Origin of the sequence: Paraburkholderia pallida (assembly GCF_004524855.1) — a bacterium.
Classification (GTDB): domain Bacteria; phylum Pseudomonadota; class Gammaproteobacteria; order Burkholderiales; family Burkholderiaceae; genus Paraburkholderia; species Paraburkholderia oxyphila.
Map to the genome: position 1 here is coordinate 1,740,346 of NZ_CP038150.1, position 57,671 is coordinate 1,798,016.

48 protein-coding genes, 2 pseudogenes and 1 riboswitch (2 of these 51 only partly in view) are annotated in these 57,671 nt (G+C 61.5%); of the genes and pseudogenes, 34 read left to right on the forward strand and 16 right to left on the reverse strand.

Annotated elements, in window-relative coordinates:
- The 5 genes and pseudogenes from E1956_RS34195 to E1956_RS34215 all read left to right on the forward strand — a co-directional run.
- Positions 1 to 352: the 3' portion of a LysR family transcriptional regulator gene (locus E1956_RS34195; protein ID WP_028222740.1), read on the forward strand. It extends 509 nt beyond the left edge of the window; the window shows 352 of its 861 coding nt (coding positions 510-861); its start codon lies off the left edge, out of view; its stop codon occupies positions 350 to 352.
- 511 nt (positions 353 to 863) lie between these two features.
- Entirely contained in the window at positions 864 to 1,178 is a 315-nt protein-coding gene (gene tnpA / locus E1956_RS34200) for an IS66-like element accessory protein TnpA (protein ID WP_232072174.1), read from the forward strand.
- Positions 1,175 to 1,519, forward strand: coding sequence for an IS66 family insertion sequence element accessory protein TnpB (gene tnpB / locus E1956_RS34205; protein WP_134757525.1), 345 nt, complete (start codon positions 1,175 to 1,177; stop codon positions 1,517 to 1,519). The genes tnpA and tnpB overlap by 4 nt, the downstream gene beginning before the upstream one ends.
- 30 nt (positions 1,520 to 1,549) lie before the next feature.
- A pseudogene (tnpC, locus tag E1956_RS34210) lies at positions 1,550 to 3,140 on the forward strand (IS66 family transposase).
- Between the two features lie 653 nt (positions 3,141 to 3,793).
- Positions 3,794 to 4,738, forward strand: coding sequence for an IS110 family RNA-guided transposase (locus tag E1956_RS34215; RefSeq protein WP_197732942.1), 945 nt, complete (start codon positions 3,794 to 3,796; stop codon positions 4,736 to 4,738).
- 290 nt (positions 4,739 to 5,028) lie between these two features.
- Here E1956_RS34215 and E1956_RS34220 read toward each other — a convergent pair whose 3' ends face one another.
- Positions 5,029 to 6,330 (reverse strand): L-fuconate dehydratase, encoded by a 1,302-nt coding sequence (locus E1956_RS34220; protein ID WP_134757527.1) that lies wholly within the window; start codon positions 6,328 to 6,330, stop codon positions 5,029 to 5,031.
- Between the two features lie 63 nt (positions 6,331 to 6,393).
- On the opposite strand from E1956_RS34220, the gene E1956_RS34225 reads away from it, so the two are divergent.
- The 4 genes from E1956_RS34225 to E1956_RS34240 are packed head-to-tail and all read left to right on the forward strand — an operon-like array spanning position 6,394 to position 10,762.
- On the forward strand, positions 6,394 to 7,155 hold the full coding sequence (locus E1956_RS34225) for a GntR family transcriptional regulator (RefSeq protein ID WP_134757529.1): 762 nt from the start codon (positions 6,394 to 6,396) through the stop codon (positions 7,153 to 7,155).
- A gap of 60 nt (positions 7,156 to 7,215) precedes the next feature.
- Complete coding sequence (locus E1956_RS34230; RefSeq protein WP_134757531.1) at positions 7,216 to 8,727, forward strand: sugar ABC transporter ATP-binding protein; 1,512 nt, start codon at positions 7,216 to 7,218, stop codon at positions 8,725 to 8,727.
- A gap of 41 nt (positions 8,728 to 8,768) precedes the next feature.
- Positions 8,769 to 9,794, forward strand: coding sequence for an ABC transporter permease (locus E1956_RS34235; protein WP_028221419.1), 1,026 nt, complete (start codon positions 8,769 to 8,771; stop codon positions 9,792 to 9,794).
- Positions 9,795 to 9,820: 26 nt separating this feature from the next.
- On the forward strand, positions 9,821 to 10,762 hold the full coding sequence (locus E1956_RS34240; protein WP_028221420.1) for an ABC transporter substrate-binding protein: 942 nt from the start codon (positions 9,821 to 9,823) through the stop codon (positions 10,760 to 10,762).
- Positions 10,763 to 10,962: 200 nt separating this feature from the next.
- Here the strand turns inward: E1956_RS34240 and E1956_RS34245 are convergent, their stop codons facing one another.
- Positions 10,963 to 12,018: a HoxN/HupN/NixA family nickel/cobalt transporter gene (locus E1956_RS34245; protein WP_134757533.1), complete on the reverse strand. Its 1,056-nt coding sequence runs from the start codon at positions 12,016 to 12,018 to the stop codon at positions 10,963 to 10,965.
- A gap of 89 nt (positions 12,019 to 12,107) precedes the next feature.
- A riboswitch (cobalamin riboswitch) is annotated at positions 12,108 to 12,301 on the reverse strand.
- A 236-nt stretch (positions 12,302 to 12,537) separates the two neighbouring features.
- Here E1956_RS34245 and E1956_RS34250 point away from each other — a divergent pair.
- From E1956_RS34250 to E1956_RS34265, 4 genes are all read left to right on the forward strand, one after another.
- A complete protein-coding gene (locus E1956_RS34250) occupies positions 12,538 to 12,918 on the forward strand; it encodes a DUF2946 domain-containing protein (protein WP_134757535.1) in 381 nt (126 codons plus the stop codon).
- 100 nt (positions 12,919 to 13,018) lie between these two features.
- Complete coding sequence (locus tag E1956_RS34255; RefSeq protein ID WP_197732943.1) at positions 13,019 to 13,939, forward strand: transporter family protein; 921 nt, start codon at positions 13,019 to 13,021, stop codon at positions 13,937 to 13,939.
- 18 nt (positions 13,940 to 13,957) lie between these two features.
- On the forward strand, positions 13,958 to 14,323 hold the full coding sequence (locus E1956_RS34260) for a copper resistance CopC family protein (protein ID WP_134757537.1): 366 nt from the start codon (positions 13,958 to 13,960) through the stop codon (positions 14,321 to 14,323).
- A gap of 2 nt (positions 14,324 to 14,325) precedes the next feature.
- Positions 14,326 to 15,231 (forward strand): CopD family protein, encoded by a 906-nt coding sequence (locus tag E1956_RS34265; RefSeq protein WP_134757539.1) that lies wholly within the window; start codon positions 14,326 to 14,328, stop codon positions 15,229 to 15,231.
- Positions 15,232 to 15,323: 92 nt separating this feature from the next.
- Here the strand turns inward: E1956_RS34265 and E1956_RS34270 are convergent, their stop codons facing one another.
- Both E1956_RS34270 and E1956_RS34275 read right to left on the reverse strand, forming a co-directional pair.
- On the reverse strand, positions 15,324 to 17,429 hold the full coding sequence (locus E1956_RS34270; RefSeq protein ID WP_134757541.1) for a TonB-dependent receptor family protein: 2,106 nt from the start codon (positions 17,427 to 17,429) through the stop codon (positions 15,324 to 15,326).
- Positions 17,430 to 17,743: 314 nt separating this feature from the next.
- Positions 17,744 to 18,109, reverse strand: coding sequence for a DUF2946 domain-containing protein (locus tag E1956_RS34275; protein ID WP_134757543.1), 366 nt, complete (start codon positions 18,107 to 18,109; stop codon positions 17,744 to 17,746).
- Positions 18,110 to 18,514: 405 nt separating this feature from the next.
- Between E1956_RS34275 and E1956_RS34280 the strand changes: the two genes are divergently transcribed.
- The 3 genes from E1956_RS34280 (at position 18,515) to E1956_RS34290 (ending at position 22,807) form a co-directional block, all read left to right on the forward strand.
- Positions 18,515 to 19,642: an aminotransferase class V-fold PLP-dependent enzyme gene (locus tag E1956_RS34280; protein WP_134757545.1), complete on the forward strand. Its 1,128-nt coding sequence runs from the start codon at positions 18,515 to 18,517 to the stop codon at positions 19,640 to 19,642.
- A gap of 250 nt (positions 19,643 to 19,892) precedes the next feature.
- The gene (locus E1956_RS34285; RefSeq protein ID WP_134757547.1) at positions 19,893 to 20,465 is read left to right on the forward strand and encodes a hypothetical protein; all 573 of its coding nucleotides are present in this window, start codon (positions 19,893 to 19,895) and stop codon (positions 20,463 to 20,465) included.
- 521 nt (positions 20,466 to 20,986) lie between these two features.
- Positions 20,987 to 22,807 (forward strand): hypothetical protein, encoded by a 1,821-nt coding sequence (locus tag E1956_RS34290; protein ID WP_134757549.1) that lies wholly within the window; start codon positions 20,987 to 20,989, stop codon positions 22,805 to 22,807.
- 179 nt (positions 22,808 to 22,986) lie between these two features.
- On the opposite strand, the gene E1956_RS34295 is transcribed toward E1956_RS34290, so the two are convergent.
- The 4 genes and pseudogenes from E1956_RS34295 to E1956_RS34310 all read right to left on the reverse strand — a co-directional run bounded on the left by E1956_RS34295 (position 22,987) and on the right by E1956_RS34310 (position 24,491).
- Positions 22,987 to 23,346, reverse strand: a complete 360-nt coding sequence (locus E1956_RS34295; protein ID WP_134757551.1) for a hypothetical protein — start codon at positions 23,344 to 23,346, stop codon at positions 22,987 to 22,989.
- 188 nt (positions 23,347 to 23,534) lie between these two features.
- A pseudogene (locus E1956_RS34300) lies at positions 23,535 to 23,669 on the reverse strand (acyl-CoA dehydrogenase family protein); the annotation flags it as partial.
- A gap of 12 nt (positions 23,670 to 23,681) precedes the next feature.
- The gene (locus E1956_RS34305) at positions 23,682 to 24,233 is read right to left on the reverse strand and encodes a hypothetical protein (protein WP_134757553.1); all 552 of its coding nucleotides are present in this window, start codon (positions 24,231 to 24,233) and stop codon (positions 23,682 to 23,684) included.
- 21 nt (positions 24,234 to 24,254) lie between these two features.
- A complete protein-coding gene (locus E1956_RS34310; protein WP_134757555.1) occupies positions 24,255 to 24,491 on the reverse strand; it encodes a hypothetical protein in 237 nt (78 codons plus the stop codon).
- A 188-nt stretch (positions 24,492 to 24,679) separates the two neighbouring features.
- Here E1956_RS34310 and E1956_RS34315 point away from each other — a divergent pair, with 188 nt between their 5' ends.
- On the forward strand, positions 24,680 to 24,979 hold the full coding sequence (locus tag E1956_RS34315) for a hypothetical protein (RefSeq protein ID WP_134757557.1): 300 nt from the start codon (positions 24,680 to 24,682) through the stop codon (positions 24,977 to 24,979).
- 96 nt (positions 24,980 to 25,075) lie between these two features.
- Here the strand turns inward: E1956_RS34315 and E1956_RS34320 are convergent, their stop codons facing one another.
- Positions 25,076 to 25,984, reverse strand: coding sequence for a LysR family transcriptional regulator (locus E1956_RS34320; RefSeq protein WP_134757559.1), 909 nt, complete (start codon positions 25,982 to 25,984; stop codon positions 25,076 to 25,078).
- 139 nt (positions 25,985 to 26,123) lie between these two features.
- Between E1956_RS34320 and E1956_RS34325 the strand changes: the two genes are divergently transcribed.
- From E1956_RS34325 to E1956_RS34350, 6 genes are all read left to right on the forward strand, one after another.
- Complete coding sequence (locus E1956_RS34325; protein WP_134757561.1) at positions 26,124 to 26,888, forward strand: SDR family oxidoreductase; 765 nt, start codon at positions 26,124 to 26,126, stop codon at positions 26,886 to 26,888.
- A 402-nt stretch (positions 26,889 to 27,290) separates the two neighbouring features.
- Positions 27,291 to 28,097 (forward strand): hypothetical protein, encoded by an 807-nt coding sequence (locus E1956_RS34330; protein ID WP_134757563.1) that lies wholly within the window; start codon positions 27,291 to 27,293, stop codon positions 28,095 to 28,097.
- Positions 28,098 to 28,683: 586 nt separating this feature from the next.
- Entirely contained in the window at positions 28,684 to 29,511 is an 828-nt protein-coding gene (locus E1956_RS34335; protein ID WP_134757565.1) for a helix-turn-helix transcriptional regulator, read from the forward strand.
- A gap of 318 nt (positions 29,512 to 29,829) precedes the next feature.
- Positions 29,830 to 30,873 carry an extracellular solute-binding protein gene (locus E1956_RS34340; RefSeq protein WP_134757970.1) on the forward strand — a complete coding sequence of 348 codons (1,044 nt, stop codon included), beginning with the start codon at positions 29,830 to 29,832 and terminating at the stop codon, positions 30,871 to 30,873.
- Positions 30,874 to 30,909: 36 nt separating this feature from the next.
- A complete protein-coding gene (locus E1956_RS34345) occupies positions 30,910 to 32,547 on the forward strand; it encodes an amidohydrolase (RefSeq protein WP_134757567.1) in 1,638 nt (545 codons plus the stop codon).
- Positions 32,548 to 32,618: 71 nt separating this feature from the next.
- A complete protein-coding gene (locus E1956_RS34350; RefSeq protein ID WP_134757569.1) occupies positions 32,619 to 33,755 on the forward strand; it encodes a porin in 1,137 nt (378 codons plus the stop codon).
- A gap of 857 nt (positions 33,756 to 34,612) precedes the next feature.
- On the opposite strand, the gene E1956_RS34355 is transcribed toward E1956_RS34350, so the two are convergent.
- Positions 34,613 to 35,362 carry a class II aldolase and adducin N-terminal domain-containing protein gene (locus tag E1956_RS34355; protein WP_134757571.1) on the reverse strand — a complete coding sequence of 250 codons (750 nt, stop codon included), beginning with the start codon at positions 35,360 to 35,362 and terminating at the stop codon, positions 34,613 to 34,615.
- A gap of 24 nt (positions 35,363 to 35,386) precedes the next feature.
- On the reverse strand, positions 35,387 to 36,850 hold the full coding sequence (locus E1956_RS34360) for an aldehyde dehydrogenase family protein (protein ID WP_134757573.1): 1,464 nt from the start codon (positions 36,848 to 36,850) through the stop codon (positions 35,387 to 35,389).
- 344 nt (positions 36,851 to 37,194) lie between these two features.
- Here E1956_RS34360 and E1956_RS34365 point away from each other — a divergent pair, with 344 nt between their 5' ends.
- The 8 genes from E1956_RS34365 (at position 37,195) to E1956_RS34400 (ending at position 48,155) form a co-directional block, all read left to right on the forward strand.
- Positions 37,195 to 38,343, forward strand: coding sequence for an aromatic ring-hydroxylating oxygenase subunit alpha (locus E1956_RS34365; RefSeq protein WP_232071990.1), 1,149 nt, complete (start codon positions 37,195 to 37,197; stop codon positions 38,341 to 38,343).
- A 32-nt stretch (positions 38,344 to 38,375) separates the two neighbouring features.
- Complete coding sequence (locus E1956_RS34370) at positions 38,376 to 40,088, forward strand: choline dehydrogenase (RefSeq protein WP_134757577.1); 1,713 nt, start codon at positions 38,376 to 38,378, stop codon at positions 40,086 to 40,088.
- Complete coding sequence (locus E1956_RS34375; protein ID WP_134757579.1) at positions 40,081 to 41,049, forward strand: PDR/VanB family oxidoreductase; 969 nt, start codon at positions 40,081 to 40,083, stop codon at positions 41,047 to 41,049. Before E1956_RS34370 ends, E1956_RS34375 begins: the two co-directional genes overlap by 8 nt.
- On the forward strand, positions 41,004 to 42,062 hold the full coding sequence (locus tag E1956_RS34380; RefSeq protein WP_232071992.1) for a GlxA family transcriptional regulator: 1,059 nt from the start codon (positions 41,004 to 41,006) through the stop codon (positions 42,060 to 42,062). Before E1956_RS34375 ends, E1956_RS34380 begins: the two co-directional genes overlap by 46 nt.
- Before the next feature lie 140 nt (positions 42,063 to 42,202).
- Positions 42,203 to 43,147 (forward strand): choline ABC transporter substrate-binding protein, encoded by a 945-nt coding sequence (locus E1956_RS34385; RefSeq protein WP_134757581.1) that lies wholly within the window; start codon positions 42,203 to 42,205, stop codon positions 43,145 to 43,147.
- Positions 43,148 to 44,112: 965 nt separating this feature from the next.
- The gene (locus E1956_RS34390; RefSeq protein WP_134757583.1) at positions 44,113 to 45,591 is read left to right on the forward strand and encodes an NAD-dependent succinate-semialdehyde dehydrogenase; all 1,479 of its coding nucleotides are present in this window, start codon (positions 44,113 to 44,115) and stop codon (positions 45,589 to 45,591) included.
- A 21-nt stretch (positions 45,592 to 45,612) separates the two neighbouring features.
- Positions 45,613 to 47,007: an aspartate aminotransferase family protein gene (locus E1956_RS34395; protein WP_134757585.1), complete on the forward strand. Its 1,395-nt coding sequence runs from the start codon at positions 45,613 to 45,615 to the stop codon at positions 47,005 to 47,007.
- Between the two features lie 245 nt (positions 47,008 to 47,252).
- Positions 47,253 to 48,155, forward strand: coding sequence for a GNAT family N-acetyltransferase (locus E1956_RS34400; protein ID WP_418789334.1), 903 nt, complete (start codon positions 47,253 to 47,255; stop codon positions 48,153 to 48,155).
- A 52-nt stretch (positions 48,156 to 48,207) separates the two neighbouring features.
- Here E1956_RS34400 and E1956_RS34405 read toward each other — a convergent pair whose 3' ends face one another.
- The 5 genes from E1956_RS34405 to E1956_RS34425 all read right to left on the reverse strand — a co-directional run bounded on the left by E1956_RS34405 (position 48,208) and on the right by E1956_RS34425 (position 53,153).
- The gene (locus E1956_RS34405; protein WP_134757589.1) at positions 48,208 to 49,458 is read right to left on the reverse strand and encodes an NAD(P)/FAD-dependent oxidoreductase; all 1,251 of its coding nucleotides are present in this window, start codon (positions 49,456 to 49,458) and stop codon (positions 48,208 to 48,210) included.
- A gap of 226 nt (positions 49,459 to 49,684) precedes the next feature.
- Positions 49,685 to 50,605 carry a LysR substrate-binding domain-containing protein gene (locus E1956_RS34410; RefSeq protein ID WP_134757591.1) on the reverse strand — a complete coding sequence of 307 codons (921 nt, stop codon included), beginning with the start codon at positions 50,603 to 50,605 and terminating at the stop codon, positions 49,685 to 49,687.
- 165 nt (positions 50,606 to 50,770) lie between these two features.
- A complete protein-coding gene (locus tag E1956_RS34415) occupies positions 50,771 to 51,586 on the reverse strand; it encodes an ABC transporter substrate-binding protein (protein ID WP_197732944.1) in 816 nt (271 codons plus the stop codon).
- A gap of 134 nt (positions 51,587 to 51,720) precedes the next feature.
- Entirely contained in the window at positions 51,721 to 52,491 is a 771-nt protein-coding gene (locus tag E1956_RS34420) for an amino acid ABC transporter ATP-binding protein (protein WP_134757593.1), read from the reverse strand.
- Complete coding sequence (locus tag E1956_RS34425) at positions 52,491 to 53,153, reverse strand: amino acid ABC transporter permease (RefSeq protein ID WP_134757595.1); 663 nt, start codon at positions 53,151 to 53,153, stop codon at positions 52,491 to 52,493. Before E1956_RS34425 ends, E1956_RS34420 begins: the two co-directional genes overlap by 1 nt.
- Positions 53,154 to 53,955: 802 nt before the next feature.
- Here E1956_RS34425 and ehuR point away from each other — a divergent pair.
- From ehuR to doeB, 3 genes are all read left to right on the forward strand, one after another.
- A complete protein-coding gene (gene ehuR, locus E1956_RS34430; protein ID WP_232071994.1) occupies positions 53,956 to 55,359 on the forward strand; it encodes a MocR-like ectoine utilization transcription factor EhuR in 1,404 nt (467 codons plus the stop codon).
- Between the two features lie 148 nt (positions 55,360 to 55,507).
- The gene (doeA, locus tag E1956_RS34435) at positions 55,508 to 56,725 is read left to right on the forward strand and encodes an ectoine hydrolase DoeA (protein ID WP_232071996.1); all 1,218 of its coding nucleotides are present in this window, start codon (positions 55,508 to 55,510) and stop codon (positions 56,723 to 56,725) included.
- Positions 56,726 to 56,730: 5 nt separating this feature from the next.
- On the forward strand, positions 56,731 to 57,671 hold the 5' portion of the coding sequence (doeB, locus tag E1956_RS34440) for a N(2)-acetyl-L-2,4-diaminobutanoate deacetylase DoeB (protein WP_134757599.1). The gene runs 88 nt beyond the window's last position; the window shows 941 of its 1,029 coding nt (coding positions 1-941); its start codon is at positions 56,731 to 56,733; the stop codon falls past the right edge of the window.

Here is a 57,671-nt window from a genome sequence, read left to right on the forward strand (position 1 = left end):
CATGGTCGATCTTGAGCAGCCGCTGCCGTTGATACTCGTGGCCGAGCCGAGTGTTACGCGCTCGGTTGTGGTTGATGCGCTTGCGCAGACGGACTTTCGATGGCAGATCGTTTGCACGAGTAGCAGCCATGCCGGCTGTGTGGCGGCGGCGCGTGGCGGGTTGGGGATTACGGTGCGGCCGCAGTATCTTGCCGCGCGTGGGCTGGCGACGCCGGTTAATGTTGCGAGTCTGCCTTTGTTGCCTGATGTCGAGTTTATTGTGCTGGCGGCGAAAAGGCTTAGCAGGCCTGCGCAGACGCTGCTGCAATTGCTCCATGAGAGTGATCTGCGTGGGGCGTGGATTGGGGAGTAGATTTTTTTTCCATTCACATGGAGTGGTGGGGTTTTGTTGGCCTTAACTTGTATTCGCGGCGGGCCGCAGGCGTTGCCCCTGTGCGGGGCGGCACCTACTTTTCTTTGCCGCGGCAAAGAAAAGTAGGCAAAAGAAAGCCGCTCAAACCGCCAGTGTGACGCAGTTCACCACTGCCCTGTATATCGGAGCGGCTCCGGGGCGTCTGTCACCACGCGGCGTATATCGGAGTGACTAAGGGCTCATCCATCCGGCGGCGCGGCGCGCGCCGTGGGGCATATCCAAAACCAGTGGGATGTACACGCATTTGTTGCGCTCAAATATATTCGCTCGGCAACTCGCCCACATAGTAAGCGGCTCGCGATGGCCGTCGTAGACGCCCGCAAGGATCGGCATCAAAGTGATGTCCATCATTTTCGAAGTGGTGGACATCATTTTGTCAGAGCCAACACAGAGGCCCGGCAGCCGTAAAGGTCGCCCAAACCATAATCCGGAATTCCGACGTCGCCTGGCGATGGCAGCTTGCGAACCAGGGGTGTCAATCGCCAGATTGGCCCGTGAGAACGGCTTGAACGCGAACCTCGTGTTCACGTGGCGGCGCCGGTATCTGGCGGAACAGCAAGCCGAGGCGGTGCAACTCGTTCCGGTGGCAATCGTGAACGAGGCGTCATCGGTCAATGAACCTCCTGCGCTGCCAGAGCCTGAGACCGTGAGGCCGGCTGTGCCCACTGGTTCAATCGAGGTTCGGATCGGTCGGGCGGTGGTTAAGGTCGACGGTATTGTCGACGCTGAGACGCTTCGAACGGTGTTGAGGAGTCTGCGCTCGTGATTTCTCTGCCAACGGGTACGCGTATCTGGCTTGTCGCGGGCGTCACTGACATGCGCTGCGGCTTCCAGGGCCTGGCTGCCAAGGTGCAAACGGCGCTTGAGGAGAACCCCCTTGGCGGTAACGTCTTCATCTTCCGAGGGCGCCGCGGCGATCTTGTGAAGGTGCTTTGGGCTACTGAGGACGGGCTCTGGCTTCTCGCGAAACGGTTGGAGCGAGGGCGTTTCATCTGGCCGCAGGCCGACGGCGGCAAGATCCATCTGACGAGCGCGCAGTTGTCGATGTTGCTCGAGGGCATCGACTGGCGACAACCACGACGCACCGCCGCACTCTCGATGTTGTAAACCTCGAGGAAGGCTCGTAAACTGCGACGCATGTCCGATCAAGCGCCGCTTCCCGATACTGTCGCCGAGCTCCGTGCCATGGTGCTCGCGCAACAGGCATCGCTGCTTGAGCACCAGGCATCGATTGCGAAGATGGCGGAGGAACTCGCCGCGCGAGATGACGAGATCGAGCGCCTGAAGGCGCAGATCGACAAGCTCAGGCGGATGCACTTCGGGCGCAAGTCCGAACAACTCGCCAAGCAGATCGACAAGCTCGAGGCGCAGCTGGAGGACCTGACGGGCGGCCGTGGTGCTGCCGAGGCGCGTAACCAGCGAGACAGGACACCGAATGCGCCGGCCAGCAAATCGCCTTCGCGAGAACCGCTCCCGCCGCACCTGCCGCGCGAGGAGATCGTACTCGAGCCTGATCCGCTCTGCCCGGTGCGCGACGACCATGCAGCCGCTGGGCGAGGACGTATCCGAACAGCTCGCGCGCGTAGCCGCCGCATTCAAGGTGATCCGCACGATCCGGCGCAAATTGCTTTGCCCCGGCTGCGGCCATATCGAACAACTGCCGATGCCGGGCCTGCCGATCGAGCGCAGCATCGCGCATCCGAGCCTGCTGGCCGATATCGCGGTATCGAAGTTCGCGGATCACCAACCTCTGTATCGCCAGTCGGAGATCGCGGCCCGCGACGGGGTGACGCTCGATCGCGCCAGCATGGGCCGTTGGATCGGCCAGATCGTCGAGCTCTGCATGGTGCTGGTCGAGGCGATCCAGCGCTACGTGCTGGCTGCCGGCAAGCTTCATGGCGACGACACGACGGTTCCCGTCCTCACACCGGGCAACCAGAAGACGACAACCGGCCGATTCTGGGTCTATGTGCGCGACGATCGACGCTCGGGCTCGACGGAGCCTGCGGCAGTCTGGTTCACGTACTCGTCGGACCGCAAGGGTGTTCATCCGCAAACGCACCTCGCCAACTTCAAGGGAATCCTGCAGGCGGATGCCTACGCCGGCTTCGATCAGCTGTACGCAAGCGGCGACGTCTTCGAAGCGGCATGCTGGGATCACGCGAGGAGGTACATATACGACGTTCACGAGCGTACGCCGACTCCGGATACCCAGAAACTGCTCGAGATGATCGGCGAGCTCTACAGCATCGAAGCCGACATTCGCGGCAAACCTCCCGATGAGCGGTTGCGTGTGCGGCAGGAGAAGAGCAAGCCTCTGCTCAACGCGTTCGAATCGACGCTCAGGGCCAAGCTTGCGACGCTGTCGAAGAAGTCTACGCTCACGGGCGCGATCAACTACTCGCTGAACCACTGGGCGGCGCTCACGTTCTACTGCGAGGACGGACGCGCCGAGATCAGCAATGTGCTTGCAGAAAATGCCCTGCGTTGTGTAGCGTTGGGCAGAAAAAACTATTTGTTCGTTGGCTCCGACAGCGGCGGTGAGCGTGCGGCGGCGATGTACAGTCTCATCGGTACGTGCAAACTCAACGAAATCAACCCACGTGCTTACCTCGAATACGTGCTCACTCATATTGCGGACCACAAGGTCAACCGCATCGACGAACTGCTTCCCTGGAACGTGGCCGACAAACTGAAGCCGGCCGCTCCGCCCACGCCCGCCGTTTGACCGGGTAGATCCAGATAGATCGTGTCCACGATCATGGAAACGATCTATCTGGATCTACCCGGACCTCTCCACGCTCTCACATCATGCCCCACGCGCGCGCGAATCGGGGACCGGCCCTGCCGAGCCGCTTACCCCACATATTCGCCACCTAGCACACCTGTGCATTCACCAGTTAGCATCCCAGCGCATTCACCGGTTAGCACCCGAGTGCATTTATGCGTTAGCACCCCAGTGCATTTACCGGTCAGAGCCGCCGCGCATTTATCGGGCGGCACCCCTAACGCATTCGCTGGCCCGCGCGCCCGGTTTCCCTTGCATACCCTTCCGCCCGCGCGTAGCGCGTGGCGGGAAGGATGAGCCCTTTGTCACTAACGTGAAGTGTGCGAGGTGACGGATGCCCCGGAGCCGCTCCGTTAAGAAGGGCAGTGGTGGACGGCGTCACACTAGCGGTGTGAGCCGCTTTCTTTTGCCTACTTGTATATTCCCTTCTGTGACGTCGACCTGATCAGTTGCCGTCACAGGGACAGTCAGCTCGTCTGCCTACCGTGCCTCGAGCACGCAGAAAAGCTTGAGCGACTGTCCTTTTCATCCTCCTAGCCCGAACAGTTGACTGAGCCCCGAGCTCGTATTTTTCTGCAAGTATGGGTACCGTGATGAACCACTCTCATTCCGTTTATATCGGCATCGACGTCAGCGGCACCGCGCTCGATGTTGCCATTCATGACACCACCGAACATTTTCGTGTCGACAATGAGCCCCGCGCCATTGAACAGCTGGTGCAACGCCTGATCGCGTTGAACCCCACGCTGATCGTCCTGGAAGCCACCGGCAAGCTTGAACTCGCCCTGCTCAGGGCCCTGTGCGAAGCCGGCCTGCCCGCTGTCGCGGTCAATCCCCGGCAGGTTCGCGACTTCGCCCGCGCAACCGGCACGCGCGCTAAAACCGATCGCATCGATGCCTTCGCCATCGCTCATTTCGCCGCGGTCCTCAAGCCCGACGTGCGCCCGCTCAACGATCTGCAGACGGAGCAGTTACAGGCCCTGCTGCTGCGCCGCGCCCAGCTCATCGAGATGCTTGTGGCCGAGAAAGCTCGTCTTGAACGCGCCCATGCTGCTGCGCGGGACAGTCTGAACGAGCACATCAAATGGCTCAAGCTGCAGATCAAGATCGCCGACAATGACATCGATTCATTCCTGCGCTCCTCGCCCGCGTGGCGCCAGAAGGAAGACCTGCTACGCTCTGTGCCCGGCATCGGTCCCGGCGCCGCCGCGACGCTGATCGCCTTCATGCCCCAGCTCGGGTCCCTGAACCGCCGCGAGATCGCTGCGCTCACCGGCGTCGCCCCCTTCAATAGCGACAGCGGCAAGCACATCGGCAAGCGCCGTATCCAGGGCGGGCGCGCTGTCGTGCGGCGCGCCCTCTATATGGCCTGCGTGCCCGCGCTGCGTTTTAACCCTACCATCCGGGCGTTCTATGACCGGCTACGCAAGGCTGGCAAACCGTTCAAGGTAGCTATCACGGCCTGCATCCGCAAGCTCGTCGTCACGCTTAATGCAATGGTTCGTAACGCCACGCACTGGAGTCCGCCGCTCAACTGAGTTTCATCACGCATTGCCCCGTTGGCGGGCAGTCCGGGCGCGATCATCAATCGTGCGGTATGCGCTCGCCTATGCATTGCTGATAGACGTGTCGGCAATCCAGCCTCTGCCAGCCAGCAACCGCTTGACTCCCAATACGGTTGCTTTTCTTTGCGGCTGCAAAGAAAAGTAGGTGCCGCCCCGCACAGGGGCAACGCCTGCGGCCCGCCGCGAAACCAAGTTAAGGCCAACGCCTGCGGCCCGCCGCGAAACCAAGTTAAGGCCAACGCCCGCAGGGCCACCAAAAAAAATCAAATCGACAGCCAGGCCTGTCCTTCAGGAAAAACATACTTCTGAAGCGACTCAGCCTTCATCTCAATACTATACCCGGGCTGCAAGGGCGGCATATACCGCCCATTCTGAATCACGACAGGCTCCACAAAATGCTCATGCAAGTGATCGACATACTCAAGCACCCGGTTCTCGAGCGACGCCGAAACACAAAGGTAATCAAACAGCGAAATATGCTGCACATACTCACACAACCCAACGCCACCCGCATGCGGACAAACCGGCACCCCAAACTTCGCCGCCATCAGCAGCACGACAATTACTTCATTAAGTCCACCTAATCGACAGGCGTCCACCTGACAAAAGTCAATCGCCTGCGCCTGCAACAACTGCTTGAACATCACGCGATTATGACAATGCTCGCCGGTCGCAACGCCAATCGTTCCCAAACGCTGCCGAATCGCCGCATGCCCGAGAATATCGTCGGGGCTTGTGGGCTCCTCGATCCACCACGGATCAAACTCCGCAAGCCGCCGCATGTTTGCAATCGCCTCATCAACATCCCAAACCTGGTTGGCGTCCATCATCAGCTTCAGGTTCTCGCCAATTTCTTCGCGCAGAATGCGCGCCCGCCGCACGTCTTCTTCGATATTGGCGCCGACTTTCTGCTTGAAATGCGTCCAGCCCAGCGCGACGCCTTCGCGCGCAAGGCGCCGAATTTTGTCGTCGTCGTAGCCCAGCCAGCCCGCCGAGGTCGTATAGGCGGGATAGCCATGCGCAAGCATTTCCTTTTCGCGCTCGCCCTTGGTCTTCGCGTGGCGGTGCAGCATGGCCAACGCTTCATAAGGCGTAAGTGCATCCGTCACATAACGGAAGTCCAGACAGCGCACGAGCTCTTCGGGAGTCATATCCGCGAGCAGCTTCCACACCGGCTTGCCAACCGACTTCGCCCACAGGTCCCACACCGCGTTCACGACCGCAGCAGTCGCCAGATGAATCGCGCCCTTGTCCGGGCCGATCCAGCGCAACTGGCTGTCCGATGTAAATGCGCGCCAGAACGCACCCATATTCGCGGTGATGTCTTCGAGACGTTTGCCAACGATGAGCGGCGACAGCGCGTTCACGGCCGTGACGCAAATCTCATTGCCGCGCCCGATTGTGAACGTGAGGCCGTGGCCCGTGTGTTTGTCTGGAGAATCGGTTTCGAGCGTGACGTAAGCGGCGGAGTAGTCCGGCGCAGCGTTCATTGCGTCGGAGCCATCGAGTGAGCGCGATGTGGGAAAGCGGATATCGCGAACGGTGAGGCTTGTGATGGTGGTCATCTGAACTCCCTGCGGGGAACCAGGCGTTAGCACGCGTTGACAACACTAGATTCGCTACCTAGCATGCTAGCATGTCTTCTGGAAATCAAGCGCGCCGTGAGCTCTTCATACGATGCAGCGAATGCCGTCGGCAATCCTTATGTCGCACTGCAAAAGATCAAGGACGGCGAACGCGGCAGCCTGACCGACGCGGTTGAGCAGGCGTTGAGAGAAGCCATCGTGACGCTCGCGCTGGAACCGGGAATGATGATCGACAAGATGGCGGTTTGCGACCGGATGGGCGTATCGCGCTTCCCGGTTTCCGCCGCGCTGGCGAGGCTCGCGCATGCGGGTCTCGTCGAAGTGTTGCCGCAGCGCGGCACGCGCGTCAAACCGATCGCGCTCGACGATATTCGCCAGCATTTGTTTATCCGCAGCGCACTCGAAGTCGAAACGGTGCGCAGTGTCGCGCGGATGCAGGACACGGCCACGATCGATGCACTGGCCAGCAATCTCGAAGCGCAGCGCAAGGTGGCCGGGAATGGGCAGCGTCTCGAGTTTCATGTGCTCGATCTGGCCTTTCACGAAATCATGCTCGACGCGGTGAACCTGCCGCGCGTGAAAGAGATCGTCGCGGTATCGCGTAACGCGCTCGATCGCGCCAGGCAATTGCTGGCGAGTCCCGAGCGGCTCGTGCACACGCTCGACGAGCACGAACGGATCTTCGACGCCGTTCGCGCCGGCAACGCCGATGCGGCGGCACAGGCAATGCACGACCATCTCGACCAGGTGGTCGCGGAGTTGCAGCGGTCCGCGAAAGAACGGCCTGATCTTTTCGCGCCTTAGGCTCACGTCAGGCAATGCCAGTGGTTCAACCACGTTCGTGCTGCTTTACAAGAAATGCCCATGACTCCGCTCATTTCCGTCAACAAGCTCAGCAAAAGCTTTCCCGGTGTGAGAGCGCTCCACGAAGTGCAATTCGAACTCGCGGCGGGCGAGGTGCATGCGCTGATGGGAGAAAACGGCGCGGGCAAGTCGACGCTGATGAAGATTCTCGCCGGCGTGTACAGCCGCGATTCCGGCGATATTCTCTATGACGGCCAGCCCGTTGCGTTCGCGAGCCCGCGCGAGGCCCAGGCCGCGGGCATCGGCATCATTCATCAGGAACTCCAGCTGATGAATCATTTGACGGTCGCGCAGAACATGTTCATCGGCCGCGAGCCGCGCGGGCGTCTGCGCCTGTTTCTCGACGAAGACAAGCTCAATGGACAGGCGCGCGAGATTCTCGAGCGCATGCACGTTCATCTCGACCCGCGCACCGTGGTCGGCACGCTCACGGTCGCGAGCCAGCAGATGGTGGAGATCGCCAAGGCCTTGTCGTTCGATTCGCGCGTGCTGATCATGGACGAGCCAACCTCCGCGCTCAACGACGCAGAAATTGCCGAGCTCTTTCGCATCATTCGCCAGTTGAAGGCGCGCGGTGTCGGGATCATCTACATCTCGCACAAGATGGATGAGCTCAAGCAGATCTCCGATCGCGTGACCGTGTTGCGCGACGGCGAATATGTGGCCACGGTCCCCACCGCCGATACGAGCGTGCAAGCCATCATCGGCATGATGGTCGGCAGAACGCTTGCCGACATCGCGCCCTGGCAGGGGCCGGCCCACAAGGGCGAAGTCGCGCTCGAAGTGAAGCATTTGAACGCCGGTCCGCTCGTCAGGGACGTGAGCTTCACGCTGCACAAAGGCGAGATACTGGGCTTTGCCGGACTAATGGGCGCCGGCCGCACCGAGGTCGCGCGCGCCGTGTTCGGTGCGGACCCGATCGAATCGGGCGAGATCTTCGTGAAAGGCATGAAGGCGCCCATAAGAAAGCCGAGCGACGCCGTCGCGCGCAGCATCGGCTATCTCTCCGAGGACCGCAAGCGCTTTGGACTGGCGACTGGCATGGACGTCGAGTCGAATATCGTGATGTCCAACCTCGGCAAATTCCTTTCGCTGCGACTTTTTTTGCGTCGCATGCAGATACGCAAGACGGCGTCGCATTTCATCAATCTGCTCGCCATTCGCACGCCTTCCGCCACGCAACCGGTCCGGCTGCTATCCGGCGGCAACCAGCAGAAGATCGTCATTGCGAAGTGGCTCGAGCGCGATTGCGACGTGCTCTTTTTCGACGAGCCCACGCGCGGCATCGATGTTGGCGCCAAGAGCGAGATCTACAAGCTATTGCGCGCGCTCGCCGAGCAGGGCAAGGCGATCGTGATGATTTCATCGGAGCTGCCGGAGATTCTGCGCATGAGCGACCGGATCGTCGTGATGTGCGAAGGCCGCATCACCGGCGAACTCTCCGCTAGCGAGGCGACGCAGGAGCGCATCATGCATCTCGCGACGCAGCGTGAAGCCCTGCAAGCAGCATGAAAACGGCAAGAAAGTGGCATGAGCCTCGAGAGGTTGAATCCATGACATTGCAATCGGATACTGCGGCGCTGTCCAACCAGAAACGGCCGTCCGGCTTCAGGGCGCGCATTTTCTCGCCGACTGCGCTGCAAAAGCTGCTCGCGTTCGCCAGCCTGATCCTGATGCTGATCTTTTTCAGCTTCGCGTCGCCGGCGTTCATGCAGATCGACAACATCCTCGGCATCCTGCAGGCGACAGCCGTCAACGGCGTGCTGGCGATTGCCAGCACCTTCGTCATCATCACGGGCGGCATTGATCTCTCCGTCGGCACGTTGATGACCTTCACGGCCGTGATTTGCGGCGTGTTTCTCAGCTATTGGCATTTGCCGATGTGGACCGGCGTGCTCGCCGCGATCGGAACGGGCGCGCTGTGCGGATCCATTTCGGGCACGCTGACGGCCAAAATGAAGATCCCGCCGTTCATCGCCACGCTGGGCATGATGCTGCTGCTCAAGGGGCTGTCGCTCGTGGTCTCGGCTGACAAGCCCATCTATTTCACCGACACCGAAAACTTCTACATGATCTCGCAGGATTCGCTGATCGGCTATTTCCTGCCGAGCGTGCCCGTGCCGAACGCGGTGCTGATCCTGTTCCTGCTCGCCATCGTCAGCTCGATCACGCTCAACCGCACGGCGCTCGGCCGCTATACGTTCGCGCTGGGCAGCAATGAAGAGGCCGTGCGCCTTTCCGGCGTGAATGTCGACCGCTGGAAGATCGCGATTTACGCGCTCGGCGGCTCGATTTGCGGCATTGCAGGACTGCTTATCGCATCGCGTCTGAACTCGGCGCAGCCGGCGCTTGGCCAGGGATACGAACTGGAAGCCATCGCGGCCGTCGTGATCGGCGGTACGTCGCTGAGCGGGGGCTCGGGCACGATACTCGGCACCATCATCGGTGCTTTCATCATGAGCGTGCTGACCAATGGCTTGCGCATCATGTCGGTTGCGCAGGAGTGGCAGATCGTGGTGACGGGCCTCATCATCATCCTCGCTGTCTATGCGGATATCTTGCGGCGCAAGAGAAGCTGATGGTCCACCTCTGGAGGAGAAACCCCATGTTGAAAAGAAAACTCATTGGTGTCGTGATCGGAGTCGGCGCGCTAGTCGGGGTGACCGGTTCGACGTATGCCGAAGAGCCGTACATTCCGCTCATCTCGAAGGGCTTCCAGCATCAATTCTGGCAAGCGGTGAAAGCGGGCGCGGAGCAGTCGGCGAAGGAGCACAACGTCAGGATCACTTTCGAAGGCCCGGAAACGGAGGCGATGGTCGACAAGCAGATCGACATGCTCTCGGCCGCGCTCGCCAAGAAACCGCAGGCGCTCGGCATCGCCGCGCTCGACAGCAAGGCGGCCATTCCGCTGCTCAAGCGCGCGCAGGCCGAGAAGATACCCGTGATCGCATTCGACTCGGGCGTCGACAGCAACATTCCGCTGACGACGTGCGCAACGGATAACCTGGCCGCCGCCGCGCTCGCCGCCGACAAGATGGCGGAGATGATTGGCGATTCAGGCGAAGTCGGCGTGATCGTGCACGACCAGACCAGCCGCACCGGTATCGATCGCCGTGATGGCTTTCTCAACGAGATGAAGACGAAGCACCCGGGCATCAAGATCGTTTCCGTGCAGTACGGCGGCGGCGACCACCTGAAGTCGGCGGAAATCGCCAAGGCGATGATTCAGGCCAATCCGAACATCAAGGGCATTTTCGGCGCCAATGAAGGTTCGGCGGAAGGCGCGGCGATCGGCGTCAAGGAATCGGGCAAGAAGTTGGTGCTGATCGGCTATGACTCGGGCAAGGAGCAAAAGGACGACATCAACTCCGGCCTGATGGCGGGCGCGATCACGCAGAACCCGGTTGGCATTGGCAAGTGCGTCGTCGATTCCGCGGTGAAGGCGCTCAAGGGCGAGAAGCTGCCCAAGAAAGTCGACACGGGCTTTTACTGGTACGACAAGACGAATATGACCGATCCGAAGATCGCCGCGGTGCTTTACGACTGAGCGGGTGTGAAAGCGCGTCCTGAGGGGACGCTTCGACGCTGGGTAGGCCAGCGCCGAAGGCAAGTCCCCCGCGCTTGAGATGCTGCTCGACACGCGCCGCCGGACAGCCGCCACGCGGGCTGATCGCGATTGTGGCTCGGCGGCGCCCGATTTGCCGTTCTTGAAAAAAGATCACTCTGAGTGATCTTTTTTCGTTATTGCTATGCCGCCGGGTTGGCCGGCAGGTCGTCGTAGCCTTTCATCCGGTAGATCGCAAACGAAAGGAGCCACGCCAGAATGAACACGCCGATGATAATGAAGCCGAGATCATTGAAATTGTCGTTGAGCATGCCAATGACGTCCCAGAACGCACCTTTGAGGTTGAACTGGTCGCCAAGCAGGCCCAGCGTTTCGATGCCGCCGATCAGCACCGCAACGAGCACCGAGACCAGCGTGATCGTGAGGTTGTAATAGAGCTTGCGGATGGGGCGAACGAACGCCCAGTCGTACGCGCCGAGCATCAGCACGCCGTCGGTCGTGTCGACGAGCGACATGCCCGCGGCGAACAGCACGGGAAACACCAGCACGACCGACATCGACACGCCTTGCGCAGCCTGGCTCGCCGAAATGCCGAGCAGGCTCACCTCCGTTGCCGTATCGAAACCGAGGCCGAACAGGAAGCCGAGCGGCAGCATCCACAGCGGTCTCGACACCAGACGGAACAGCGGCCGGAACAGCCGCGCCAGCAGCCCGCGGCTGTTGAGCAGCAGATCGAGATCGTCGTTGCTATAGGGCTCGCCGCGCCGCACCTTGCCGAACGCGCGCCACACGCCGCGCAGGATCACGATGTTCATCGCGGCGATCAGAAAGAGAAACAGCGCGGACACGCTCGTGGAAATGACGCCGCCAATGTCCTTCCAGGCCTCGACACGGCTTTCGAGCGCGGCGGCCGTCGCGGCCACGGCTGCCGCCACGATCAGCACCACGGCGGAGTGCCCGAGCGCGAAGAAGAAGCCGACGGTCACGGGCCGCTGGCCATCTTGCATCAGCTTGCGCGTGACGTTGTCGATGGCGGCGATATGGTCGGCGTCCACGGCGTGACGCAGTCCGAAACCATAGGCGAGCAGGCCGGTGCTCAAGAGCAGCGGGTGCGCATGGAACGCGATGAAGGCCCAGATCCAGGCGCCGATATTGAAGGCTGCGAGAACGACGTAAATGCCGGCGACGCGGCGGCGAAGCGTTCCTTGCACGGGAACGGTTTCGATAACAGTGGACATGAGACAGATCCTGAGGTCGGGCTGTCCTTGCAACGGGCGACCGCTTGCGGCGGTGCTTGCGCGCCGGGACACCCCGCCCGTTGCGGCTGCTTGGACCTCGGTCGATGGCAGGTCTCCTGGCTCGCGGGTCGCCGTCTCGTGCCGGCCTTCCCGGTTTCCCAGTGGCCTCCTTCGGCACGGACTCGCCGCTCACAGTTGCGGGGGCAGCCGCAGACTGAAGGCATGTGCCTCTACTGCGTTCCCTTTTCATCCCGTCGCCGGGAACCATCAGCGCGCAAGCGTAACGGCCGCCTACCCGGCGCGTCAACCGTAAGACGAAAACCGGCGCGAACAAATCGCTATTCCCTTCGCATTCCATACGAATAGCTTACGAAATGAATTGCATGCCTGTGATGGCCAATGCGTTCGCGATTCCGCGAGGGAGGCTGATCCCGCCTATCAGACGACCCTGCCTGTCTGGCGCGGGCGTTGCGTGCCATAATTCGGCGTCTCCACTCCACTTGCTCACCTGCGCGCGCCATGTTCCGCGTCCGTCTCCAGAAGCTCGGCAGCCTGCTTGGATTGCTTGCAATCCTGATGGCCACGCTCGCGCCGACGGTTTCGCAGGTGCTGGCGTCGCATCAGCAGTTGAGCAACGCGCTCGCCACCTATTGCACGGTGGAGAGCGCCGCCGATCCGGCGGGCCACGACAGCCAGCCGGCCCATTCGGCGATGCCGCACTGGCAAGCCTGCGCATACTGCGGGCTCCTCGCCCACGTGCCCGCGCTCACCGGCGGCGCGATCGCGCTTGCCGTCATGCTGCTGGTCGTGCGTGTAGCCGCGCCGCAGGCGTGGGCCGAAGTTCGCGCCGCCTTCGTTCACACCGCGGCGCAACCCCGGGCGCCTCCCGTTTTCTCCTGATTCGTCGTGCTATCAACCGGGTGCCGCATTGCGCAACGCGCAGGCGGCCGCTGCTCGCGCACGCACGCGACGGCCACCCACGACAACTGGAGAAAACAACATGCTCAACCTTTTCAGGCAACAGGCGGCGCCCGTGCGCGCCGCGCTCTTTGCCGCGGGCGCAATCGCGTCTCTTTCGGCGTCCTCCACCGCATCCGCTCACGCGGTCGTCGGCGACCGGGTCTTTCCGGCGACGATGGCCGTCGACGATCCCGGCGTCGGCGATGAATTCAACCTGCAGTACAGCCACATCAAGACGCCCGACAGCAACGGCAACGACATGAACGTCAACACGGTGTCGTACGAGTGGGACAAGCTGATCACGAAGAATCTCGCGTTCAGCATCGCGAGCGACTATGTGGGCCAGAACTCGCCGGACGGCAACGCGAAGGGCTGGGATGACGTGACCCTCGGCGCCAAGTACCTCGTCTATGCGAACCCGGAGCACGAGTTCATGGCATCGGTCGGGCTGCTCGCCACGATCGGCGGCACCGGCGCCAAATCGATCGGAAGCTCGTTTTCGACATTCACCCCGACCGCCTATTTCGGCAAGGGCTTCGGCGACTTGCCCGCATCGCTCGGCTACCTGCGCCCGTTCGCCATCACCGGCACGATCGGCCCGAACCTGACGACGGCCTCGTCGGACCAGGGGCCGAACTCGCTGGGCTGGGGCTTGACGCTGCAGTACAGCATTCCCTACCTGCAGCAGCAGGTGAAGGACCTCGGACTGCCTCAGCCGTTCGCCAACCTGATTCCGGTCGTCGAATTCCCGATGAGCACCTGCACGGCGGGTGCATGCGCGGGTCAGACGACGGGCACGATCAACCCGGGCCTGCTCTGGACGAACCGCTACGGGCAGTTCGGCGTCGAGGCACAGATACCCGTCAATCACGCGTCGGGCACGCATACGGGTATCCTGGTGCAAGCTCATCTCTACTTTGACGACATGTTCCCGAACTCGCTCGGCAAGCCGCTGTTCTGACCCAGGAGGACGCTACTCATGAAACTGCACACGACCACACGCGGCGCCGTTGCCGCCATTCTGATCGCTGCCTGCCAGCTCGCGCACGCGCATGCCTACCCGACCCATCAGGCGCCTGGGGCCGGCTCGACCGTCCCGGCTTCGCAGAAGGAGGTCGCGATCGACTTCGACGACGGGCTCGAACCCGCGTTCAGCTCGATTACCGTCACGGACGCGAAGGGCAGTGCCGTCACCAGCGGCAAGGCCGTTGTCGACCCGTCGAACAAGAAGCACATGTCCGTTGGGCTCAATCCCCTGACGCCGGGTGTCTATACGGTCAAGTGGGTTGCCGTGGCCGATGACGGGCACCGCACGCAGGGGCACTACACCTTTACGGTGAAGTGACCGTGGAGCCGCTCGTCGCCGTGCAGATCGCCGTGGCGGCCCTGCAGAATCTGCTGTTCGCGATGGCGGCCGGCTCCCTCGCGTGCGCCTTGATGGGCAAGCGCAGCGGCATCGCTGCGTCCGCCGCGCTGCGCAGCGGGCAGGCGGGTCTTGCGATCGTGCTGACGCTCACGGCACTCGCGTACCTCTGGCTGCAGGCGGCCGTGATGAGCGGCTCGCCACTGGCCGGGGCAGGGCCGGCGGTCACTGCCGTGCTCACGCAATCGCACTATGGCGTCGCGTGGTCCGTTGGATTCATTGGCGCGGTGCTGGCGGTGTTGAGCCGCCTCTCGGACCGTCGGGGCCTGCCGCTGTTTGCTGCCGGCCTCATCGCGTGGGTCGCGGGAAAGGCTGCGGCCAGTCATGCAGCCGATGCGGGCGACTTCTCGGCGCGAGAGCTCATCCACGTCGTGCATCTTTGCGCCACGGCGCTGTGGGCCGGCAGTGTGATCGTGGCCGGCCTGCTGGCGCGGCGTCTGTGGCGCGTCGCGAGCGCGACGGCGGTGCAGCGCGCGGCGTTTTGCGCGGCGTTGTCCCATCTCGCGACAGCCGCGCTCGTGATCGTGCTCGTCACAGGCTTCTATAACGTCGTGCAGGATACGGCGCATGCCGACGCGCCGCTCGTTCACACGCCGTGGGGCCATATACTGGCGGCCAAGCTCGCCTGCGTTGCGCTCGCAATCGCATTGGGCGGCTGGAACCGCATGGCGGTCCTGCCCGTGCTGCGCACACGCGCGGAAGAAAACGACCCGGCATACGGCGCTGCACAGCAGCGCTTCGACACGCTGCTGGCGATCGAGGCGGTTGCCATGGTTGCCGTGCTGGTGCTCGCGGCGGTGCTGGGCCATACCGCGCCCGGCGGCGGCTAGCATTTGCGCGCCGCGCAAGCCGCGGCCACCGAGCGTGAACGGCGTTTGCATCGGCGTCAGCATCCGTGGCTTGCGTCGAGTCCGCGTGTGCCTCAGAACGCGTAGCGCAAGCCAGCAAAGATGCTGCGCCCCTCGCCCGGATAGAAGATCGCCGTCGAAGCCGTGCGCGCGTCGGCAACGGTGCTGATGTCGCTCACGTAGCGCTCGTTCGTGAGATTGCGCGCGTCGATATAGACCGACAGGCCGTTGCGGAAGTCCCATCCCGCCTGCACGCCGAGCAGGGTGTAGCCGGGCACGCGCAGCGTGTTGGCGTCGTCGGCCCAGGCGCCCGCGGGCACCCAGTCCACCGACGCCGAGATATGGAAGCCATCGGGCCGGGAATAGCCGAGCGCGGCACGCACGACATTGACGGGCACGCCGGCGATGCGGTTCGAGCCGTATTGCGGGTCGTCCTTGAAGCGGAAGTCGCTCAGGTTCCACAGGCCCGAGAGCGTGATCTTGTCGCCCGCGCCGCGCCGCGCAATGTCGCGCAGCAGATCGACCGATACGCCTGCCTCGATGCCTTGCAGCACGGTCTTGTTGGCGTTGAAGGTCGAGGCGGGAATATTCGGGTCGGTCGTGTATTGCAGCAACTGGTCGCGCACGAGCGAGCGGTATGCCGTGACGTCCCAGCTCACGCGATCATGCGTGCCGCGCGAGCCGAGCTCGACGGTCCAGGCATGCTGCGAGGCGAGCGGCGTGAAGCGCGTCGTTCTGCCGAAGGTCTGCGTGAGGTCCGTGAAGTCGGGCACGTCCTGGCTGCGCGTGATGTCGGCGAAGGCCTGAATGTCGCGCGCCGGCTGCCAGAGCACGCCGAGCTTCGGATTCACGCCGCTGAATGTCTCGCTCGTGGACTTGTACGTGGGGTCCGCTGCGAGCCCGCCGTGATCCACGTACTCGCGCACGTCGCGCAGCGCCTTCACGCCCGCCATCAGCGCGACCGTCGGCAGAACGAACAAGCGGTCCTCCAGATACGCCTCGTAGTTGTAGGCGTTCTGGGACGCATTGAGCGTTTGTGTGCCCCGTTCGCCGGAGACGTTGACGTACTGGCGCGCCTGGGTATTGCCGCCAAAGAAGCGCGCGCCGGCGATGATGTCATTGCGCATGCCGCCGATATCGAGCTTCGCGGTGTAGCGCGGCGCGAATCCATAGGTCCAGCCGTCCTGATCGAGAACCTGGAAGATCGGATGATAGAGGCTCTTGTGGATAGCCCAGGTATCGAAGGTCAGTTCGCCGGTGTCGAGCTTGAGCGTGGTGCGGTTCGCAATGCGCTCCGTGCGCGTGTTGCGCGCCTGATCGCCGGCGACGGCGCCAGGCGCGGCTTTGGTGGGATTGTTGAGCGCATCGGAGAGCGACAGCGTGCCGGGCAGCAACTGGTTCACGACATAGGCCCCCACGTAGAAGCGCGTTTCGAGCGTGGGACTGAAGCGATAGCCGATGTTGGCGTTGAACTGCTGGTAGTTGCCGGTTGCATGATCGCGATAGCCGCCGGAATGGTCGCTCGAAAACGTGGCGATGAAATCCAGCGGCCCAATCACGCGCGAGAATTGTGCGCTGCCGCGCACGGTGCCAAAGCTGCCGCCTTCGAGGCGCACGATGTTGGGCACTTCGGCGGTATAAGCGGTTGGCGTGAGGAAATCGATTGCGCCGCCGAGCGTCGACGCACCATAGGCGAGCCCGTTGCCGCCCTTGTAGACCTCGGCGGCCTGTAGCGCGAGCGGGTCGATCTGGTAGTAGTCGCCGCTGCCGTCGGCCAGGTTGGTGGGAATGCCATCCTGAAGAATCTCGAGGCCGCGTGTGTGATAGCTGCGCGCAATGCCTGATCCGCGAATCGACAGGCGCAGCTCCTGGCCGTAGCGGTCCTGCACGAAAACGCCAGGCACGTCCTTCAGGACGTCGCGCAGTGTAAACGCGTAAGTGTTTTCGTATGTACTGCTATCGACAAAGCCGACCGAGCCGGCCGTCTCGTCGAGCGAGCGCTTCGCGTCCGTCACGGTCTGCGAGGTGAGCGAGTGTGCGCTCCGATCGCTGACGACCACGGGAGGCAAGATGTTTTCAGAAGCGGGCGCGGCAGGGTCGGCGGCGTCCGCCCAGGCGTGCGAGGCAAGAAGGGCAATGGCGCCCGAAATGGCGGCGCGAAGTCGAGTGGGCTGGAACATGATGGTCTTGTCGGTTGATTGAAGTTGTTGTATGAGCGACGGACGTACGCAGACGCGACGCGCAGTCAGGCGGCGTCGAGTGACGGTCTGTGGCTGGAATCGGGCAAAGGCGCGGCCAGCCAGCGGCCGGTGCCGCGGGCCGAAACGGACCGAATTGCAGCGATGTCGTGTACGGGTGTCTGTGCGAGCGCGCCCGGCTAAAGCAGGCGTGGCGAGGGGCGATCAGCGCGCTGGGACACGGCAAGCGTGGTGGCGCGCGTGATCACCCGCACGCCTTGCGGGCGCGCAGTGCAAAACAGACGGAACCGGGGATATCAGCGCGGGGCTGGAGGCGCGCGCGGCCGTCCCGAGGGGAACGCGCCAAGCGGCGTGAAACGGGTGGACAGCGTGGAAACGGCGGCGACGGTAACGAGGGTGAGAATGGGCAGCAAGACGGCTGGGCCCGGCGACATGCTCACGTGCGTACCGAGCAAATCGCAATACCCGCATGCGTTCAGCGCCCCGGCCGGCGAGCCGTGTTGGCTCACGCCGGCATCGAGCGTCGTGGAGCACAGCGCCGCGACGGGTTGATGCTCGCGCCAGGCATCGACCAGTTGACTGACCAGCGGCGCGAGCACGATGAGCCACATGGCGATCAGGCCAAGCCATGCAGTCGTTCGTGTGCGGGCGCGAGGGTTCATGTCGGTCAGGTCAGGAGTGCGGGGCAGTTTAACACTGCGTAAGAATCGTTTCCACGTTGAAAGCCGGGGATAAATATAGTGGTAAGGTTATAGAGGCGCAAAGTGATCGGTCGCTCCAGTGCTTGCAGCAGCCTGAAGAGTCCGTTACGTCGATAGCCAGGTGCATCAGCGGCTGGCGTCGTGCTGTTGTCTCACTCCGGGTTGCCGCTGGCGTTCCGCTTCGCGCGGTGGCCGGTCAACCTCATGCTTGCACCAAGTGCCTCGTAAAAATTGGCACCAGGTTGCAGGCGGCTTTCGTTAGAATCAGCTTTCGTCAGGAAAAGCATATTTGCAGGGTTGCAGCGGTATCGGATCACAGATGCTGCTGCCCCAGATTCCCTTGTTCATCTTTTACCGGAGGCGAACGTGCCGGGCTTACTTCCCAATGTCGACCGCGAGGGACTCCTCGAATATTCAGTGGTTTACACCGACCGATCGCTCAATCACATGTCGCAGCGCTTTCAAGGCGTCATGCGCGACATTTCCGAGGGGCTGAAAAAGGTCTACAACGCGAAGTCCGTCGTTGTCGTCCCGGGCAGCGGGACGTTCGGCATGGAAGCCGTCGCCCGGCAGTTCGCGACCAACAAGAAGTGTCTGGTCATCCGCAACGGCTGGTTCAGCTTCCGCTGGTCGCAGATTTTCGACATGGGCAGCATTCCGTCCGAATCGATCGTGTTGAAGGCGCGTCCGGTCGAACCAGGCAGGCAGGCCGCCTACGCGCCGCCCCCGATCGAAGAAGTGGTCGCCGCGATCAGGGATAACAAGCCGGATCTGGTTTTTGCGCCGCATGTCGAAACCGCATCCGGGATGATGCTGCCCGATGCGTATTTGCGCGCGGTGGCCGACGCCGTGCATGCCGTCGGCGGCATGTTCGTGCTGGATTGCATCGCTTCCGGCACGGTCTGGGTCGACATGGAAGCCAGCGGCGTCGATATCCTGATCAGCGCCCCGCAAAAAGGCTGGAGCGCTTCGCCGTGCTGCGCGCTGGTCATGCTCAGCCCGCTCGCCCGCGAACGAATCGAGGCAACCACCAGCACCAGCTTCGCCTGCGACCTGCGCAAATGGCTGCAGATCATGGAAGCCTACGAGAACGGCGGGTTCGCGTACCACGCCACGATGCCCACGGACGCTCTCGCGACGCTGCGCGACGTGATCAAGGAAACCGAGGCATACGGCCTCGAAAAGGTGAGAACGGAGCAGCTTGAACTCGGCGAGCGCGTTCGCTCGCTGCTGGCCCGTAAAGGCTTCAGAAGCGTGGCCGCCGAAGGTTTTCAGGCACCGGGCGTCGTGGTCTGCTACACGGACGACGATGGCATCCGATCGGGCAAGAAGTTCGCCGATGCCGGCTTGCAGATCGCGGCCGGTGTGCCGCTGCAATGTGACGAACCTGAAGATTTCAAGACCTTCCGCGTGGGTTTATTCGGTCTGGAAAAACTGCATGACGTTGAAAGCGCGGTCGCGAGGTTTGGCAAGGCGTTGGACGGCATTGCCTAGGTCGATTATCCGGAGCATGTGTGCATGCATGGCTCGGCTCCGGATTGAGATCATATCGGCAGGACGACTGATAGATTTCAGTTCATAAAAAAGAGGGCTCGCGTTCGCACCAGCGTCGTTGTTGGCAAGGTGCGCAACGCGAGCCCTTATCGTTGCGGATGCACTCATCGCTTAACCCGATAGTAGCTACCGATTGGACTTTTCGCCGACGATGGATAATACGCATGGATTGTCCTTGTCAGGGAATGCCATGCGATTCGAAACCGCAGAGAGGACGATGTGGGAGCTTGTGCAGATCCACACGGGCCGAGTCGGCTATCAACGTGGCGTGAAATCAGAGGGTCTATCGGCCAGCCCTCCGGTCATTGATTGCTCGGGGTGGGCCCGAGTGCTTCTCACGCAGGCGATGCGAGCAGAGAACGAGGCTGCTGGCCGTGCAGTGTTTGGTGATGGCGATGTGCAAGCGCTGCAAGCGTGGTCGGATCGGATCATTCAGGAGATCGAGATCCGAACGGGGTTCATTCTCGAAGGCGGAGAAGTCACGGCGCTCAGCCTTCCGCGTTGCGCCACCATCGGGCTGAAAGCAGGAGAACCCGCGTGGGCGAACAACCATCCTCGTTCTCGCGGCATCACGCACATTGTTCAGGTCGTGCGCCGTCCAGAGGATGACGCGCCGTTTGTCTCCGAGTCGTTCGGCAGCTCCGTTTCACCAGGAATAAGTCTCACGCCGCTCGCGCAGTGGCTCGCGCTTTCGCAGTGGCATCTGCGTGCCGGCCAACTGTGGGCCGTCGATCCGTTTCTGTTGGCCTCAAAAACTCAATGATTGCCTCGAGCGTCGCTACCTGAGGGCATTGCGCGCCCCGGCGCGAGGGCGATCGTTGACCCGATCAATCTCGCTATCGACCGCTTCGAAAGCATCGCGAAAGGCAATCTTCGGGGCACTGTCGTGACCTCGCGCGACAACGCGATGGCCTCTCTTTTCCCACCCTGCCAGTCACTGCAGCCAGCGCCGGATTATCAATGATGCATTTGCACCATTGATAAGAGCAACGCGGCTGTGCTCATCTTGCATAGCGCGCCGTCCATTCGCGACGCGCCTTCCGCAGGTTGCGGGATCAACAACAAAAGCCGGGATCTATATTCGCCGGGGGTCTTTCACGGCCGCCTCAGCGGGTCAGTCGTGGGGTGGCGTCCAACGCATCGTCCAGGGGAACTGAAATGAATATGCAAGCATCGCGAGTGCTCGCGGGCATCGCCCTAACCGCGTGCGCGGCTGTTCTGGTGGCAGGTTGCGGCGGAGGTGGTGGTGGAAGTGGGGGCTCAACCACATCAAGCGCCACGACGATGAATGGCGTGGTGGCAGTGGGCGACCCGCTCGGCGGCGCAAACCTGACGATCGTCGATTCCACCGGCAAGAACGCGCAAACCACGAGCAGTTCGAACGGAAACTATACGATCTCCCTCTCCGGCCTGACCCCGCCTCTGCTCATCGTGGCCAACGACCCGAGCGGGACCAATCTCCCGATGTACTCGGTGGCCACGACGTTCACCGAGCCGGCTGGCGCCGCCTCGGGCGCGCCCCTCGTCGCCAATGTGACGCCGCTCACCACGGCCGTGAGCGCGGAGCTCACGAGCGATGGCAACCCGGCCGATCTCGTTGCCACCGGCGCGCTCGCCAAGATGGTGACGGCTGCAACCGTGACATCGGCAACGTCCACACTAAATTCGGTTCTCGCCAAGCTTCTGAGCCAGAACGGCTTGAACGCTTCGTTCGATCCGATAGCCGGGCCGTTCACACCCAATCACACCGGCGCCGATGCCGTGATCGATTCTGTCGTGGTCACCCCGGCGCCGGCAGGCGGACTTCAGATCACGAGCATTGCCAACATGGGGGTGAGCGTACCGCTCAGCCAGAGCACCACGACAGCGACTGTGCTGAGCCCGCCACCTTACCCGGTCGGCTACCTCAGCACGCTGCTCACGCAACTGGGTCAATGCCTTTCCGGCACCACCTCGGCGTGTGCCTCGGCGATCGACGCCGGGTACCTGGAATACGGGGTAAGCAAGTTTCAGACTGAACACCCGGGGATCAGTGCGTCAGGCACCACCATTACGGGCGTGACGACCCTCGCGTATTTCCCGGGCGGAACGTTCCCGAACGTCAGCGGCGAAAGCGCCCTCGTGCACATCAAGTACACGAGCGCGTCCGGAGCGCCGAACTATGCAACGACGCTGGTTCAAAACCTCTCAAACGGCAATTGGGACGTCATCGGCAATCAGGTGCAGTACAACATCGTGATTGCTACCTTCCTGCAGCAGTACAACTATCTCGACGCCACGTACAGCCCATACTCTCAGTACGAAACCGGGCTGCAGGCCAGGATCCCCACGACATCGCCCAATCCTTCGAACATGGCGTCCGTCTCCATCACGGGCCCGGGTATCCACGGAACGGCGTGGATGGAGCCGCGTGCCGCGGTGGGCAACACCTTGCTCTCCTTCACGCCGGATGTCCTCACCGCGCCCCCGACGGGCGGCCAGAAGACAAACGGCAACACGAGCTACTACCGGTGGTCCTGGCAACCGGTTGCGCAGCAGGGCGGCAAGCTGATTGTGCCGACCAGTAATCTGGGGCAATGGTATGGATCGGCGCCGATCGCGACCGCGAATCTGCCGGTTCAGTACGAGCTCTATACGGTGACCCTGTACGATTCAACCGGCAAGCAGATCGGCACGCCCCAGACCGTGATCAATAGCTCGCCGCCGATGACGGCCGCGGCGGGGCAAGCGACAGTCTGGCCGATGCTGTCGAACAGCACCGCGAGCACTGCGCTCGCGGCCGGGGCGGCAAGCGCGCCCTCGTTGAGCGTCACGTGGTCCACATTTGTCAACAACCAGCCGATCGGGCCACTTGTTGGTCAGCTGGAAGTTCAGGCAGTGCTTGGATCGAGCGAGGTCGACGGATACTCTTCCGGTTCGTTTACTTCTCCGGGCACTGGCACTTACACGGCGACGGTCACTGCAGGAGTGGACGAGAACGGCGTACAGGAATGCTCGCCGGCGTGTCCTTTCCCCGCGCTCTCAAGCGGTGGCAATCGCAATATCGAATTGCTCTGGAGTGCAAAGGGAATAAGCTACAACGCCCAGAGCCAGTACGACAACTGACGTTCGGCAGATTCTCAGGCTTCGCGCCGCCGGCTTGTTCATCGCGGGAATGTTCCGCGATGACGGCCTGCATGGCGCGACGGCATTCGTCCGGTTGGGTCGCTAGCTGTGCAATGGCATAGTGCGCCCCAATTGGGCGATTCTCATTTCATTGCGCAATCGACAGCGATATCTCCGCTTTATTTCCCGGGTTCCTGGGGATCGTCGCATTGCCGGGCCACGCACCGCCAAAAGACACGCTCATGCGGGGAATTGTCGAAGAATTGCGGGGTCTCCTGCCACATTGAGGCATTCAGAAATCTGCCCACGACTGATTTGCAATCGTTGGCGGCTTGCTCGACGGATTTCGCGGCATCCGCGAGGCAACGTGGGTTGCCATCGGGGCACAGCGCCGCGGCTTCCTGTTCGCAAGCTGCAGAAACATAGCCACTACTGAGGCAGAGCGCGGCCGAAATGATTCGAGTTGCCAGTTTAATTGGGAGATTCGAAGAAAGGCGCGGGCGTGCAAAAGCCCAGTGATGCTCGAGCGGGGCGTTCACGATGGGCTCCCTTGGCGGATTCGCCATTGACAGCGTTAGCAACGACTGGGAGAAGCGGCCTGTATTGTCCGACGATAATCTAAGCGCTACGCGTGAACGGGGCGATTAGTTATTTGACATCCTGAGTAATCGAATAATCATAGGACGTCACGTTTACGCATCGATTAAGCTGAGGATTGAGCGCCTCGCTACTGCGCCTCGCGGATCATGTTGCGCGCAATGACGATCTGCTGGATCTGCGTCGCGCCTTCGTAAATGCGAAAGAGCCGCACGTCGCGGTAGAAGCGCTCGACGCCGTACTCGGCCCAGGCATGGTTGCCGCCCGCCGTTGGCCGCTATTTGTCTGGACTGGGCGGCGCACTCTGCTCTGCTGGCGGCAAGGTGATGGTTTGCGGCTCCAGCTGGAGGTTTTCTCCCGGAATCGGCTCGACGCTTTGCTCGGCAGGCGGGGGGATGTTCTGATCCACGGAGGGGGGCGGCTCGGCGCTGGCCGGCGGCGCGCTGTGCTGCGCCGCGCTCTTGCCGCTCGTCATGCCTGTGCCCACGTTCGAGGCGGTGTTGTTTTCGCTCTTGAGGACGCCGTTCGGATCGAACAGAAATACGGCGGCTTGCGAGTGCGTATCGGAGCCACCAACCAGCGACCCGATCAGAGGAATATAGGTTTCGGGGTGGGGCCGCGAGGTCACGTACGTGTAGACGAGCAGCGTCGAGCCGTCGTCCAGCGCGCTCTCGACCGAAGCCGGGCCGAGCGCGGCGATCACCTGTTGCCGCGTCGTCACCCCGGGCCTGAAGTTCGCCATCTGTTCGGGGCTCACCTCGACGCCCGCCGATACACAACCGGCAAGCAGTGCGCCGCACAGCAGGCCAGCGATCAATCCACGTTTCATGTTGCCACCCCCCCAATCATTCTACGACGATGGGGGCGAGCCGGCAGCCCGCGGCATGATCGCCAATGCCCGACAATGATCAGCAGTCCAGATGTTCACGAGATCAGCGGCCTTCATCGACGGATCCATCGCGCGCAGCGTGGCCAGCCGCTTCCGGGTCCGAGCGGCGCCCTGCGTATCGCGCGTTAGCTCCATGAACCTGGCGTCCTGCTCGTGCTCGGGCATGGGATGGTGGCCGGTGCCGATCGGGTTCTCCACGAACACGCGCCACGCCGCCAGGCGCGCTGGGCGTGCCATCCGTGCCGCTCAATCGAATGGCTGAAAAGAAACCTGATGGCAGCCTTAAGCCACGGCGTTGTTACAAATAATATTCTTTTAAAGCATAAAGACAGCGCGCCGATAAAGGATATGCCGTGGTAAGGCAATTAACCATTGGAGATCAAAATATGTCCATACAAGCAGTTGGCAACCAGCCGGCGAACGTCGCGGCATCGGGCGCGGGTCCGCAGCCGCAACAGACGGCGAGCGCAACAAAAACGGCTTCGGCCGCGCAATCGGGTAGCGCAACTGCGCCCGCTCAGTCCGCTTCGCCATCGTCGTCCTATACGGTCAACATCAGCAGCGCCGCACGCGCCGCGCTCGCCGAAGCAACGGAAACCTCGGTCCAGACCGCACAGGAGGCAGGCCGCGGCGATCGTCAGGCGCAACGTCTTTTGGCAAAGGAACAAGCGCAGAAGATCGCCTGATCCGGAACTGCTATTGCGGTGCGGATGATGGGCCGAGCTGGCAGCGATGGCACTACGCCATTGCTGCCAGCTCGCTTTTGAATGGCCGGCGGCAAATCAGGTCTTGTCCCATGGCGGCACGCCTGCAAACGCGTCGACCAGAAAATCGATCGCCACGCGTACCTTTGCGCTCACGTGGCGGCGGCTCGGATAGAGTGCAAGCACGTCGATATCGGGCAAGCGATATTGCGGCAGCACGCGGATGAGCCTGCCCGCACGCAGGTCATCGCCAACCAGAAACGTAGGCTGCCAGATCACGCCGCGCCCGGCCAGCGCCGCCGCGCGCGCCGTATCGCCGTTGTTGGTGTGCATGCGGTAGTTGACTTCGACCGTATGAGATTTGGCGTTGCCGTCTATCAGTTGCCACGCGTTGCCCGTGGCGGCATGCGTGTAGCCGATGCAACGGTGCGCGAGCAAGTCCGCGGGCATCTCCGGATGTCCCCATGCGTTCAGATAATCGGGAGACGCGCACAGGACGTTCTTCGACGTTGCCAGCTTGCGGGCTGCATGATCGGTCGGGCCGGCGCGCGAGATGCGGATGGCCAGGTCGAAACCCTCGTCGACGATGTCGACGACGCGGTCGATCAGCGCGATGTCGAGTTCGATCTCGGGATAGCGCTGCATGAACCGCGGCCACAGCGGCGCCAGATGCAAGATCCCGAAACTCACGGGCGCATTGATGCGCAGCCGTCCGCGCGGTTCGACCGAGGTTGCCGAAAGCAGTCCTTCGGTTTCGGCGACATCGTCGAGGATGGTCTTGCAACGCGAATACAGGGTTTCGCCGCCCTCCGTGAGTGACAGCTTGCGTGAAGTCCGATTGAGCAGACGCGTGCCGAGATGGGCCTCCAGCTCGTTGACATAACGGGTCACGTTCGCGGGCGAGGTGTCGAGCGCGTCGGCCGCGCGCGCGAAGCCGCCCCGGTCGACCACGGTCACGAAGACCTCGAAAGCGCGCAGCCGGTCCATTACAGGCCCAAATCATTCATAAAAGCTGAATGATACTGCCATATTTTTGGTCTTTCTATCATAAGAAGAGAATTCTAAAGTGTGTCTCACGGATCCGGCGCATCGGGCACCGGCAACCGCATTAATCTGGAGATTGAACATGGAACGCTTGACTGGAAAAGTCGCTATCGTCACCGGCGCGAGCGCGGGTATTGGCCGCGCTGCCGCAAAGTTGTTCGCCGCGGAGGGCGCAAAGGTGGTGGTGGCGGCGCGCCGCGAAGCCGAACTCGAGCAGCTCGTCGCGGAGATCGCTCGCGAAGGCGGAACGGCGGTGTCGCTGGCCGGCGACGTGCAATCCGAAGACTTCGCGAAGGCGCTCGTTGCGCTCGCGGTCAGCCGCTTCGGGCGGCTGGATATCGCGTACAACAATGCCGGGACGCTAGGTGAAATGGGGCCCTCCACGGAGATCTCGGAAGCGGGCTGGTCGGCGGCCCTCGCGACCAACCTCACGAGCGCGTTTCTCGGCGCCAAGCATCAGATTCCGGAAATGCTCAAGCACGGCGGCGGGTCGATTATTTTCACCTCGACTTTCGTCGGTTATTCATTCGCATTCCCAGGTAGTGCGGCCTATGCGGCGAGTAAAGCGGGGCTGATTGGATTGACGCAAGCGCTTGCGGCTGAGTATGGGCCGCAAGGGGTGCGCGTGAACGCCATCCTTCCGGGCGCGGTGGATACGGAGATGTATCGCGGCATGAACGATACGGCTGAGTCGCAGGCGTTCGTGACGGGTCTGCACGCGCTCAAGCGCGTTGCGAAGCCCGAGGAGATTGCACGTTCGGCGCTCTATCTGGCATCCGACGACTCGTCTTTTGTGACGGGCACGGCTTCGCTGGTCGATGGGGGCGTTTCGATTACGCGGACGTGAGGGGGTAGTGTTCGTACCGCCAGCGAGTACGAGCACTGTCCGACAGAACTGTCGGCTGATGATCTGCCTGAGCTTTCTACGCTTTGCCCAGCATGACCGATGGGGGTCGACGTGCGACCTGCTGGGCGAGCGGCATATTAACAATACATTAACTATCTGTGAAATTTCGGCTTCGAGAGGGTATCCGGCTGCGATGCGGCCATACATTTGTCTCTGAACGCGAAGCATTCCAAATCTCATTGGCACGCGCCGCTATTTCATGGGCTTAGCTTGGTGCGTCTTGCCCGCAACAATTCGTTAAAGGACTCGCATTCGACAACGGCGTCGGCTAGACTCAATTGTTTCCGTATATTTCAGATTATTTCTTTCAAAATTATAATAAACCTTGCAAAAGAGTGAGATATGAAAGGTATTGTTCAGAAGGCATTCAATAAGTTTGGCTATTCAATTCATCAAGCAGCGACGCTCCGGGAACTGCATCGCGAAAACGCGGAACTTCGCAAACGCATCCATGACCTCGAATTCCTCGGCGCGGCAGTGACGCTGCCGCAGGTCGAGCGCGACGGCTCTGTCGCCGGCACCGCAACTTCGCAAGGGGACCAGGATTCCAGGTCAGTATCCAATTTTTACGATCTTGATATTAAGGATCGCGAAAGAATTGTCAGCGATGCGATAGGTTCACGTCAGACTTTGATGTCGCGCTGGGAGGCACTCGCCCAGGAGAGAACAGAGGGCTGGGCTATCCGTGCGCAGCGGGCTGCGAGCATGCTGGGTGCCGTATCATCTGTAGCCGATGTGGGTTGCGGAATGATGACACTCGAGAAATATCTGCCTCGAGATGTTCGCTATGTTCCCGTGGATGTTGTCAGACGCGACGTGCGAACCATCGTTATCGATCTGAACAAGGAGGCGTTGCCTGATCTTGGCACGGACTGCATCGTAGGGCTCGGGCTGCTCGAGTATCTGTTCGATGTTCCTGCCGTGCTTCGACGCATTGCATCGGTCTATCGGATGGCACTCTTGTCATATAACCCCGTGGATCGTATATCGAACATGAGCGAGCGCACTGGGCATGCGTGGGTCAACCACTACACCGAAGCCGACCTCGAGGCATTGTTTAGCTTGAGCGGTCTGCAAATTGAGGAGCGTGTTCATCACGACGCTACCCAGACTATCTGGCGCTTGAAAAGCAGCCAATATTCTGAGTAACTGCACGTTGTTTCGTCGGCGATAGGGCAACTGCTGGCGGCTCAGCAAAACGGCCAGAATCTGGATCTAGTGCGGCCTCATTGCAGCAATTTGTGGTCGCTAAGGGATTTGCATTTGCAGCCCTTTGGGCGGCCCGAGTACGCAGGATCGCCGTTGACCTCGATTTGGAAGCAGTGTGGCGACTTGAATAACGAGCGAATTAATTGCTTCGATGCGCGTTAATTCAAAGAAATCTCAAGATTGCGCATTGCTCGGCTCCAAGCATCAGATTCTGGACATGCGCGAGCAAGTCGGTGGGTCTGTCAACTTCAATTCGACTTTCTTCCGTCGGTAACGGATCAATCCGGCGCCGCAAACGTTTGCAGCGTCTTCAGCCTGACTATGCGGTTGCGAATCTCCGAGACCTCGCCCACCGCGAGAAATCGCGTCTTGCCCTACTTCAAGTAGGGCATACCGGAGCGGGGCGGTCCGCTACCTTTATTGCCATCCTTCCATTTTAGAAAACTGACCGATGGCAATCCGGCCTTCGTGCTCCGGTGCGATCGAGGGATTGTGCGTAAATCGCGCCGATTTCGAGGATCCGTCCATGCCCGTCGCCCATTCCGCTCCCTGCGAACGCGGCATCGCCACGATCGAAGTCCAGCCGGCGACAGTTGGCGCGGTCGTCAGCGCAATGGGCACGGCAGGGTTTGCCGATGCCGTAGCGGCGCTCATTAGCGAGCATATCCCGATCGACGCGTTGCATCTCGACCGGTGGCGTCCGTGCGCCGGCAGCGCTTCGGGGTACGCCGTAGAGTGGTTCGGCAGTTGGAGTCCGCTGTATGCGGACGTGTCGGAGCTGATGGCGGTCTACTACCAGCAGTATTGGCGCGACGATCCGCTGAACCAGCAGGCCCGAGCCAGAAAGGGCACCTTGCTGCTGCAGCGTCACGTCGACGGCATTGCCGAGGGTGAGCTGCGTCGCCGCTTCTTCGACGAGCCGCGGATCGCGCAAGAATGCATGCTTGTGCACGGGGACGCGAAGTGCCAGTACGCGCTGTCCCTGACGCGCTCGCGCGGGCGGGCCGCATTCAGCCTCGACGAACTCTTCCATGTCCGACGGATGGCGGACATGTTGTTTCCAATGTTCGAGTCGCACGTGCGGACATATGGCGAGCGCCGGCCCGCAACGAGCATGATGCCCATGGCACCCGACGAGGGCTTCGACGCCCACCTTCTGCGCGCGAACATCCGCTTGTCGGAGCGCGAACGCGAGCTCTGCAAGCTGCTACTGAGCCGCTGGTCGGTGCCGCAAGTCGCGAACCATCTCGACATCAAGCTCTCCACGGCGAAGACCTATGTCGAGCGCGCGTTCGCCAAGCTCGGCGTGCGCAATCGCAGCGAACTGTTCGCCTGGGCGGCCAACGCGGATTAACCGCAACGCCGCGTCACGATTTCCCGTTTCGTCTCCGGCCGGTCAGCGGCCTTGCCATGCCATGCCGGCAGCGCGCCGCGCTAGCGTAATGATCCGGCTTTCACGCGCTTGAAGCCGGCGTCCGTAAATACCCTTGTCCACCTCTATAGCAGGACAGACTCGCCGATTTTCGCGGGCTAAATTCTGCACCCATGCGCTCGTGCAGGCGTTGAGCGTGACGATCCATAGACAGAGGAGAGGCAAGTGGCTGGAACAATCGTAGGGCGATTCAAGGCGGGTTGCGCGGCACTGGCGGCCGCGGGTCTCCTGACATGCGCAATGCCGGCGGCGCAGGCGGCCGATCAGGTTGTCAACGTCTACAACTGGGGCAACTCGATCGGTAAGGATACCGTAGCGAACTTCGAGAAGGCGACCGGCATCAAGGTCGTCTACCAGGAGTTCGACTCGAACGAGACGCTGCAGGCCAAGCTGCTGGCGGGCAACTCCGGCTACGACGTGGTGGTGCCGTCCGATATCTTTTGGGCGCGTCAGGTCAAGGCCAACATCTTCCAGAAGGTCGACAAGTCGAAGCTGCCGAACTATGCGCTGATCGACCCCGCAAGCCTGAAGCTGCTCGAGCAGGACGACCCGGGCAATCAATTCGGCGTTCCATGGCAATGGGGCACCGACGGGCTGGGCATGAACGTCGAGAAAGTGAAGGCCGTGCTCGGCAACAATGCGCCGCTCGATAGCTGGGCGCTGCTGTTCGATCCCAAGAACGCGCAGAAGCTCAAGAGCTGCGGAATATCGGTGCTGGACTCGCCCGTCGACGCATTCGGAACGGCGATGATCTATCTGAAGAAGGACCCGACCACGACGAATCCCGCCGACTATGAAGCGGCCTATCAACTGCTCAAGCGCGTTCGTCCCTATATCACGCAGTTCAACTCCACGAGTTACATCAACGACCTCGCCGGCGGCGACATTTGTCTCTCGCTGGGCTGGTCGGGGGACGTGAACTCCGCGCGCCTTGCCGCCGAGGCCGCGCGCAAGCCTTATCACATCAAGTATGTGATCCCCACCGAGAGCACGGCGATCTGGTTCGACATGCTGGCGATTCCGAAGGATGCGCCTCACCCGGCCGCGGCACTGAAGTTCATCAACTTCGTGCTGTCGCAAAAGGAGGCGGCCAACCTGACCAACGACACCTCGTATCCGAGCACGATTCCCACGGCGAAGCCATTGATCCGGCCGGACGTGAAAGCCGATCCGGCGGTGTTCCCGCCGCCGCCGGTGTTCGCGAAGCTCGTCGCCAACAAGCCGGTCCCGCCCGAGATCATGCGTTTGCAGAACCGGTTGTGGTCGCAACTGAAGAACGATTGAGCGCGTCTGCCCTGACTTCCCTTATCTGGAGCCACCATGGCGCAGCCCGCCGATCTGATCATCACCCATGCCGATATCCACACGATGGACGGCAATATGCCCCGCGCAGAAGCCATCGCGGTACGCGAAGGCCGCATTGTGGCGCTAGGCAGCAACGCGGACGTCGAGCGCCTCGCGATCGCGCAGACTCGCCGCATCCATGCGCAAGGGCGCATGGTGCTGCCCGGCTTGCAGGACACCCACGTGCACTTCCAGCTGAGCAGCGCCGATCTCTACCACAACGCGTCGCTGTACGACGCCACGACGCTCGACGAACTGCTCGCTTGCATCCGGCAGTTTGCCGAGCGGCATCCCGAGAGGGCATGGATTCGCGGCGTCGGTTTCTCTCCGAGCCTGTTCGGCCCGGACGTGCTCACCAGGGAGCGGCTCGACAGCGTGACGGGCGGCCGGCCGGCGCTGATGCTGGCCTGCGACTACCACAACGGCTGGGCCAATAGCGCGGCGTTCGAGCGCGCGGGGGTCAAGCCGGGCAGCCCGGAGCCGGAGAACGGCAGCTATCTGCGTCACGCGGACGGCAGCCCCATGGGCTGGCTGGTCGAGGATGCGATCTGGGCGATGAACCGCATCGCACCGGGCTACACCGACGACGAATACCTGCAGGCGATGAAGCACTACAGCAGGGAATTCAATCGTCGCGGCATTACGGGCGTGCTCGATGCGATGGTCAACCGCAATTACATGCGGAACTATCAGACCTCGCACGACCGGGGCGACTTGACGCTGCGGGTGCGCGCAACCTCGAAGATCTTCGCGCACAAACCGCTCGACGAGCAGTTGCAGGAGCTGATCGACTTGCGCGAAACCTACAAAGGCGACCGCGTTTGCCTGCACTCGGCGAAGTTCTTTCTCGATGGCGTGCTGGAGAACGGCACCGCCGCGCTGCTCGAGCCGCGTAGCGATAACGGTGCAAACGCCGCGTTGATGTTCAGCCAGCAGCAGATCAACGAGTACTTTGCCGCGTTCGATCGCGAGAAGTTCCAGCTTCATGTGCACACCATTGGCGATGGAGCCGTGCATGCGGCCGTGAACGGGATTGAATACGCGGCGCGCCAGAATGGACGATGGGATGCACGGCACCAGCTGGCGCACCTGCAAGTCGTGAATCCCGCCGATATTCCGCGCTTCAAGTCGCTGGGCATCCTGGCGAACTTTCAGACGCTGTGGGCACAGCCCAACGAGGAAATGGACGCGATTGCGGGCGCGATGCTGGGTCCCGAACGCAGCCAGTGGATCTACCCCGTTGGCGAATTCGTCCGGCAAGGCGTGACGTGCATGATGAGCAGCGATTGGGGCGTGACTGGCTTCGATCCCTTCGAGATCATGCAAACGGCCGTGACGCGACAAAAGCCCGGCGCCGGTGCCAACGCGCCGGCTCACACGCCCCACCATCGCGTTGGCATCGACGATGCATTGCGTGGCTATACGGTCCATGCCGCGCACGCCGCGTGGCGCGACGACTGCACGGGCAGCTTGAGTCCGGGAAAGTACGCAGACCTGATTGTCGTCGATCGCAATCTCCATGACATCTCGCCGTACGAGATCAGCCAGACGCAGGTGCTGCTTACGCTGCTGGGCGGGCAGGAAGTGTATCGCGATTCGCGCTTCGACAGTTGACGCTAGACGCGTTGGTCAAGGCGTGGAGATCGTCAAGATAGTGAACAACGAGACTTTATTGGAGGGACGTTATGAAAGTGCTATTGGCCGCATCGGTATTGACGGCCATGTCGGCCTCGCAAGCCTGGGCGCAGTCTTCGGTGACGTTGTACGGCGTTGTCGATATGGGCATCGACTATGCCAGCAATGTTGCCAGTTCGCCTGGTGGGACGCTCGTGCCCGGCAGCGGTGGAACGCTCGTGCAGATGAAGAGCGGCGTCGCCCAGACTAGCCAGTGGGGGCTACGCGGCTCGGAGGACCTTGGTGCAGGGTTATCGGCGATCTTCAAGCTCGAGAATGGATTTGATGCGGCGTCGGGGAGCTCGATGGATGGTCTTGCTTTTTCGCGCAACGCGTATGTGGGGCTCCATTCTGAGCAGTATGGTCAGCTGACCTTTGGGAAGCAGTGGGACGCCGCTGTCGATCTTATCGAGCCGTTTACGCTGAATGGCAACTATGGGGGGTGGTACTTCGCGCACCTGAACGACATGGATAATCTGGATAACGGATTTCCTGTCGACAACGCGATCAAGTATACGAGCCCGGTTATCGGCGGCTTCCAGTTCGAGGGGCATTATTCGTTCGGTGGACAGGCCGGACAGTTCTCGAACGATGCCTCGTATAGTGCGGCCGCCGTGTACAACGGCGCGGCTTTTAGTGCCGGGGTGGGGTATCTGCGGGTGAATAATCCCGTTACCGCCGTTGCGGGGTATAGTAGTGGGCCTGGTTATGTCAATGTGATCTATGGGAATGCGCTCGCGAACGCTCGGTACCAGGGTGTCCTTTCGGCGGGCGCCTCCTATACCATCGGAAGCTTCAGGTTGATGGCGGACTATTCGAATGTCGATTTTTCGTCTGGCAGTGGTAGCCATGACTTGCATTTTCAGAATTATGAAATTTCCGGGGTCTATTTTTTGACGCCTGCTACCACCATTGGCGTGGGATATACGCTGACCATGGGCCTCGATCATGCGAGCGATATGGAACCTAAGTATCATCAAGGGAACCTGATCGTGCAGTATGCGTTGTCCAAGCGGACTTCCGTGTATGCCATGGCCGCTTATCAGCATGCGGTAGGGGCCGGGCAGAATGCCCAGATTGCTGGGTTTAATCCGTCTGGTTCGCAAAACCAATTTGTTTCGCGTGCGGGGGTCACGCATATGTTTTAAATCTGTGAATTGATTTAGTGACTGGTGGTTTTTTTGGGTTTTGGCCTTAACTTGTATTCGCGGCGGGCCGCAGGCGTTGCCCCTGTGCGGGGCGGCACCTACTTTTCTTTGCCGCGGCAAAGAAAAGTAGGCAAAAGAAAGCCGCTCAAACCGCCAGTGTGACGCAGTTCACCACTGCCCTATATATCGGAGCGGCTCCGGAGCGTCTGTCACCACGGGGCGTATAGCGGAGTGACTAAGGGCTCATCCATCCGGCGGCGCTGCGCGCGCCGTGGGGTATATCCAAAACCAGTGAGGCGCACGCGTTTTCGTAGGACTACAGCGTATTTGATCGGGGCTCGCCCACGCATTCGCCAGCTAGCACGCCCGTGCATTCACCGGTTAGCACATCAAGGTATTCACGAGTTAGCACCGCAGCGCATTTACGGGTCAACACCGCCGTGCATTTACTGGGCGCCACCCCTACCGCATTCGCTGGCCCGCGCACCCGGTTTTCCTTGCAGACCCTTCCGCCCGCGCGTAGCGCGGGGCGGGAAGGATGAGCGCCTTGTCACTAACGCGGAGTGTGCGAGATGACGGATGCCCCGGAGCCGCTCCGAAATACAGGGCAGTGGGGGACTGCGTCACACTGGCGGTGTGAGCCGCTTTCTTTTGCCTACTTTTCTTTGCGGCTGCAAAGAAAAGTAGGTGCCGCCCCGCACAGGGGCAACGCCTGCGGCCCGCCGCGAAAACAAGTTAAGGCCAAAGGCCGCAAGGCGAAAAGCGCGGCGAAAAGCGCACCAAAAAGCGCACCAAAAAGCGCACCAAAAAGCGCTTATCCCGGGAGCGCCGGTCCCAAGCACGCGCATGAGTGCCACTTACTCAGCATAAGAAGGCTCCTCTTCATCCAGAATAGCCCGCAACGCCTCGAGATGCTGCTGCGCGAAGTCAGGATAATCCTCCTGCCACTGCCGCGCCGTTTTCCGCGCGACTACCGCACTAGCGACCCGCAACGGCCGCCCAGTCATCAACGCAGTAACATAAGTCTCACAGGCACGTTCAAAATAATAAAGATCATCAAACGCCTGACTAATAGTAGGCCCAGCAACCAGCACACCATGCTGCCCCATCAGCAAGACAGGCTTGTCCCCAAGCACCTCACTAACACGCTTCGCTTCATCCCCGAGGCCCATACCATCAAACCCAGTATCAATAGCAACGCGTTCAAAAAACCGCATGCAGTTCTGATCGACCGGCGGCAACACCGGATCCTCCAGGCACGACAGCACCGTCGCATACCTGGAATGCACATGCAGCACACACCGTGCCGCCCGATTACGCTTATGAATCTCCGAATGAAGCGCCCACGCCGTGATATCCGGCGCGCCTGGCTGATTGATCGTCTGCGGGTCATTCGCATCCACAACCAGCAGATCACTGGCCTTGATCCGCGAAAAGTGCCTGCTACCCGGGTTAATAAGAAACTTCGTGCCATCGTCACAAACAGCAAAGCTGAAATGATTGGCAATGGACTCATGCATACCGAGACGCGCAGTCCAACGGAACGCACAGGCCAGATCGATCCGGCTCTGCTTGTGCTCGAGCGCAGCGGAAGCTGACTGCAACATGGAAATGTCTCCTTGCACGGACTGTCAAAACCAGCCCATCGGTTTCGGTTCGAAGTTGATATAGGCGTGCTTGAGTTCGGTATATTCGTCGAGCCCGGCTCGCGATAGCTCACGGCCGATGCCGCTCGCCTTATAGCCACCCCACGGCGCATGCGGCAGCGCAACGTTGTAATCGTTCACCCACACGGTTGCTGTCCGAAGGCGGCGCAGCACGCGGTTCGCTCTCGCAATGTCGCGGGTCCACAAGCCGCTTGCGAGTCCGAACGGTGTGTCGTTGGCAAACGCAACCGCTTCATCCTCGCCGTCGAAACACTCGACGGTAATGACGGGCCCAAAGATCTCCTCCCGAACGACGCGCATGCTTCCCTGTACGCCCGCGAGCAGCGTCGGTTCGACCCAGAAACCCGTTTCAAATGGCGTGCCCTTGGGCGAGCGGCCGCCGCAAAGCAGTTGTGCGCCTTCTTCCACCGCGCCCGCGACAAGCCCGAGTACCCGATCGCGTTGTTGCGCGGAAATGACCGGTCCCATCTGCGTGCCTTCCGACAAGCCGTGCCCGACCCGGATGCGTGCGATGCGCTCGGTCAGCGCGGCAACGAATGAATCGTGAATCGATCGTTCCAGCAGGAGGCGCGAACCCGCGGAGCACATCTGCCCGGCGTTGAAGAACGCCGCATTCAGCGCGTAGTCCAGCGCGCAATCGAGGTCAGCGTCGGCAAAGACGACGTGCGGATTCTTGCCACCGAGTTCGAGGGAAATCCGCTTGAAGTTCGACGTGGCGGCCTGCATGACCGCGGCACCGGCCGCATTGCTGCCCGTTAGCGAAATCAGGTCGACTTCCGCACTTGCGGCCAAGGTCTGACCGACGTCCGTGCCGCCCGTGACGAGATTGAACACGCCTCGCGGGAAGCCAACCTGATCGACAAGCTCAGCGAGGCGATGAGTCGAGAGCGGCGTGAGGCTCGCGGGTTTCATCACGACCGTGTTTCCCGCCGCGAGCGCCGGAGCCAGCTTCCACGCGGCCTGCAGAATCGGGTAGTTCCATGGGGTAATCAACCCGCAAACACCCACGGGTTCGCGCAGCGTCATGCTGATGACGTGGGCGGCGGCATCGTTCATCGTGCCCGATTCCGTGGCGATCACGCGCGCGAAGTAGTCGAACGCCGCGATGGCGTCCTGCACATCGGCGCGGCCCTCTGCGAGGGTCTTGCCCACATTGAGCGCTTCGAGTCTGGCAATCTCCTCTGCCTCGTCACTGAGCGCACGGGCCAGCGCATTGAGCCGTTGCGAGCGTTCAATGGCCGTGAGGTGCGGCCAAGGGCCGTGATCGAAGGCCTGACGGGCCGCCTGGATGGCGCGCGATGCGTCGTCGGGCGATCCCCGTGCCACAGAGGCGATCGATTCGCCCGTGCCGGGATCGACGATATTGGAATGGGCGCCTGTCGCCGCCTGATTCCACTCGCCATCGATGTACAGGAGCTTCTGCTTCATGACGTTTCCCTGGTGAAGTGACGCGGTGCTTTGGAGCGCGTGGAACGCGGGATCCGTTGCGGACTATAAGCGCGGCACGTCCCGCCGACATGATCGAATGCGTCATCGCGACGACGCGTTTGTGCAGGCGTTGGGATTGGCGATGCACGTCTCGCCACATCAGGTGAGCGCCGGACGAGGCCCGTATCGGGAAAACGCATCGCGACATCCGGATGTCGCATTTCATCAAGTACAAGCGAATTTGGGCCCCTACAGTTCAGCCATGGCAAGCGCGATCGAGCGGACTGCCGGCGTAATCGACATGGACCAACTGGGAGGGAATTCCGATGCAAAGCATTCGTGTTATGAAGAAAGAAGATGTCGTTGCGCCCGATGCGTGGATGGACCAGCAGCCCGAGGAGGCGCTGACGCTGCCGTCGCGCTACTTCTACGACCAGTCGATCTTTACGGCGGAGCGCGAGAAGATTTTCATGTCGGCGTGGCATGTGATCGGCCACAAGAGCGAACTGAGCACGCCGGGCCAGTTCGTCATGACCGACATATTCGATCAGAGTGTCATTGCGACGTGTGGCAAGGACGGCAAGGTCCACGCGTTCCACAACGTTTGTCAGCACCGCGGCAACCGCCTCGTCGAGGAGCGGCGCGGGATGCAGAAGGGGGTATTCCGCTGCGCGTATCACTCATGGTGCTACGGGCTCGATGGCGGCCTGCGCAACGCGCCGCGCGGCGAGCGCCTCGTGAATTTCGACAAGCAAAGCTACAACATTCCATCGGTGCGGGTGGAAGAGCTCGGCGGCTTTTATTACTTCAATCTCGATCCCAATGCGCCTTCGATGAGCGAATTGTTCAACGGCGCCGATGCCGAGATGAAGCGTGTATTCCCCAAGTTGGACGACTATCGTCTGCTGGACGAAAAGGACGTGATCGTGCCGGCGAACTGGAAGGTCATCATGGACAACTCGATCGAGGGCTATCACTTCTCGTTGTCCGGCCCTTGCCACGTGGATCTCGCCGCACTGATCAACTTCAAGGACTACAAGCTCACGCAGCGCGACAAGTGGTGGACCTATATTGCGCCCGCAAACAAGGACGCCACCCATGCTTACGGCGTGCCGCTCGGCGATGAGCGCAACCCGGATGAGTGTTTCTTCAATATCGGCATCTGGCCACACAATACGTTCTATACGTTTCCCTATTCGGACTTCCTCGCCACGTTCCTGATCATCCCGCTCGAGGCGGAAAAGACCCTGCTGCGTTTTGGCTATTACTCCACGCACGACGAGATCCCGGCCGTGACGAAGGCCTGCATGGACTGGATGAATACGGACCTCGGCCCCGAAGATATCGAGCTGAATATTTCCGTGCAGAAGGGCCTGCATTCGGTCGGATACAACCAGGGCCGATATGTGATCGACGCGACGCGCAGCAATGAAAGCGAGCATCTGGTGCATCACTTTCACAAGCTGGTTCACAGCGGCATTCACAGCGAATGATCGCGCCTGTCATGGCCATTTAGGGGAAGCCCATGAGCAAAGAACAGTCGGTTTCGAGTACCCATGCGGGGCGTGGCTACGACTATGTGATCGTGGGAGCGGGTTCGGCAGGCTGCGTGCTGGCCAACCGCCTCAGCGCCGATCCGAAGCGGAAAATCCTGTTGCTCGAGGCCGGCCCGTCGAACCGGCACTGGTCGATCGACATGCCATCGGCAATGGGTATCGTGGTGGGTGGCAGCCGGTACAACTGGCAATACCAGTCGGAGCCTGAACCCTTCCTGAATAACCGCCGTATCGCGACGCCTCGCGGGCGCGTGCTGGGTGGGTCGTCGTCGATCAACGGCATGGTCTATATCCGCGGGCATGCGCTTGACTACGATGCGTGGTCGGGGCAGGGCTGCACGGGATGGAGCTACCGGGAGGTGCTGCCGTATTTCATCCGCGCCGAAAAGCATGAGCTGGGTGCCAATGCGTATCACGGCGCCAACGGACATCTTCGCGTCACGGCCGGCAATACGGGCACGCCGCTGCCCCGCGCATTCGTCGAGGCGGGCGTCGAGGCCGGCTATGGCTACACGGAGGACCCGAACGGATATCGCCAGGAAGGGTTCGGTCGCGTGGACCGCACGACGTGGCAAGGCGGACGCTGGAGCACGGCGCACGGCTACCTTGCCGAGGCCCTCGCGCGCGGCAATGTGACGGTCGTGACCGGCGCGCTCGCGTTGCGCGTGCTCTTTAGCGGGACGCGTGCGATCGGCGTCGAATATGCCTGCGACGGACAGACTGCGATTGCCCGCGCGGAGGTGGAGGTGATCTTGTGCGGCGGTGCGATCAATACGCCGCAACTTCTGCAGTTGTCGGGCGTGGGTGCAGCTGACAAGCTGAGGGCGCTCGGGATCCGCCCGCTGCATGATCTTCCCGGTGTGGGGCAGCGCCTCTCGGATCACCCGGATACGGTGGTTCAGTACCTGTGCCGCAAGCCCGTGTCGATCTATCCATCGACGGTGGCGCCACGCAAGTGGTGGACCGGTGCGAAATGGTTCATGAGCCGCTCGGGTCTCGCTGGCAGCAATCATTTCGAAGCTGGTGCGTTTATCCGTTCGCGCGCCGAAGTCGAGCATCCCGACCTGCAACTGACGTTCATGCCGCTTGCCGTTCAACCGGGAACGGTCGACAGCGTGCGAGAGCATGCATTCCAGGTGCACATCGATCTGATGCGTCCCACGAGTCTCGGCTCCGTGACGCTGAAGTCGAGCGATCCGCGCGTCGCGCCCAGGATCCTCTTCAACTACATGAAGACCGAGCGCGATCGCACCGATATGCGTACCGGTGTCAGGCTCGTGCGCGAAATCCTGGCGCAGAACGCTTTTCGCGATCTCCTCGGCCGCGAGCTGATGCCCGGTGCCGCGGCGACCGATGACGCGGCGCTCGATGCGTGGGTGCGCCAGGTCACCGAGACGGGCTACCACGCGGCGGGCACCTGCAAGATGGCGCCCGCGGGCGATCCGGAAGCGGTGGTGGACCCGCAACTGCGCGTTCACGGTCTGGAAAGACTGCGCGTGATCGACGCTTCGATCATGCCGACGATCGTGAGCGGCAACACCAACGCGCCGACCGTCATGATCGCGGAGAAAGGCAGCGATCTTGTGCTTGGACGCTCGCCTTTGCCTCCCTCCAGCGCGGCGGTCTGGAGCCCGGCGAACCTGTACAAGCAGCAACGATGCGGGGAGGAGAGCCATGCATGAACAAGCGCGTCAAAGGATTGCCGCTGTCGTCACCGAGGCGGCCATGCTCACGGGCAACATCAAGGGCATCGAACTGGCGGCGGCGGACGGGGCCGCATTGCCGAATGCGGCGCCAGGCGCGCATATCGATCTCTGGTTGCCGGGTGGCCACGTCCGCCAGTACTCCGTGATGGAATGCCGGGGCGACGGGGCCGCCTACAAAATTGCGGTATTGCGCGACCCGCATTCGCGCGGCGGCTCGTCCTATATCGTCGACCACTTGAGCAAGGGCCAAACCATCGAGCTTTCAGGGCCCAGAAATCACTTTGCACTGGACGCGCATGGAGATGAATACATTCTGATTGCGGGCGGAATAGGCGTGACACCGATTCTTCCGATGGCGATGCAGCTCGCGTCAACGGGAAAGAAGTTCACGTTTCACTATCTTGCGCGGACGCGTGAGCAGGCATTGCTCGACGTGATCGAGTCGAGCGCGCTGCGCGACAGCGTCCAGTTCCACTTCAGTGACGTGCAAGGCGAAGTCGACCTTCGCACCCTGATTGGCGCGCCGCGCGCTCGCACACACATCTATGTGTGCGGCCCCGGGAGATTGATCGACAGTGTGGTTCAAGCAGCTTGCGACTGGCCGGCCCAAGCGATCCACTTTGAGCGATTTGCGGCTGCGCCGGTCAACCAGGGCGGCCAGTGCGGCCGCGATTCATTCGAGGTCGAGCTTGCAAGGTCGCAGCGGGTGCTCACGGTGCCTGCCGCGCAATCGATCCTGGAGGTGTTGAGGAGCGAGCGGATCGAGATCGACACGGTATGCGCTCAAGGTCTCTGCGGAACCTGTGCCGTGCCCCTGCTGGCGGGCGAGGCGGAGCACCTGGACGCGATCCAGACCGAAGAAGAGAAAGCCGAAAACAAGGTCATCTACGTATGTATATCGCGCGCGAGATCTGCCAGGCTCGTGCTCGACCTTTAGCTGCGATGGACCAGGCCAGACCGATGAGCGCCAAAACTAGTAACCAGCCACGGCACGTGGGCATCCTTGCCATGCCCCAATTCTCCAATCTCGGGCTCGGCCTGTTGATCGAGCCGCTGGCGATCGCCAACTGGCTGGCCCAGCGTACGGTGTTCGAGTGGACGGTGCTTTCCATCGACGGACAACCGGTGCGCGCCACGAACGGCATGCTCACGCCAGCGCAGCCGCTTCCCGATGAAGCGGGGCGATTTTCGACCGTCTTTGTGATCGCCAGCTTCGAGGCGAAAAAGCACGCGAAGAATCGCAAGATCAAGGCCTGGTTGCAACGCGAAAGCGTATTCGGCGCGCAGGTGGGCGGCGTGGAGACCGGCACGGAAATGCTGGCGGCCGCATCGCTGCTCGATGGACACCTGGCCGCCGTGCATTGGGACAATCTCGAAGGGTTCGAGGAGGCTTACCCGAAGGTCAAGGTCACGGCGCAGCGCTACACCATCGAGCCGCGCTTGATCACCTGCCCGGGAGGCATGGCGATTGTCGACATGATGCTTGACTGGATTGCCCAGCACGTTGGCGCGGAGCTCGCCGCGGAGATAGCACAGCATCTGCTCCACTCACGCGGCGACGTTCAACCCGGCAGGACGGAGGCGGGCGCGGCGCCAATAAGCGTACAAGTCAGCGAGGCTATCCGCTTGATGGAGGAATCGGTCGCCACGCCGGTGTCGTGCGAGCATATCGCCGCCGCCGTGGGCCTCTCGAAACGGCAACTCGAGCGGCATTTCAAGCGGTACATCTCAATCGCGCCGCTGCAGTATTACCTGAATCTGCGCGTGGCGACGGCGCACAAGCTCCTGCAGCAAACGGAGTTGAGCGTTTCCCAGGTTGCGGCGGCCACCGGCTTTGACTCGCTGGAACATTTTTCGCGTACCTACAAGGCGAAATTTGGATGCCAACCGAGCCGGGACAGATTGCAATCGTGGGAGGCGCCGGTCATGCGGCAGTGGATTTCGGCGTAGGGGCGTGCGTGCGCTGCGCATTGCCCATACACCGCGTGTGATCTGGATTGCTGTTCCTGCCTGAAGTTCGTTCCTGAAGTCAAGTCTGTACGACGCGGTCATCGTATTTCATTAGGATTACAAATCGAGGAGAGTCTCTCATGAAACGCAATCTGTTGAAAATAGCCGCCGGCATGCTCGCAGTTACCGCTTGTGCCGCCCACGCGGCCGATCCCGCCATGTGCCGCGACGTGCGCTTCGCCGATGTGGGCTGGACCGATATTGCCGCCACCACCGGTCTCGCCTCCACGCTGTTCAAGGGCTTGGGCTACAGCCCGACCACGACCATCGCTTCAATACCGATTACGCTGGCGGGCATCAAGAGCAAACAGATCGACGTCTATCTCGGCTACTGGTCGCCGACCATGGACCCGATGATGGAACCGTTCGTGAAGGCGGGCACCATCGAGGTGCTGCCCACGCCGAACCTGACCGGCGCGAAATACACGCTTGCCGTGCCGGACTATGTTTATAACGGGGGCCTCAAGTCTTTTGCCGATATCCAGAAGTATGCCGACAAGCTCGATGGCAAGATCTACGGCATCGAGCCGGGCAACGACGGCAATGCGCTGATCAAGAAAATGATTGACGGGAACCAGTTCGGCGTTGGCAAGTTCAAGCTGGTTGAGTCGAGCGAGGCGGGCATGCTCGTGGAGGTGAACAGGGCCATTCGCGAGAAGAAGTGGATTGTGTTCCTTGGCTGGGAGCCGCATCCGATGAACGTGCAGATGAAGATCGACTATCTCGCGGGCGGGGATGATGTGTTTGGGCCTAACTATGGCGAGGCGAAGGTGTTTACGGCTACGCCGCCCGATTATGCGGCGCGTTGCCCGAATGCCGCCAGGTTGGTGTCGAATCTTCGCTTCACTACGGAGATCGAGAACCATGTGATGGTGCCGATCATGAATAAGGAGGATGCCAATAGGGCAGCGCTTGAGTGGCTCAAGGCTAATCCTCAGCCGCTTCAGGGGTGGTTGGCTGGCGTGCAGACGATTGACGGTAGAGATGGCCTGCAGGCCGTGAAGGCGTATCTCGCGGCGCATTAATGTGCGTAGCCCGGTGTGCTGCGCCGGGCTTGATGCGTCCGGTTTGCGCATTTCACTTTTAGAGTGTGGGTGAGAGTTGATTTGGTTTGGGGGCCATTGCGTTGGCCTTAACTTGTATTCGCGGCGGGCCGCAAGCGTTGCCCCTGTGCGGGGCGGCACCTACTTTTCTTTGCCGCGGCAAAGAAAAGTAGGCAAAAGAAAGCCGCTCAAACCGCCAGTGTGACGCAGTTCACCACTGCCCTGTCGATCGGAGCGGCTCCGGGGCGTCTGTCATCACTGGGCGTATAGCAGAGTGACTAAGGGCTCATCCATCCGGCGGCGCTGAGCGCGCCGTGGGGCATAACAAAAACCATTGGGATATACACGTATTCGTGGAACTCCAACGTATTCATATGGAAGCACTCTCGCGTATCCGTAGGATTACAATATATTAGGCCGCAGCACCCCGACGCATTCGCCTGGCAGCCCGGCCGGTTTTCCTTGCAGACCCTTCCGCCCGCGCGTAGCGTGTGGCGGGAAGGATGAGCCCCTTGTCACTTACGCGGAGTGTGCGGGGAGACGGATGCTCCGGAGCCGCTCCGATATACAGGGCAGTGGGGGACTGCGTCACACTGGAGGTGTGAGCCGCTTTCTTTTGCCTACTTTTCTTTGCGGCTGCAAAGAAAAGTAGGTGCCGCCCCGCACAGGGGCAACGCCTGCGGCCCGCCGCGAAAACAAGTTAAGGCCAACGCCATAGAGCGGCGCAGCCAGCCCGCCGCGAAAACAAGTTAAGGCCACCGCCAAAGAGTGGCGCAGCCTGCCCGCCACACCGTGGCTGCCCCTATCACCTTGACGGCGTTCAAGTTATTCACGCCAACCCACACCAGTTCAAAAAGAACCTAAAGATCGGGTACTGAAAACCAAAAAATCCGCACAGGCCGCCGGCCCAGAATAGGCTCCATATCCCTCAAGGAGGAGCCAACGTCATGCTGCCCGGACATCCTGTCCTGTTCAAATCGCTGTGCTACGTAAACGGCCGCTGGATCCACAGCGACAGCGCCAATACGATGGCGGTGCACAATCCAGCGGACCAGTCGGTCATCGGCCATGTACCGATGCTCGAGCGCACGCAGATCGTGGCCGCCATCGCCGCCGCGCAGCATGCCTTCGAGTCGTGGCGCTGGGTACCGCAACAGCAGCGCAGCGCCGCATTGCTGCGCTGGCACGAACTGATCTTGCGCCACCAAGATGACCTCGCAGCACTGCTTTCACTCGAGCAAGGCAAGCCGCTCGCGGAATCCCAGGGCGAAGTCCGCTACGCGGCAAGCTTCGTCGAATGGTTTGCGCACGAAGCGAAGCGTCTCGCCGGCCGCACGATTCCCACCCATATCGACGGCGCGCATCTTGGCACGGTGATGGAGCCCGTGGGCGTGGCCGCGCTCATCACGCCGTGGAATTTCCCGGTCGCGATGATCACGCGCAAGGCCGCCGCCGCGATCGCGGCGGGCTGCGCGGCCGTCGTGAAGGCCGCCCACGAAACGCCATATTCGGCGCTCGCCCTCGCGCAGCTCGCAGAGGAGGCCGGCTTTCCGGCGGGCGTCTTCAACGTGGTGATCGGCGAGCCGCAGATGGCCATGGAAACGCTCGTGAGCGATCCCCGCGTGCGTACTGTGAGCTTCACCGGATCGACGCGCGTGGGCGCGCTCGTCACCCAGGCGGCGGCGCGCGCGGGTATCAAGAAAGTCGCGCTCGAACTCGGCGGCAACGCGCCGTTCATCGTGACCGAGGATGCGGATCTCGAGCAGGCCGTGAAAGTCGCCGTGGGCGCGAAGTTCCAGACTTCGGGCCAGGACTGCTGCGCGGCTAACCGCATTTTCGTGGCGCGCGCGCTCTACGAGGCGTTCGTGGAGCGCTACGCGGCGGCGGTGCGCGCGCTCAAGACCGGCCCCGCATTCGAGGCAGGCGTGGACGTCGGGCCGCTCATGCATCAAGCCGCATTCGACAGCACCGTGGCGCGCGTGGCCGATGCGCGGGAGAAGGGCGCACGCATCGTGGCAGGCGGCGAGGCGCACGCGCTCGGCGGCTGGTTCTTCGAACCCACCGTGATCGCGGACGCCGCGCCCGGCATGCGCGTCTACGACGAGGAAAACTTCGCGCCCATTTCCGCCGTCTGCGCATTTGACACGCTCGACGAAGTGGTCGCGAAGGCGAACGACACCGAGTACGGCCTCGCCGCTTATGTGTGCGCCACGAACGTCAATACCATCTTCCAGTTGGTGCGCCGGCTCGACTTCGCAATGGTTTCGGTGAACGGCGTGAAGTTCACCGGGGCGCCGATTCCGTTCGGCGGCATGAAGGCCTCGGGCCTTGGCCGCGAAGGCGGCGCTGAAGGTTTCGAGCCGTTCGTGGAAACCAAATACTTTTGTCTTGGCAATCTCGGCCTGCCGCTCGCGGCCATGGCCTGAATATCGTTTCGGGAGCCCCTCATGACGCAACAACTCGACGTATTGTTCCAGCAGGACCGCGCGCATTTCATGCATCCTTCCACGCACGCCTACGATCACGAAAGTGGCGCGCTGCCCGGCAAGATCATGCGCGGCGCGCGCGGCATCCGGATTGAAGACCATCAAGGCAAGCAGTATATCGATGCCTTTGCGGGTCTCTATTGCGTGAACATCGGCTATGGCCGCACCGAAGTCGCCGACGCCATGCATGCACAGGCCAGGCAGCTTGCGTATTACCACACCTATGTCGGCCACTCCTCGGATGCGATCATCGAGTTGTCGTCGCGCATCATCGACTGGGCGCCCGCCGGCATGAAGAAGGTGTACTACGGCATGTCTGGGTCGGACGCCAACGAAACGCAGGTCAAGATCGTCTGGTACTACAACAATGTGCTGGGCCGCCCGAACAAGAAGAAGATCATTTCGCGCGAGCGCGGCTATCACGGTTCGGGCATCGTGACCGGCAGCCTCACGGGCCTGCCGAGCTTCCATCAACATTTCGATTTGCCAATCGATCGCGTGAAGCATACGGTTTGTCCGCACTGGTATCGCAAGGCGCCTGCCGGCATGAACGAGGCCCAGTTCGTGGCGTACTGCGTAGAAGAACTCGAAAAGCTCATCGCACGCGAAGGCGCAGACACGATCGCGGCGTTCATCGCGGAGCCGGTGATGGGCACGGGCGGCATCATCGAGCCGCCCACTGGCTACTGGCCCGCGATCCAGGCCGTGCTGAAAAAGCACGACATCCTGCTGATCTCCGACGAAGTGGTCTGCGGCTTCGGCCGCCTCGGTTCGAAGATGGGGGCGCAGCATTTCGGCATCGAGCCTGATCTCATCACGGTCGCGAAGGGCCTCACGAGCGCGTATGCGCCGCTCTCGGGCGTGATCGTGGGCGAGAAGGTCTGGGACGTGATTGCGCGCGGCTCGCAGGAGCACGGGCCGATGGGGCACGGCTGGACGTACTCGGGCCACCCGGTGTGCGCGGCGGCGGCGCTCGCCAATCTCGACATTCTCGAGCGCGAGCATCTCGTCGATAACGCCGCGCAGGTTGGTGCGTATTTTGGCGCGAAGCTGTGCGAGGCATTCGACGCTCATCCGCTGGTTGGCGAGGTGCGCAGCGTGGGCATGCTCGCCGCGCTCGAATTCATGGCGGACAAGGCGGCGCGCAAGCCATTCGACGCCGCGCTGAAAATCGGCGCGCAGGTATCGGCAGCGGCGCTGCAACGTGGCGTGATCGCGCGCGCGATGCCGCACGGCGACATCCTGGGCTTCGCGCCGCCGCTCGTGATGACGCGTGCAGAGGCCGACGAAATCGTCGCCATCGTGCGCGAGGCCGTCGACGAGGTGGCAGAGCGGAATCTGGCCGCCGCGGGCTGAACGCGCATGCACCCTTGAGATGAACTGCAGTCAGCCGCCGTAGACCTCTACGGCGGCTTTTCTCGTTCTCGCGGTTCTGCGCAAGATGCATCGCATCCTGCTTCGCGCTCAGGCAAGCAGCACGGCGGGCGATCGACTGGATGCATGCCGGGTCGCCGCCGGTTGCACATAATGAAGTAAAGTCCTATGCGCAGGGCCACGAGGATGCAACACTGAACCGCGACCCAGGCCAACAGGAGCATGGAGTGTCCGAATCACTCATCATCAAGCAGAATAACCATCCGGCGCAGCCTGCCTACCGTCCTTTTACCTCCACCGACGTTCGTGCCGCTTACGCATTGTCGACGTCGATACGCTGGCCGCACCGTCAGGAAGACTGGCAGTTCGCCGCCGACGCCGGTCTGGGTTTTGTCGCCGAGGAGAGCGGCAGCCTGATTGGCACCGCGCTCGGCTGGAAATTCGGTGCGGATCGGGCCACGATCGGGATGGTGATTGTGGCGCCCGAGCAGCAAGGCCGCGGCATTGGCCGCAAACTGATGGACCTGCTGCTCGACGAACTCGGCGAGCGAACCACATTCTTGTATGCGACCCCCGCAGGTCAGCCCCTCTACGAAAAGCTGGGATTTCGCGCATGCGGATCACTCGATCAGCATCAGGGGGCGGCCTCGGGGCCAGCGGTCGTCACGCTTGCACCAGGCGAGCGCTTGCGCAAAGTTCGCGAAGCGGATCTGCCGAGACTCATCGAGCTCGCTTCCTTGACGAGCGGTCTTGACCGCAGCGCGATCATGCCGGCCTTGCTTCAGATCGCAGACGGGGTCGTGCTCGAGCGCGAAGGCAAGGTTATCGGCTTTTCACTGTTCCGGAAGTTTGGGCGGGGGCATGTGATCGGCCCCGTGGCGGCACTCGAATCCGCGGATAACGCGCGCGCCAGGGCATTGATCGCCTATTGGCTCGCGGCGCACATCGGCGTCCCCGTGCGCATCGATGTCCCTGCGGGAGGGGCGTTGACCGACTGGCTCGGCGGCCAGGGCATTGCCCACGTCGACAAGGTGACAAGAATGGTTCGAAATGCACCGGCAGGCGCGGTCGACGCAACACGTGACTTGCCGTATCGCGCCTACGGCATCATCAATCAGGCAATGGGCTAGCCATGCCTCGAGCCGCATCTCCGGAGAAGCCGTGGAGATGCGGCTACGGCGCCTAGCCAAATCTGGCCAAACGATAAGGCGTCGCATCGATTCGGCTCTGCTCTCCAAGGACCAGATCCGCCGCGATTCGAGCGGTCGCCGGGCCATTCGTCATGCCGAAGTGAGAATTGCCGAATGCGAGGTGCAAGCCCGGAACGGCACTTACGGGTCCAATCACCGGAAGGCTATCCGGCAACGAGGGGCGCATCCCCATCCAGACAGTAGGCTCATCGTGAGTCAGGTTCGGGAATAGCGCCTTGGCTTGCGAAACGTAGCGCATTGCGATGCTTTCCTCGGGCGGATCGTAGCGATCACACAGCTCCACCGCGCCAGTAATGCGAATGCCCATTTCCATCGGCGTAATACCAAGTCCACGCGAACGCACGGTCAGCGTGTGCTGCAATTTCAGGTTGGTGCCGGGCAGCGTGGCGTGATAGCCGCGCTCCCCTTCTAGCGGCACGCTGATGCCGAATGGTTTAAGCAACTCGTGGGAGAAAACACCGGCCGCAATGACGACATCAGCTGCATGCCGATTGGCGATGTTCGTCATGACCATGATGCCCTTCTCTTTGGGAATGAGCTTGAGGGCCTTCTCCGAAACCAGCTTCCCACCTTCGTTGAGAAAAGCTTCGCCAATCGATCCCACGAGGCGTGCCGGGTTGGTGGTGTAGCCATTGCCGGGCACGATGACGCCGCGCGTGATGTCTCTGGCGATGCCCGGGAACATTTCCCGAATCTGGTCGGCGTCGAGGATTTCCACCTGCGTGCCGTGGCGCTCCCGGATCGCTTGCTCGGCCCTTGCGTTTCGTGGCGGCATATCATTCGTTGCTGCCAGGTGCACCTGACCATTGCGTCGAATCAGCTCCACGTAGCGTTGAGGTCCAACCAGGTCCTTCCAGTATTCGTGCGTGTCCTTCGCGAGCGCGCGCATCGCGTCCGAGATTTCCATGACCCGGTCAATGCGCCCGGCGCTGATCCATTTGAGCAGCCACGGCGCGACCTTCAGGAAATAGCGCTTGCGGAGGACCAGCGGGCCATCGGGATCGAGGAGCCAGCCCGGAACCCGGCTCAGCATGCCGGGCATGGCAATCGGGGTCGCGTTGTTCGCGCTGATCATGCCGGCATTGCCGAACGAACAGCCTCCTGCGGGAGGGAACGGGTCGATCACCGTGACTGTTTTGCCGGCACGCTGGAGAAAAAGCGCGGTAGCCATGCCGACAACCCCCGCACCAATGACAATTACCGCATCTCTGTTTGTTTCCAATTCAGTTCCTCGACTAAGGCGCAGGCGGTCGCGCACAACGAAGTGAATAGTTTCTCAATTCGACCAGTGAAATAAAAATCAGCTTTCGATATAGACCATAAGCGGGGTGGCCAAAATAAGCGCGGACTCCCTATCAAGTTCGCGATACTTTATAAAATTTTGGATGCCGAAATAATTTTGGCGAAAAAAGAATGACTGAAAGACTCGAATTCCGGAGTTTCGCGGGCTACTGGCTCAACGTCATGGTTGCATGAACCTGCTTCACGGCATCGTCGACCAGCTTCAGGAATGCAGCCTGATCGATATTCTCCTTTCTGCCTGGCACGGTAAATGTGCTGAAGTTCAGCTTCGTTACCGGCTCGAACGGACGACAGGCGACGGTGCCATGCCTAAAAAGCCAGGCTGAGAAGGGGCCGACAATGGCAAATCCGATACCCGCCTCAACCATCGCCAGCGCGGTCAATGCCGCCGGGCACTCCGCGACTGCGGGCGGCGATCCGCCGACATCCGCGAAGGCGGCCTCCACGATGTCGTCGATGCGCTCCACGTGTGAAAGGCTGATCATTGGTTCGCCGCAGAGGTCGCCGGCCGAGATCACGCTTTTGCTCGCGAGGGGATGTCCTGCGGGGAGCACGCAGACCATGCGCTCGGACGTCAACAGGGTGGAGCTTACGCCGGGAATGGCCGGCTCTTCGAGCCCAAAGCCGATGTCGACCTTCTGCGATGCGACCAGCGCCTGAACATGGTCGGAGCGCCGCGAGACGACGGAGAAGTGCACGTCGTCAACCGTCTCGCGATAAGCACGGATCGCGATTGGCAACACGGCAGTGGCAAACGCCGGAGTCGCGCCAATCACGACCTTGCGCGTTTCCTGTTTCGCAAGGCGAGCACAGAACGAATTCACCGCATCGAGCCCGGTAAACGAGCGCTCGATCTCTTCGAAGATCAGCTCCGCTTTTTGCGTGGGAACGAGCCGGCCCGCATGGCGCTCGAAAAGCGGAAAGCCCAGCCGCTCCTCCGCTTCTTTTAGCAGATTGCTCACCGCCGGTTGCGTCACATGCAGCCGCGCGGCGCCGCCGGTCACCGAGCCGGTGAGAAGTACCGCGTAAATGGTTTCGACATGTCGAAAATTCAACGGGCGCGCCATGGCTCAAGAGATCGATGCATGAAAGGTACATTTTACACTTCCCGAGTCTTAAATCGTGCCGCAAGACCCGATTCGTCATACCTTCATGTCCTGCCCCGGCGCCTTTCAAGCCAGCGCCGGGGCGCAGGCGCGCATCCTGCCACGCGCCCGCGCCATCTTGTGCTCTCAGTTGCCGCGCCAGTGCCACTTCTTGAGCAGCGCGTCGAGTGTGCCGTCGGCCTTCATGGAGTCGAGTGCCGCATTGATCTCCTTGAGCAAAGTAGCGTTACCCTTTTGTACGGCAAATGCGATGATGTCGTTCTTTGCCATCGGCGAGTAGCTGTCCACGACGTGCATGCCCTTGAACCCGCCCTTGGCTTCCTGGTATTTCAGCTTGGGATAGTCGTCGATGCCGACGTCGATACGGCCAAGCTCCACGTCTCGCACGATGTCACCCGTCGTGTCGTAAAGCTTGACCTCTTGCGCGTTGTAATTGTTCTGCGCCTTGAGCATGTCGACATAGTCGGTGCCAGCCAGGACGCCGATTTTCTGGTTCACAAAATCGCTCGCGCTTTTATAGGTTCGCGTGTTGCTGTCCTTGACGATGATCCCATCCGGGATCGTCGTTACGGGCTGCGAGAAGTCGATGACTTTCTCCCGCACAGGCGTGGGGGAGAGCCCAGCCGCGATCAAGTCGATTTTCCCGGCGATCAGCGACTGCGTGAGCGCGCCATTCGGGATGGCCTGGTACTTCAAATCGAAATGGCTTCTTTTGGCGATCTCCTGAGCGATGTCCGGCATCAGGCCGATATAGTCCCCCGTCTTGGTGTCGAGGAATCCGGTCGGCGCGCTGGACGGCGTCGACCCGACGTTGATAACCGTTGCATGGGCGATCTGCGAGGTCCCGACTGAAACCAGTCCGACCACGACCGCCGACAAGAGCGCCACTCGGGTCCTGGTTGAAATATCTTTGATCATTCGAGATACATGAGCGCGATTCATTGCTGAGTCTCCTTCGATTGATATAAAAACAATGCGTGCATCACGCGGATAAATACGAGTCTAAATAAGCGGTTCGGCTCGCCGGGTAGTGGGCCGGAGAAACCGATCTCAAATCAGTGGACCGCAAGGCCTGGCTATCCACAACTTTGCATCGCCTGGCTCGGCGACGATTTCGACGGACCGCCAAGCACCCGCCGCAGGAAGTCCTGAGTCTTCGATTCGGTGGGCGAGCTCAGTACCTGCGCGGCCGGACCCTCTTCAACAATCCTTCCGGAGTGAAGAAAGCAGACGCGATCCGCAACGTCTCGCGCGAAGCTCATCTCGTGGGTCACCACGATCATCGTCATGCCATCGGCAGCCAGCGCTCGCATCACACTCAGCACCTCGCCCACCAGTTCGGGATCCAGCGCGGAAGTGGGCTCGTCGAACAGCATCGCCTTGGGCGACATGGCGAGCGATCGTGCGATTGCCACGCGTTGTTGCTGTCCACCCGAAAGTTGCGCCGGATACGCGTCGCATTTGCTCCCAAGGCCTACGCGATTGAGCAGGTCGACGGCCTTTTTTCGCGCACTCGCGCGCGGCTCCCGATTGACGTAAATGGGCCCCTCCATGACGTTCTCCAATGCAGTCCGATGGGGGAACAGATTGAAGTGCTGGAACACCATGCCAATGCTGCGCCGAAGCTCGTTGATGTCCTTGGCCTGAGCGTCCACTTTCTTTCCCAGGGCAATAATCGAGCCCTTTTCATACGATTCGAACCCATTGATGCAGCGGAGCAGCGTCGACTTACCTGAGCCGGACGGCCCGATGAAGCAGACGACCTGACCCTCGGCGACGCTTGTCGTCACACCTTTGAGTACCTCGTTGTCCTTGAAGGACTTATGAATATCGCGGATTTCAATCATCACCTGCTCCCTCGTTTATGCCGTCCGAACCGGAATTCAAGAACTTTCGTCAGTCTGATCAGAGGCATCCCCATCACCAGGTAGAAGCCCGCGACCATCGTATAGACGGTCGTGTTGTCGAAAGTCGAGTACGCAATCAGCTGACCTTGCCGTGTGACTTCGGCCACAGCGATGGTTGACGCAATCGACGAGTCCTTCAGCAGCATGAGCAAGGTGTTGCTGTACGGGGGAAGTGCGACTCTGAACGCCTGAGGCAGAATCACCCGGTACATGGCCTTGACCTTCCCCATGCCGATCGAGCGCGCCGCTTCCAGCTGACCCTGGTCGATCGATTCAATCCCCGATCTGAATATCTCGGAGATGTAAGTCGAATAGGCGAACCCGAGGCCAATGGTGCTGGCTTGCAGTGACGTGAGCTTGATGCCGATATCGGGGAAAACAAAGTAAATGTAGAAAAGCAGCACGAGCATCGGCAGCGCGCGGACGGCGTTGACCATCGCGGTCACAGGCACAGTCAGCCACGAAATCTTCGATATCGTGCAGAACGCCCACATGAGTCCTAGCGGGGTGCTGATCAACAGTGAGAGAACCGTGATGACCACAGTCATCTTCGCGCCTTCGAGTAGAAGGGGCATATACTCGGCTACGTGACTCCAATGCATAGGACCTCTTGTGCTTTTCTGTTAGCTGTTTTATGGCAAAGAAATTCGAATTTAATAAGGATGTCGAATTTCATTCGATGCAACTGGGAAAATTTCCGTCCGTGCCTGCGAAGCGTTGCGCGCCTCCTCCCTCGTGGCTTTCCCTTGCGGGAGCCTGGTGTCGCCCGTTACTTTGTCTCCTGGCAGGCTTACCAGGCGTCCCGGCCATACCCCGTTGGGACGCAACATCCGAAGCACTTGCGTCTCGCGCAGCGCCTTCCGGCTGAACCTGTCAATTTAGCGTTGCGGGAGGGCCTGCTTCCGGCGTGAATCATCTTGTGCGAGCCGGCATGTAGTCGCCGGCCGGCACGTTTCGCCTGGCGGCGTGGGTAGCTTCAGAGGCATTGCAGCGTCCTGGTTCATATCGTAAACATGTCCTGGGCAGAATCGCATGGTCATAGTTGTCCGCCTAATTAGTTTTGGAAATGGGCTATAAGCCATTGCTATGGCGCGCGTGCCGGCTGCAAGCGCAGGCCACCGCGCGGGCACTTCCCGCACGCTCCCGTGCAGCCTGGGTTCGCCGGCGCGGCGGGGCGTTTGGGTGGGTACGCAGATGGGCTCCACGAGATGGCTCCTTCGGTGCTGGACCGATTGTCAGCGCGGCCATATTCCTGTAACAGTAGCCACGCAGTGCTGCGAAACTTCGATGGACGGAGCATACGCAGCCATTATTTTGTTGCGGATTGTACTAGTGCAATAATTTTCCGGATCGCTTTCGAGCGACCATGGGCGCTTACGTCAGGGGCGGAACGAGATGGCACCGGTGAGGGTTTTAAGCAAGTGGCACGACGCGGTGGAGGCCGCGCACGGTACGGAATCCAAACACAAGCGGCTGGTCAAGGCGATTGCGCTGGACATCGAGAGCGGCGCGCTCGCTTCGGGTGTGCGGCTCGCGACGCAGCGAGAGGTGGCGGCGGCGCTTGGCATCAGCGTGCAGACGGTGACCAACGCCTACAAGGAGCTCGAGCGGCAGGGCCTGGTCCGCTGTGAGGTTGGGCGCGGCAGCTTTGTTTCTGCGCGTGTGACGGAAACGATGTCGAATTACATTCTCGATTCCGCGGAGCGCGAGATTGTCGACTTCTCGACCGCACGCATCGTGCACACGCCCGATCACGATAACGCGTGGCGGGAGATTTGCGCGACATTCGCGACTCTCGATTCGCAGCCCTGGATTCATTCGTTTCGACCGATCGCGGGTTTTGAGCATCACCGTCAGGCCGGCGCGGCGTGGCTCGCCTCACTGAACATGCCGGTCAAACCGGAGTTGCTGCTCGTCACCAACGGCGCGGCCCACGGCATTTTCCTCGCGCTGGCGTCCACCGTTGGCCCCGGCGATACGGTGCTGTGCGAGAGCCTCACGGAGCATGGCGTCATCGGCGCGGCAAACGTGCTGGGCTTCACGCTCAAAGGTCTAGAGATCGACGAATACGGTATTCACCCCGAGCATTTCGAAGAGATGTGCGACAGCGAACGGGTGAGCGCGCTCGTCTGCACCCCAACGTTCAACAACCCCACGGTGTCCGTGATACCCGATTCGCGTCGTCGCGCGATTGCGCGGATTGCGGAGCGCTATGGTGTCTACGTGATCGAGGACGACGTTTATGGCGCGCTGCCCGCTAAGACGTGTACGCCCATTGCGAGCCTGATTCCGGAGCTGGCGTTTTACTGCACGAGCATGACGAAGTCGGTGCTGACCGGGCTGCGCACGGGCTATCTGGCCATGCCGCGCCGGCTCGCGCTGCGCGTGGAGAGTGTGCTGCGCGTGAGCAGCTGGATGGCGACTTCGCCGATCGCGGAGATCGCCACGCGCTGGATCGCCGATGGGACCGCGCGCAGGCTGGTGGAGTTGCAGCGCCAGCGTCTCGCGGCCCGCCAGGCCATGGTGCGCGAGGTGCTGGGCGAATACGTGCTGGGCGCGCACCCGAACGCGTTATCGGCATGGCTGCGCGTACCGGACTACTGGCAGGCCGAGCGCGTGGTGCGCGAGTTGCGCAACCGCCAGATCGCCGTGACGTCTCCCGAGCCGTTTCTCGTGGGCAATACGCCGCGACCCAACGCGGTGCGGATCTGCGTGGGCGCCGAGGCTTCGGACGCCGCGTGCAAGAGTGCGCTGGAGACCATTGCAGGGGTATTCGAGCAGTACCCGCATGTGCACGATTTCACTTGAGCGGCATTGCGAAAATTGTCCTAGTACAACCTGAAGCATTTTTTCGAACATTACACTGCGTCTCTCTACATCACGCACGCGGCCTGAGTTTCCGTAGTCGCGGGTGCTGTCACCAGCAGGATTGCGCAAATTGGATCAGGAGGTGCGATTGACCGCGAATGAAACGCGTATCGGACAAGGTGTCTCGCCGTCGCGGCTTCCGTTCGCGCGCAGCGAATATGATGTGCGAATCGCGAAGACGCGCAAGGCGATGCAACAGGCGGGCATCGGTCTGTTGATTGTCACGGACCCGAGCAACATGTACTGGCTCACCGGCTACGACGGCTGGTCGTTCTATGTGCATCAGTGCGTGCTGCTCGCACAGGAAGGCGACCCCGTGTGGTTCGGGCGCGGGATGGATGCGAATGGCGCGAAGCGCACGACCTTCCTCGCGCACGACCATATCATTGGCTATCCTGATGATTACGTGCAGTCCACCGAGCGTCATCCGATGGACTATCTCGCATGCGAAGTGGTGTCGGCGCGCGGCTGGGATGCGCTGCGTATCGGCGTCGAGCTCGACAACTATTACTTCAGCGCCGCTGCTTACGCCGCGCTTCAGCGCCATCTGCCCGGCGCGCGTTGGGTCGACGCCACTGCGCTCGTCAATTGGCAGCGCGCCGTGAAGTCGCCGCGCGAGATCGAATATATGCGAGTCGCGGCGGGAATCGTCGAGAAGATGCACGCGCACATTCTCGAGACCGTCGAGCCTGGCATGAAGAAGGCCGACCTCGTCGCGCGCATCTACGCTACGGGGATTGCCGGGGTGGACGAGCACAGTGGCGACTATCCCGCCATCGTGCCGCTGCTGCCGAGCGGCCCCGACGCCGCCGCTCCGCACCTCACATGGGACGATTCGGTGTTCACGTCGAACGCCGGCACGTTCTTCGAGATCGCAGGCTGCTATCGCCGCTATCACTGTCCGCAATCGCGCACGGTCTATCTCGGCAAGCCGCCCCGGCATTTTCTCGATGCCGAAAGCGCAGTGCTCGAAGGCATCGAAGCAGGCCTTGCGGCGGCGAAGCCGGGCAACGTGTGCGAGGACATCGCGAACGCGCTCTACGCCGTGCTGCGCAAATCGGGTATCGAGAAGAGTCACCGTTGCGGCTACCCGATCGGCGCGAGCTATCCCCCCGACTGGGGCGAGCGCACCATGAGCCTGCGCCCCGGAGACCGCACGGTGCTCGAGCCCGGCATGACGTTCCACTTCATGCCGGGACTGTGGCTCGACGACTGGGGCCTCGAAATTACCGAGAGCATTCTGATTACCGAAACCGGCGTCGAAACGTTCTGCCGCACGCCGCGCAAACTGTTTGTGAAGGAGTAGGAGCAATGCGAGCGTCTCCGATCACGCCGACCGTCGATTACGACGCCGATGGCGTGCAACACGGATTTCTGCGGCTGCCTTATTCGCGCGACGACTCCGCGTGGGGCGCGATCATGATTCCGCTGACCGTGGTGAAGCGCGGCGAGGGGCCAACCGCGCTGCTCACGGGCGGCAATCATGGCGACGAATACGAAGGTCCGATCGCACTCGCGAAGCTCGCGGCGTCGTTGCAGGCGGCGGACGTGTGCGGACGCGTGATTATCGTGCCGTATATGAACTATCCCGCGTTTCGCGCCGGCAAGCGCACCTCGCCGATCGACGCGGGCAACCTGAACCGCAGCTTTCCGGGGCGGCCCGATGGCAGCGTGACCGAAAAGATCGCCGACTATTTTCAGCGCCACCTGCTCGCGCGCGCCGACTATGTGCTCGACATCCACGCGGGTGGGCGCACGCTCGACTTCGTGCCGTTCGCGGCCATTCACGTGCTTCCAGACGGCGAGCAGCAGGCGCGTTGCGAGCGCGCGATGCGCGCGTTCGGTGCGCCGTACTCGATGCGCTTGCTGGAGCTGGACAGCGTGGGCATGTTCGACAGCGCCGTGGAAGAAGCTGGGAAGGTGTTCGTCTCCACCGAGCTGGGCGGTGGCGGCACCTCGACGGCGGCGAGCATGGCGATTGCGGATCGTGGCGTACGCGGTTTTCTTGCGCACGCCGGCGTGATTCAGGGTGAGCACGGCGAGCGGCATGCGCCCTCACGCACCACGACGCTGCTCGACATGCCCGATGGCGCTTGCTACACGACGAGCGAGCATCGCGGCTTGCTGGAGATGTGCCGCAATCTCGGCGAGATGGTGGAGGCCGGCGAAGTGCTCGCGCGGGTGTACGACATCGAGCGCACCGGCGCGCCCCCTGTGGAATATGTCGCGCGACGCGGCGGCTTGCTCGCGGC

Bases quoted from the DNA above. Each gene is read 5' to 3' on its own strand.
- E1956_RS34320 (WP_134757559.1), bottom strand. From the start codon at position 25,984: ATGGACCGGCTGCGCGCTTTCGAGGTCTTCGTGACCGTGGTCGACCGG.
- E1956_RS34285 (WP_134757547.1), top strand. From the start codon at position 19,893: ATGCGATTCGAAACCGCAGAGAGGACGATGTGGGAGCTTGTGCAGATC.
- E1956_RS34340 (WP_134757970.1), top strand. From the start codon at position 29,830: ATGCCGGCGGCGCAGGCGGCCGATCAGGTTGTCAACGTCTACAACTGG.
- E1956_RS34365 (WP_232071990.1), top strand. From the start codon at position 37,195: ATGAAGAAAGAAGATGTCGTTGCGCCCGATGCGTGGATGGACCAGCAG.
- E1956_RS34355 (WP_134757571.1), bottom strand. From the start codon at position 35,362: ATGTTGCAGTCAGCTTCCGCTGCGCTCGAGCACAAGCAGAGCCGGATC.
- E1956_RS34410 (WP_134757591.1), bottom strand. From the start codon at position 50,605: ATGGCGCGCCCGTTGAATTTTCGACATGTCGAAACCATTTACGCGGTA.
- E1956_RS34235 (WP_028221419.1), top strand. From the start codon at position 8,769: ATGACATTGCAATCGGATACTGCGGCGCTGTCCAACCAGAAACGGCCG.
- E1956_RS34380 (WP_232071992.1), top strand. From the start codon at position 41,004: ATGTATATCGCGCGCGAGATCTGCCAGGCTCGTGCTCGACCTTTAGCT.
- E1956_RS34325 (WP_134757561.1), top strand. From the start codon at position 26,124: ATGGAACGCTTGACTGGAAAAGTCGCTATCGTCACCGGCGCGAGCGCG.
- E1956_RS34385 (WP_134757581.1), top strand. From the start codon at position 42,203: ATGAAACGCAATCTGTTGAAAATAGCCGCCGGCATGCTCGCAGTTACC.
- E1956_RS34290 (WP_134757549.1), top strand. From the start codon at position 20,987: ATGAATGGCGTGGTGGCAGTGGGCGACCCGCTCGGCGGCGCAAACCTG.
- E1956_RS34415 (WP_197732944.1), bottom strand. From the start codon at position 51,586: ATGAATCGCGCTCATGTATCTCGAATGATCAAAGATATTTCAACCAGG.
- E1956_RS34215 (WP_197732942.1), top strand. From the start codon at position 3,794: ATGAACCACTCTCATTCCGTTTATATCGGCATCGACGTCAGCGGCACC.
- E1956_RS34275 (WP_134757543.1), bottom strand. From the start codon at position 18,109: ATGAACCCTCGCGCCCGCACACGAACGACTGCATGGCTTGGCCTGATC.
- E1956_RS34260 (WP_134757537.1), top strand. From the start codon at position 13,958: ATGAAACTGCACACGACCACACGCGGCGCCGTTGCCGCCATTCTGATC.
- E1956_RS34395 (WP_134757585.1), top strand. From the start codon at position 45,613: ATGACGCAACAACTCGACGTATTGTTCCAGCAGGACCGCGCGCATTTC.
- E1956_RS34375 (WP_134757579.1), top strand. From the start codon at position 40,081: ATGCATGAACAAGCGCGTCAAAGGATTGCCGCTGTCGTCACCGAGGCG.
- tnpA (WP_232072174.1), top strand. From the start codon at position 864: ATGGCAGCTTGCGAACCAGGGGTGTCAATCGCCAGATTGGCCCGTGAG.
- E1956_RS34220 (WP_134757527.1), bottom strand. From the start codon at position 6,330: ATGACCACCATCACAAGCCTCACCGTTCGCGATATCCGCTTTCCCACA.
- E1956_RS34335 (WP_134757565.1), top strand. From the start codon at position 28,684: ATGCCCGTCGCCCATTCCGCTCCCTGCGAACGCGGCATCGCCACGATC.
- E1956_RS34240 (WP_028221420.1), top strand. From the start codon at position 9,821: ATGTTGAAAAGAAAACTCATTGGTGTCGTGATCGGAGTCGGCGCGCTA.
- E1956_RS34315 (WP_134757557.1), top strand. From the start codon at position 24,680: ATGTCCATACAAGCAGTTGGCAACCAGCCGGCGAACGTCGCGGCATCG.
- E1956_RS34425 (WP_134757595.1), bottom strand. From the start codon at position 53,153: ATGCATTGGAGTCACGTAGCCGAGTATATGCCCCTTCTACTCGAAGGC.
- E1956_RS34255 (WP_197732943.1), top strand. From the start codon at position 13,019: ATGCTCAACCTTTTCAGGCAACAGGCGGCGCCCGTGCGCGCCGCGCTC.
- E1956_RS34350 (WP_134757569.1), top strand. From the start codon at position 32,619: ATGAAAGTGCTATTGGCCGCATCGGTATTGACGGCCATGTCGGCCTCG.
- E1956_RS34345 (WP_134757567.1), top strand. From the start codon at position 30,910: ATGGCGCAGCCCGCCGATCTGATCATCACCCATGCCGATATCCACACG.
- E1956_RS34370 (WP_134757577.1), top strand. From the start codon at position 38,376: ATGAGCAAAGAACAGTCGGTTTCGAGTACCCATGCGGGGCGTGGCTAC.
- E1956_RS34230 (WP_134757531.1), top strand. From the start codon at position 7,216: ATGACTCCGCTCATTTCCGTCAACAAGCTCAGCAAAAGCTTTCCCGGT.
- E1956_RS34305 (WP_134757553.1), bottom strand. From the start codon at position 24,233: ATGAAACGTGGATTGATCGCTGGCCTGCTGTGCGGCGCACTGCTTGCC.
- E1956_RS34225 (WP_134757529.1), top strand. From the start codon at position 6,394: ATGCTAGCATGTCTTCTGGAAATCAAGCGCGCCGTGAGCTCTTCATAC.
- E1956_RS34250 (WP_134757535.1), top strand. From the start codon at position 12,538: ATGTTCCGCGTCCGTCTCCAGAAGCTCGGCAGCCTGCTTGGATTGCTT.
- E1956_RS34360 (WP_134757573.1), bottom strand. From the start codon at position 36,850: ATGAAGCAGAAGCTCCTGTACATCGATGGCGAGTGGAATCAGGCGGCG.
- E1956_RS34245 (WP_134757533.1), bottom strand. From the start codon at position 12,018: ATGTCCACTGTTATCGAAACCGTTCCCGTGCAAGGAACGCTTCGCCGC.
- E1956_RS34330 (WP_134757563.1), top strand. From the start codon at position 27,291: ATGAAAGGTATTGTTCAGAAGGCATTCAATAAGTTTGGCTATTCAATT.
- E1956_RS34390 (WP_134757583.1), top strand. From the start codon at position 44,113: ATGCTGCCCGGACATCCTGTCCTGTTCAAATCGCTGTGCTACGTAAAC.
- E1956_RS34420 (WP_134757593.1), bottom strand. From the start codon at position 52,491: ATGATTGAAATCCGCGATATTCATAAGTCCTTCAAGGACAACGAGGTA.
- E1956_RS34270 (WP_134757541.1), bottom strand. From the start codon at position 17,429: ATGTTCCAGCCCACTCGACTTCGCGCCGCCATTTCGGGCGCCATTGCC.